The organism is Mycolicibacterium sediminis, assembly GCF_010731735.1.
Taxonomy (GTDB): domain Bacteria; phylum Actinomycetota; class Actinomycetes; order Mycobacteriales; family Mycobacteriaceae; genus Mycobacterium; species Mycobacterium sediminis.
Genome location: NZ_AP022588.1, coordinates 740,513 through 795,299, shown reverse-complemented (window position 1 = coordinate 795,299; position 54,787 = coordinate 740,513). Strand labels below are relative to the sequence as shown.

Annotated in this window: 59 protein-coding genes and 1 pseudogene (2 of these 60 cut by a window edge); 36 read left to right on the top strand and 24 right to left on the bottom strand. The window is 70.1% G+C overall.

The window, feature by feature from the left end; translation table 11 throughout:
* Positions 1-655 carry the 5' portion of a ribosome hibernation factor-recruiting GTPase MRF gene (gene mrf, locus G6N64_RS03925; protein ID WP_163795693.1) on the bottom strand. 542 nt of this gene lie to the left of the window's left edge, so only the first 655 of its 1,197 coding nucleotides appear in the window; it begins with the start codon at positions 653-655; the stop codon falls past the left edge of the window.
* A gap of 100 nt (positions 656-755) precedes the next feature.
* Here mrf and rpmB point away from each other — a divergent pair, with 100 nt between their 5' ends.
* Genes rpmB through G6N64_RS03910 form a run of 3 tightly spaced genes read left to right on the top strand, consistent with a single transcriptional unit; the run spans position 756 to position 1,528 of the window.
* Entirely contained in the window at positions 756-992 is a 237-nt protein-coding gene (rpmB, locus tag G6N64_RS03920) for a 50S ribosomal protein L28 (protein WP_163795692.1), read from the top strand.
* A complete protein-coding gene (rpmG, locus tag G6N64_RS03915; RefSeq protein WP_163795691.1) occupies positions 992-1,156 on the top strand; it encodes a 50S ribosomal protein L33 in 165 nt (54 codons plus the stop codon). Before rpmB ends, rpmG begins: the two co-directional genes overlap by 1 nt.
* 36 nt (positions 1,157-1,192) lie before the next feature.
* On the top strand, positions 1,193-1,528 hold the full coding sequence (locus G6N64_RS03910; RefSeq protein ID WP_163795690.1) for a hypothetical protein: 336 nt from the start codon (positions 1,193-1,195) through the stop codon (positions 1,526-1,528).
* Here the strand turns inward: G6N64_RS03910 and G6N64_RS03905 are convergent.
* Entirely contained in the window at positions 1,518-1,886 is a 369-nt protein-coding gene (locus G6N64_RS03905; protein ID WP_163795689.1) for a hypothetical protein, read from the bottom strand. The two genes, G6N64_RS03910 and G6N64_RS03905, sit on opposite strands and share 11 nt — an antisense overlap.
* 98 nt (positions 1,887-1,984) lie before the next feature.
* Here G6N64_RS03905 and G6N64_RS03900 point away from each other — a divergent pair, with 98 nt between their 5' ends.
* From G6N64_RS03900 to G6N64_RS03865, 8 genes are all read left to right on the top strand, one after another.
* Positions 1,985-2,455, top strand: coding sequence for an SRPBCC family protein (locus tag G6N64_RS03900; RefSeq protein WP_163795688.1), 471 nt, complete (start codon positions 1,985-1,987; stop codon positions 2,453-2,455).
* Between the two features lie 172 nt (positions 2,456-2,627).
* Complete coding sequence (locus G6N64_RS03895) at positions 2,628-3,590, top strand: DUF4129 domain-containing protein (RefSeq protein ID WP_163795687.1); 963 nt, start codon at positions 2,628-2,630, stop codon at positions 3,588-3,590.
* Entirely contained in the window at positions 3,587-4,072 is a 486-nt protein-coding gene (locus G6N64_RS03890; protein ID WP_163795686.1) for a hypothetical protein, read from the top strand. The genes G6N64_RS03895 and G6N64_RS03890 overlap by 4 nt, the downstream gene beginning before the upstream one ends.
* Entirely contained in the window at positions 4,069-5,037 is a 969-nt protein-coding gene (locus G6N64_RS03885) for an AAA family ATPase (protein WP_163795685.1), read from the top strand. The genes G6N64_RS03890 and G6N64_RS03885 overlap by 4 nt, the downstream gene beginning before the upstream one ends.
* Positions 5,034-6,272 (top strand): DUF58 domain-containing protein, encoded by a 1,239-nt coding sequence (locus G6N64_RS03880; RefSeq protein ID WP_163795684.1) that lies wholly within the window; start codon positions 5,034-5,036, stop codon positions 6,270-6,272. The genes G6N64_RS03885 and G6N64_RS03880 overlap by 4 nt, the downstream gene beginning before the upstream one ends.
* 1 nt (position 6,273) lies before the next feature.
* The gene (locus G6N64_RS03875; RefSeq protein ID WP_163795683.1) at positions 6,274-6,690 is read left to right on the top strand and encodes a hypothetical protein; all 417 of its coding nucleotides are present in this window, start codon (positions 6,274-6,276) and stop codon (positions 6,688-6,690) included.
* Positions 6,691-6,730: 40 nt separating this feature from the next.
* Positions 6,731-7,540 carry an acyl-CoA thioesterase gene (locus tag G6N64_RS03870; protein WP_163795682.1) on the top strand — a complete coding sequence of 270 codons (810 nt, stop codon included), beginning with the start codon at positions 6,731-6,733 and terminating at the stop codon, positions 7,538-7,540.
* A 49-nt stretch (positions 7,541-7,589) separates the two neighbouring features.
* Positions 7,590-8,438, top strand: a complete 849-nt coding sequence (locus G6N64_RS03865) for a rhomboid family intramembrane serine protease (protein ID WP_163795681.1) — start codon at positions 7,590-7,592, stop codon at positions 8,436-8,438.
* Between the two features lie 3 nt (positions 8,439-8,441).
* Here the strand turns inward: G6N64_RS03865 and G6N64_RS03860 are convergent, their stop codons facing one another.
* Positions 8,442-8,816 (bottom strand): heme-binding protein, encoded by a 375-nt coding sequence (locus G6N64_RS03860; RefSeq protein ID WP_163795680.1) that lies wholly within the window; start codon positions 8,814-8,816, stop codon positions 8,442-8,444.
* 263 nt (positions 8,817-9,079) lie between these two features.
* Here G6N64_RS03860 and G6N64_RS03855 point away from each other — a divergent pair, with 263 nt between their 5' ends.
* On the top strand, positions 9,080-10,114 hold the full coding sequence (locus G6N64_RS03855) for an esterase family protein (RefSeq protein WP_281361482.1): 1,035 nt from the start codon (positions 9,080-9,082) through the stop codon (positions 10,112-10,114).
* A gap of 46 nt (positions 10,115-10,160) precedes the next feature.
* Positions 10,161-10,589: a type II toxin-antitoxin system Rv0910 family toxin gene (locus G6N64_RS03850; protein WP_163795679.1), complete on the top strand. Its 429-nt coding sequence runs from the start codon at positions 10,161-10,163 to the stop codon at positions 10,587-10,589.
* Positions 10,590-10,679: 90 nt separating this feature from the next.
* Here the strand turns inward: G6N64_RS03850 and G6N64_RS03845 are convergent, their stop codons facing one another.
* Positions 10,680-12,608 carry a DNA gyrase subunit B gene (locus G6N64_RS03845; protein WP_163795678.1) on the bottom strand — a complete coding sequence of 643 codons (1,929 nt, stop codon included), beginning with the start codon at positions 12,606-12,608 and terminating at the stop codon, positions 10,680-10,682.
* Between the two features lie 436 nt (positions 12,609-13,044).
* Here G6N64_RS03845 and G6N64_RS03840 point away from each other — a divergent pair, with 436 nt between their 5' ends.
* From G6N64_RS03840 to G6N64_RS03815, 6 genes are all read left to right on the top strand, one after another.
* Positions 13,045-14,337 carry an MFS transporter gene (locus tag G6N64_RS03840; protein WP_163795677.1) on the top strand — a complete coding sequence of 431 codons (1,293 nt, stop codon included), beginning with the start codon at positions 13,045-13,047 and terminating at the stop codon, positions 14,335-14,337.
* A gap of 18 nt (positions 14,338-14,355) precedes the next feature.
* Complete coding sequence (locus G6N64_RS03835) at positions 14,356-15,366, top strand: LacI family DNA-binding transcriptional regulator (protein WP_246230926.1); 1,011 nt, start codon at positions 14,356-14,358, stop codon at positions 15,364-15,366.
* Between the two features lie 101 nt (positions 15,367-15,467).
* The gene (locus G6N64_RS03830) at positions 15,468-16,685 is read left to right on the top strand and encodes a cytochrome P450 (protein WP_163795675.1); all 1,218 of its coding nucleotides are present in this window, start codon (positions 15,468-15,470) and stop codon (positions 16,683-16,685) included.
* Complete coding sequence (locus G6N64_RS03825) at positions 16,655-17,746, top strand: phosphotransferase (protein WP_163795674.1); 1,092 nt, start codon at positions 16,655-16,657, stop codon at positions 17,744-17,746. The genes G6N64_RS03830 and G6N64_RS03825 overlap by 31 nt, the downstream gene beginning before the upstream one ends.
* A gap of 110 nt (positions 17,747-17,856) precedes the next feature.
* Positions 17,857-18,132, top strand: coding sequence for a hypothetical protein (locus G6N64_RS03820; protein ID WP_163795673.1), 276 nt, complete (start codon positions 17,857-17,859; stop codon positions 18,130-18,132).
* A gap of 64 nt (positions 18,133-18,196) precedes the next feature.
* Positions 18,197-19,090 carry a DMT family transporter gene (locus tag G6N64_RS03815; RefSeq protein ID WP_163795672.1) on the top strand — a complete coding sequence of 298 codons (894 nt, stop codon included), beginning with the start codon at positions 18,197-18,199 and terminating at the stop codon, positions 19,088-19,090.
* A 3-nt stretch (positions 19,091-19,093) separates the two neighbouring features.
* Here G6N64_RS03815 and G6N64_RS03810 read toward each other — a convergent pair whose 3' ends face one another.
* Complete coding sequence (locus G6N64_RS03810; protein ID WP_163795671.1) at positions 19,094-20,026, bottom strand: SAM-dependent methyltransferase; 933 nt, start codon at positions 20,024-20,026, stop codon at positions 19,094-19,096.
* A gap of 187 nt (positions 20,027-20,213) precedes the next feature.
* Here G6N64_RS03810 and car point away from each other — a divergent pair, with 187 nt between their 5' ends.
* Entirely contained in the window at positions 20,214-23,750 is a 3,537-nt protein-coding gene (gene car / locus G6N64_RS03805; RefSeq protein WP_163795670.1) for a carboxylic acid reductase, read from the top strand.
* 99 nt (positions 23,751-23,849) lie between these two features.
* Here the strand turns inward: car and G6N64_RS03800 are convergent, their stop codons facing one another.
* Positions 23,850-24,917: an NAD(P)H-dependent amine dehydrogenase family protein gene (locus tag G6N64_RS03800; RefSeq protein ID WP_163795669.1), complete on the bottom strand. Its 1,068-nt coding sequence runs from the start codon at positions 24,915-24,917 to the stop codon at positions 23,850-23,852.
* A gap of 177 nt (positions 24,918-25,094) precedes the next feature.
* On the opposite strand from G6N64_RS03800, the gene G6N64_RS03795 reads away from it, so the two are divergent.
* On the top strand, positions 25,095-25,340 hold the full coding sequence (locus G6N64_RS03795) for a hypothetical protein (RefSeq protein WP_163795668.1): 246 nt from the start codon (positions 25,095-25,097) through the stop codon (positions 25,338-25,340).
* A 275-nt stretch (positions 25,341-25,615) separates the two neighbouring features.
* Here the strand turns inward: G6N64_RS03795 and G6N64_RS03790 are convergent, their stop codons facing one another.
* Both G6N64_RS03790 and G6N64_RS03785 read right to left on the bottom strand, forming a co-directional pair.
* Positions 25,616-26,029, bottom strand: a complete 414-nt coding sequence (locus G6N64_RS03790; protein ID WP_163795667.1) for a TIGR03668 family PPOX class F420-dependent oxidoreductase — start codon at positions 26,027-26,029, stop codon at positions 25,616-25,618.
* A 5-nt stretch (positions 26,030-26,034) separates the two neighbouring features.
* Positions 26,035-26,646, bottom strand: coding sequence for a hypothetical protein (locus G6N64_RS03785; RefSeq protein ID WP_163795666.1), 612 nt, complete (start codon positions 26,644-26,646; stop codon positions 26,035-26,037).
* Between the two features lie 236 nt (positions 26,647-26,882).
* Between G6N64_RS03785 and G6N64_RS03780 the strand changes: the two genes are divergently transcribed.
* The 4 genes from G6N64_RS03780 to G6N64_RS03765 all read left to right on the top strand — a co-directional run bounded on the left by G6N64_RS03780 (position 26,883) and on the right by G6N64_RS03765 (position 30,665).
* Complete coding sequence (locus G6N64_RS03780; protein WP_163795665.1) at positions 26,883-28,016, top strand: ABC transporter substrate-binding protein; 1,134 nt, start codon at positions 26,883-26,885, stop codon at positions 28,014-28,016.
* Complete coding sequence (locus G6N64_RS03775; protein ID WP_163801419.1) at positions 28,016-28,861, top strand: ABC transporter permease; 846 nt, start codon at positions 28,016-28,018, stop codon at positions 28,859-28,861. Before G6N64_RS03780 ends, G6N64_RS03775 begins: the two co-directional genes overlap by 1 nt.
* A gap of 65 nt (positions 28,862-28,926) precedes the next feature.
* Complete coding sequence (locus G6N64_RS03770; protein WP_163801420.1) at positions 28,927-29,616, top strand: ABC transporter permease; 690 nt, start codon at positions 28,927-28,929, stop codon at positions 29,614-29,616.
* Positions 29,613-30,665, top strand: a complete 1,053-nt coding sequence (locus G6N64_RS03765) for an ABC transporter ATP-binding protein (RefSeq protein WP_163795664.1) — start codon at positions 29,613-29,615, stop codon at positions 30,663-30,665. Before G6N64_RS03770 ends, G6N64_RS03765 begins: the two co-directional genes overlap by 4 nt.
* A 114-nt stretch (positions 30,666-30,779) precedes the next feature.
* Here the strand turns inward: G6N64_RS03765 and G6N64_RS03760 are convergent, their stop codons facing one another.
* Both G6N64_RS03760 and G6N64_RS03755 read right to left on the bottom strand, forming a co-directional pair.
* Positions 30,780-31,358, bottom strand: coding sequence for an orotate phosphoribosyltransferase (locus G6N64_RS03760; RefSeq protein WP_163795663.1), 579 nt, complete (start codon positions 31,356-31,358; stop codon positions 30,780-30,782).
* Between the two features lie 33 nt (positions 31,359-31,391).
* Complete coding sequence (locus G6N64_RS03755; protein ID WP_163795662.1) at positions 31,392-32,204, bottom strand: HugZ family pyridoxamine 5'-phosphate oxidase; 813 nt, start codon at positions 32,202-32,204, stop codon at positions 31,392-31,394.
* Between the two features lie 130 nt (positions 32,205-32,334).
* Between G6N64_RS03755 and G6N64_RS03750 the strand changes: the two genes are divergently transcribed.
* The 3 genes from G6N64_RS03750 (at position 32,335) to G6N64_RS03740 (ending at position 36,102) form a co-directional block, all read left to right on the top strand.
* Positions 32,335-32,826: a hypothetical protein gene (locus G6N64_RS03750; protein ID WP_163795661.1), complete on the top strand. Its 492-nt coding sequence runs from the start codon at positions 32,335-32,337 to the stop codon at positions 32,824-32,826.
* Between the two features lie 36 nt (positions 32,827-32,862).
* On the top strand, positions 32,863-34,173 hold the full coding sequence (locus G6N64_RS03745) for a maltokinase N-terminal cap-like domain-containing protein (RefSeq protein WP_163795660.1): 1,311 nt from the start codon (positions 32,863-32,865) through the stop codon (positions 34,171-34,173).
* 69 nt (positions 34,174-34,242) lie between these two features.
* On the top strand, positions 34,243-36,102 hold the full coding sequence (locus G6N64_RS03740) for a glycosyltransferase family 39 protein (protein WP_246230923.1): 1,860 nt from the start codon (positions 34,243-34,245) through the stop codon (positions 36,100-36,102).
* On the opposite strand, the gene G6N64_RS03735 is transcribed toward G6N64_RS03740, so the two are convergent.
* The 4 genes and pseudogenes from G6N64_RS03735 to G6N64_RS03720 form a co-directional block, all read right to left on the bottom strand.
* Positions 36,099-36,917 carry an ABC transporter permease gene (locus tag G6N64_RS03735; RefSeq protein WP_163795659.1) on the bottom strand — a complete coding sequence of 273 codons (819 nt, stop codon included), beginning with the start codon at positions 36,915-36,917 and terminating at the stop codon, positions 36,099-36,101. The two genes, G6N64_RS03740 and G6N64_RS03735, sit on opposite strands and share 4 nt — an antisense overlap.
* Positions 36,907-37,734, bottom strand: coding sequence for an ATP-binding cassette domain-containing protein (locus tag G6N64_RS03730; protein WP_163795658.1), 828 nt, complete (start codon positions 37,732-37,734; stop codon positions 36,907-36,909). The genes G6N64_RS03735 and G6N64_RS03730 overlap by 11 nt, the downstream gene beginning before the upstream one ends.
* A complete protein-coding gene (locus G6N64_RS03725; RefSeq protein WP_246230921.1) occupies positions 37,731-38,180 on the bottom strand; it encodes a MarR family winged helix-turn-helix transcriptional regulator in 450 nt (149 codons plus the stop codon). Before G6N64_RS03725 ends, G6N64_RS03730 begins: the two co-directional genes overlap by 4 nt.
* 123 nt (positions 38,181-38,303) lie before the next feature.
* A pseudogene (locus G6N64_RS03720) lies at positions 38,304-39,498 on the bottom strand (IS481 family transposase).
* A 140-nt stretch (positions 39,499-39,638) separates the two neighbouring features.
* Here G6N64_RS03720 and G6N64_RS03715 point away from each other — a divergent pair.
* Complete coding sequence (locus tag G6N64_RS03715) at positions 39,639-40,001, top strand: hypothetical protein (RefSeq protein WP_163795656.1); 363 nt, start codon at positions 39,639-39,641, stop codon at positions 39,999-40,001.
* Here the strand turns inward: G6N64_RS03715 and G6N64_RS03710 are convergent, their stop codons facing one another.
* Positions 40,002-40,586 carry a hypothetical protein gene (locus G6N64_RS03710; protein WP_163795655.1) on the bottom strand — a complete coding sequence of 195 codons (585 nt, stop codon included), beginning with the start codon at positions 40,584-40,586 and terminating at the stop codon, positions 40,002-40,004.
* Positions 40,583-42,721 carry a glycogen debranching protein GlgX gene (glgX, locus tag G6N64_RS03705; protein ID WP_163795654.1) on the bottom strand — a complete coding sequence of 713 codons (2,139 nt, stop codon included), beginning with the start codon at positions 42,719-42,721 and terminating at the stop codon, positions 40,583-40,585. Before glgX ends, G6N64_RS03710 begins: the two co-directional genes overlap by 4 nt.
* 234 nt (positions 42,722-42,955) lie before the next feature.
* Between glgX and G6N64_RS03700 the strand changes: the two genes are divergently transcribed.
* Positions 42,956-43,489 carry a hypothetical protein gene (locus G6N64_RS03700; protein ID WP_163795653.1) on the top strand — a complete coding sequence of 178 codons (534 nt, stop codon included), beginning with the start codon at positions 42,956-42,958 and terminating at the stop codon, positions 43,487-43,489.
* 147 nt (positions 43,490-43,636) lie between these two features.
* Positions 43,637-45,058 (top strand): PepSY-associated TM helix domain-containing protein, encoded by a 1,422-nt coding sequence (locus G6N64_RS03695; RefSeq protein WP_163795652.1) that lies wholly within the window; start codon positions 43,637-43,639, stop codon positions 45,056-45,058.
* Here G6N64_RS03695 and G6N64_RS03690 read toward each other — a convergent pair.
* The 7 genes from G6N64_RS03690 to G6N64_RS03660 all read right to left on the bottom strand — a co-directional run bounded on the left by G6N64_RS03690 (position 45,055) and on the right by G6N64_RS03660 (position 51,758).
* Positions 45,055-45,612, bottom strand: a complete 558-nt coding sequence (locus G6N64_RS03690) for an isochorismatase family protein (protein ID WP_163795651.1) — start codon at positions 45,610-45,612, stop codon at positions 45,055-45,057. The genes G6N64_RS03695 and G6N64_RS03690 overlap by 4 nt on opposite strands.
* 10 nt (positions 45,613-45,622) lie before the next feature.
* The gene (locus G6N64_RS03685; protein WP_163795650.1) at positions 45,623-46,948 is read right to left on the bottom strand and encodes a hypothetical protein; all 1,326 of its coding nucleotides are present in this window, start codon (positions 46,946-46,948) and stop codon (positions 45,623-45,625) included.
* Entirely contained in the window at positions 46,945-47,385 is a 441-nt protein-coding gene (locus G6N64_RS03680; protein WP_163795649.1) for a hypothetical protein, read from the bottom strand. The genes G6N64_RS03685 and G6N64_RS03680 overlap by 4 nt, the downstream gene beginning before the upstream one ends.
* The gene (locus G6N64_RS03675; RefSeq protein ID WP_163795648.1) at positions 47,382-47,576 is read right to left on the bottom strand and encodes a hypothetical protein; all 195 of its coding nucleotides are present in this window, start codon (positions 47,574-47,576) and stop codon (positions 47,382-47,384) included. Before G6N64_RS03675 ends, G6N64_RS03680 begins: the two co-directional genes overlap by 4 nt.
* Positions 47,573-49,426: a hypothetical protein gene (locus G6N64_RS03670; RefSeq protein ID WP_163801417.1), complete on the bottom strand. Its 1,854-nt coding sequence runs from the start codon at positions 49,424-49,426 to the stop codon at positions 47,573-47,575. Before G6N64_RS03670 ends, G6N64_RS03675 begins: the two co-directional genes overlap by 4 nt.
* Before the next feature lie 97 nt (positions 49,427-49,523).
* Positions 49,524-50,909 carry an acyl-CoA dehydrogenase family protein gene (locus tag G6N64_RS03665; RefSeq protein ID WP_163795647.1) on the bottom strand — a complete coding sequence of 462 codons (1,386 nt, stop codon included), beginning with the start codon at positions 50,907-50,909 and terminating at the stop codon, positions 49,524-49,526.
* A gap of 60 nt (positions 50,910-50,969) precedes the next feature.
* Positions 50,970-51,758, bottom strand: coding sequence for a CDP-diacylglycerol diphosphatase (locus tag G6N64_RS03660; protein WP_163795646.1), 789 nt, complete (start codon positions 51,756-51,758; stop codon positions 50,970-50,972).
* Positions 51,759-51,816: 58 nt separating this feature from the next.
* On the opposite strand from G6N64_RS03660, the gene G6N64_RS03655 reads away from it, so the two are divergent.
* Positions 51,817-52,329, top strand: coding sequence for a hypothetical protein (locus G6N64_RS03655; protein WP_163795645.1), 513 nt, complete (start codon positions 51,817-51,819; stop codon positions 52,327-52,329).
* On the opposite strand, the gene G6N64_RS03650 is transcribed toward G6N64_RS03655, so the two are convergent.
* On the bottom strand, positions 52,293-52,928 hold the full coding sequence (locus G6N64_RS03650) for an FMN-binding negative transcriptional regulator (RefSeq protein WP_163795644.1): 636 nt from the start codon (positions 52,926-52,928) through the stop codon (positions 52,293-52,295). The two genes, G6N64_RS03655 and G6N64_RS03650, sit on opposite strands and share 37 nt — an antisense overlap.
* Positions 52,929-52,971: 43 nt before the next feature.
* Here G6N64_RS03650 and G6N64_RS03645 point away from each other — a divergent pair, with 43 nt between their 5' ends.
* The 4 genes from G6N64_RS03645 to manT all read left to right on the top strand — a co-directional run.
* The gene (locus tag G6N64_RS03645; protein ID WP_163795643.1) at positions 52,972-53,154 is read left to right on the top strand and encodes a hypothetical protein; all 183 of its coding nucleotides are present in this window, start codon (positions 52,972-52,974) and stop codon (positions 53,152-53,154) included.
* Positions 53,155-53,187: 33 nt separating this feature from the next.
* Positions 53,188-53,490, top strand: coding sequence for a hypothetical protein (locus G6N64_RS03640; protein ID WP_163795642.1), 303 nt, complete (start codon positions 53,188-53,190; stop codon positions 53,488-53,490).
* Between the two features lie 25 nt (positions 53,491-53,515).
* Complete coding sequence (locus G6N64_RS03635; RefSeq protein ID WP_163795641.1) at positions 53,516-53,971, top strand: PPOX class F420-dependent oxidoreductase; 456 nt, start codon at positions 53,516-53,518, stop codon at positions 53,969-53,971.
* An 87-nt stretch (positions 53,972-54,058) separates the two neighbouring features.
* Positions 54,059-54,787, top strand: the 5' portion of a protein-coding gene (manT, locus tag G6N64_RS03630; RefSeq protein ID WP_163795640.1) for an MMP alpha-(1->4)-mannosyltransferase. 519 nt of this gene lie beyond the right edge of the window; the window shows 729 of its 1,248 coding nt (coding positions 1-729); the start codon lies at positions 54,059-54,061; the stop codon falls past the right edge of the window.

The following is a 54,787-nucleotide window of genomic DNA, read 5'->3' as shown; positions in this document are numbered from 1 at the left end:
GCGGATCGTCGCCGACACCGCGGCGCGCATCGGGCTCCAGGTGGCGCAGCGACTGCTCGAGCCGGGCGACGCCGGTGGTGAGCCGGGCACGCGGGCTCAGCCGGCGCAGCACGCCGAGCGTCGCCCGGTCGGGCGCCGTCAGCACCAGGACGTCGGCGAACTCCGCCTGGCCCACCGCGACCTGCGCGACGGTCCTCCCGTCCGCCAGCTCGTCGTCGCCCAGGGCGGCCGGCAGCCAGGTGATGGCGTCGATGCACGTGACGACGGCGGCGATCTCGACGTCGCGGGCGGCCACGCCGTCGACGAAACCGGGGCCCACTCGAACGCGAACGTGGTTGATGGCGAAGCAGATCGGTTCGGGCTCGAGCCACGGCGCGAGGTGGACGACGATGCGATCGACGTCGGACCGTCGGTGCAGGACGCGCAGCAGCACCAGCAGGTCGTTGCGGATCGTGCAGGCGACGCACCCGTGCGCGAGTTCGAGGATGGTCTCGGCGGTGACGAGTTCACCGTGCCGGAGTGACGCCAGGGTGCGCCGGACGACGTGGCCGTCGAAGCGGTGCTCGACGACGAGCGTCCCGGGTGTTCGCAGCAGCACACCCGTCGCGGCGTCGGTGTCACCCTGCCCGGCGACCAGTATCAGCGGAGTCCGCACGACCCTCCTATCGGTAATGGTTTTCAACAAGGCGGTGCCTACGCTACGCTGCGATCGAGCGCTTGTCGAAAACCATTGTCAATAACGAGGAGGTGTGCGGATGTCCGCGACGTGTCAGGTCACCGGGCGCACAGTCGGTTTCGGAAACACTGTGTCCCACTCGCACCGGCGGACCAAGCGGACGTGGCGACCCAACATCCAGGCCAAGACCTACTACCTGCCGTCCGAGGGTCGGCGGGTACGGCTGCGGGTGAGTGCCAAGGGCATCAAGGTCATCGACCGTGACGGCATCGAGGCCGTGGTCGGTCGGATGCGGCGTGATGGGCAGAAGATCTGATGGCCAGCACCGACATCCGTCCCGTCGTCAAGCTCAAGTCGACCGCGCGAACCGGCTACACCTACGTCACCAGGAAGAGCCGGCGCAACGACCCCGACCGGATCGTGCTGCGCAAGTACGACCCGGTGATCCGGCGGCACGTCGACTTCCGCGAGGAGCGCTGACATGGCGCTGCTGCCCTACCCGGCGGGCCGACCGCGGTGAGCGCGCCGACGACCGCCACCCGCAGGCCGTTCACCCTCGTCGTCCGACCGGGATGTCATGTGCCCGAGGCCTCCTCGGTGATGGAGCGGCTGCGCGGTACCGTGCGTCGCTGCCCGCACGGCGTGCTGGTCGCGGCGGACGGCGGGGACGTCCCGCAGACGTGGGTGCTGATGCAGCCGTGCTGGCCGGACCGGACACCCGTAGGGACCGCGCAGTGGATCGGACCGGTCGTCGACCGGCGTGACGCGCGCGAACTGTGCAGCTGGGTCGAGAGCGGCGAGTGGGAGGTCGCGGCGTTGCCGGCGCGGCTGCGGTCCCGTCCTACGGGATGAAGCGGTCGCTGTTGAGCTCTATCCAGACGCGGCGGGCGAGGGTGCTCAGCGTGCGCCACGCCCGCGGCCTGCCCGCGTCGGCCAGCACGTCGGCGACGTAGTCGACGTCGGTGATCACGTAGCCGTCGTCGGCCCGGCGCCACAGTCCGTCCAGGCACAGCTCGAGGGCCGCCATGGTGGAGACCCGCGGGTCGGCGATGGCGTCCAGGTCCGTGTCGGAGACGAACGACGGCCGGACCGACTCGCTCGCGCGTGCCACGGCGCGGGCGTGGACCTCGAGTGCGGGGCGACTCACCGATGAGGTCGCATCGCGGTGTCGCAGCGTCTCCACCTGCCGGAATACGTCCCTGTCGCGCATGCCGCCAGCATAGCCGTAACACGCGCGTAACACGGATTTAGCATTGAATCGCCTCCGGTAGGGTTCGCAGCCACAACGCTTCGAGACCGGGAGACGACATGGCGGGCAAGACGTTCACGTTCGAGGTCACGCGGACCAGCACCGCGCCACCGGCGACGCTGTTCCGCCTCGAGACCGACGGCGCGCGCTGGAGTGAATGGGCCAAACCCGTGGTCTTCCAGTCGAGTTGGGACGTCCTGGGCGATCCCGAGCCCGCGGGTGTCGGCGCCGTGCGCAAGGTCGGGCTGTGGCCCGTCGTCATGCTCGAGAAGACCGTCGAGTACGAGCAGGACCGGCGGCACGTCTACGAACTGATCGCCCCGAAGACACCCGCCGTCGGCTATCGCGGCGAGGCGATCTTCACGCCGAACGCCTCCGGCGGCACCGACCTCGTGTGGCGGGGCCGGTTCACCGAGGGCGTGCCCGGGACCGGTCCGGCGATGCGGGCGCTGCTCGGCGGCGCGATCAAGGTGATCTCGCTGCGCCTGATCCAGGCTGCCGAACGCGAGGCCGCGTCCTCGAACTCCTGACCGAAGCAGCGAGTGTGGGGTCTACGTACGCCAAGTGAGCCGAAATCGTGCACTACGCCCACAGTCGCGGTGACGGTTCCGTAATCCCGGCCAGGACCCCGCGACGGGCGGCCTAGAGTCGAGGTCACCAGGGCAAGGGTGACCCGACGCGCGGTCGCCCGGGAGGTCCGCGATGGCCGAGACGTCGACGGGGCGCGCGACTGCGTCCGTGGCGATGGCGGCTGGCTGCCTCGCCTTGGTCACGCTGGCCCTCCGCGGCCACATGCCCGGCGGCGAACCGGCCCTCGTGGAGCGAACCCCCGACGATCCGGTAGCGGCGGTCGTGGTCATCACGCTGCTCGCCGCCGCGGTCGCGGTGGTAACGGTGGCGGTCGTCGTCCGGGTCCGCCGACCCGCGGCAGGCGCGGCGCGGGTCGCGGGCAGGCTCGACTGGATGCGCGTCGATCGCGGTGGGCCCGCCCGTCGCACCTGGCTGATCGCGTTCGGAGCCGTCCTCCTGTGGGTACTGGTCGTCGCGATGCTGAGCAGACTGACGCTCGACGCCACCCCGCAGGGGTCCGAGCCGGACCCACCGGCCACCTCCGCCCCCGCCGCGGAGTCGCCGCCCCCGCCGAGCGACGCTGACGCCGCAGACGATCCCGTCGTCTCGGAGGACTGGAACCTGCTGGGCTACTTCTACGCCGTCACCGCGGCCTTCCTCGTCGTCATCGTGGCCGGAAGCGTGGTCGGCGCCCGCCGTCGCCCGCGTGCCGCGGCACCGGTCGAGTCCGTCGGCCCGCCCGCGACGCCGCTCTCCGATGCCGAGTCCGAGAACCTCGCGCGCGCGGCGGAGGTCGGGCTCGCCGCCGTCGGCGACCTGACGCTCGACCCCCGCAGTTCGATCATCGCGTGCTGGGCGGCGATGGAGCACGAACTCGCCCGCGTGCCCGGCGCGAGCCCGAGGGACTTCGACACCGCGTCGGAGGTCCTCGCTCGCGCCGTCGACCTGAATGCGTTGCGACCCGACAGCGCAACGGAACTGGTGGACCTCTTCGAGGAGGCGCGGTTCAGCCCACACGTGATGACCGAGCGGCACCGGGAGGCGGCCGTCGGCGTCCTTCAGCGGGTGCTCGACGAACTAGGGAGCAGGGTGTGACGCGGCTGCTCGCGGCCGGGCTGCTGCTGGTCGCCATCGTCGAGGTGGCCGTGCTCGGGGTCCCCGACCGGTCGGTGATCGCCTGGGCGGGCGGGGCCGCTGCCGCGGTGGTGCTCCTCGGGTTGCGCTGGTACGTGGTGCGGGAGGTTCCCGATCCGGTCGACGAATCCACGTCGCGGGATCCGGCGGCGACGCTGCGCCGGTGGCTGGCCCGCACCGACACCCTGGTCAGTCGCGCCGACTCGACCCGCGCCGACTGGGACAAGCACCTCCGCCCGGTCCTGGCCCGCCAGTTCGAACTGGCCACCGGACAGCGCAGGAGCAAGGACGCGACGAGCTTCCACGCCACCGCACGCATGGTGTTCGGCGACGAACTGTGGATCTGGGTGGACCCCGACGCGGTCGCCACCGAGGGCAGGGACGCACCCGGTCCGGGCCGAGAAGTACTGGACGAACTACTTCGACGGCTGGAGCGCATATGACCGACTCGATCACCGCCGCCGACACCGCCGCCCGGTGCGAGGCGGTGCTCGACGAGGTGCAGCGCGTCGTCGTGGGCCGCCGACCCGCACTCGAACTGATCCTCGTCGCGGTGCTCGCCCGCGGCCATGCGCTGATCGAGGACCTGCCCGGGCTCGGCAAGACCCTGATCGCCCGCTGCTTCGCCGCTGCGCTCGGCCTCGAGTTCACCCGCGTGCAGTTCACCCCCGACCTGCTGCCTGCCGACCTGCTCGGCTCGACGATCTACGACATGCGGTCGGGGCGCTTCGAATTCCGGCCCGGACCCATCTTCACCAACCTGCTGCTCGCCGACGAGATCAACAGGACGCCACCCAAGACGCAGGCGGCGCTGCTCGAGGCGATGGCCGAGGGACAGATCAGCATCGACGGCGTCACCCACCGGCTCGACGAACCGTTCGTGGTGCTGGCCACCGACAACCCGATCGAGTACGAGGGCACCTACCCGCTGCCCGAGGCCCAGCTCGACCGCTTCACCGTGCGGCTCGAACTGCGGTACCTGTCCGGGCCGGAGGAGGTGTCGATGCTGCGCCGTCGCCTCGATCGCGGCACGCCGGAGGCCACCGTCGATCGGGTGGTCGACGCCGCCGAGCTGCTGGCCATGCGAGACGCGGTGGAACGCGTCACCGTGCACGAGGACGTCCTGCGCTACGTCGTGTCGCTCGCCACCGCCAGCCGTCAGCATCCCCAGGTGGCGGTCGGCGCCAGCCCCCGTGCCGAACTGGACCTGGTGCAGTTGGCCAGGGCCCGTGCGCTGCTCGCCGGGCGCGACTACGTCATACCCGAGGACGTGAAGGCGCTCGCCGTGCCCGCCATGGCGCACCGCATCAGCCTGCGTCCGGAGATGTGGGTGCGCCAGGTGCGCAGCGTCGACGTGGTCGAGGAACTGCTGAAGCGCGTGCCGGTGCCGCGCACGGGCGGCGCGTGAGCACTCCGGTCGAACTACGTTGGCGCGCATCGTCGTTGACGCGTGCGATCGCGACGTGCCTGGCCGTGGGGCTCGCGGCCGCGGTGCTCACCTCGGCGTGGCAGATGGCCGTGTTCGTCGCGCCGCTGGCGGGGGTGCTGGCGTCGATCGGCTGGCAGCGCAGGCCACCATCGGTGGAGGTGCACGCCGACCCCGGCGTGCTGCGCTGCTTCGAGACCGAGGACGTACGGCTGACGGTGTGGGCGTCGGCGGACGACGGGACGCCGGTCGACGTCGCGGTCACCGGCAGCAGCGGTCTGCGATGCGCGGTGACGCCGCGACCGGACGGCCGCACCGACGTGACCGCGAGCACCGACCGCTGGGGGCGCTACCCGCTGCGCGTGCACGTCTCGGTCCCTGGGCGCGGCGGACTGTTCGAGGGCACCGCGACGGCCGAGATCGCCGACGTCTTCGTCTTCCCGCTCGTGCCGGCCGAGGCGACGGCGCTGCCGCGGACCGAACTCCTCGACCGGCTCGGCACGCACATCACCTCCCGCATCGGCCGGGGCGTCGAGTTCGGCGGCATCCGCACCTACGTGCCCGGCGACCACCTGCGAACGGTGAACTGGCCGGTCAGCGCACGCCGCGGCAGCCTGCACGTGACGGAGCGGCTCAGCGAGCGCGCCGCCGACGTGGTCGTCCTCGTCGACACCTACGACCAGCCGCCGGGACCGGCCACCGACGCCACCGAGCGCACTGCGCGCGGCGCCGTCCAGGTGGTGCAGAGCGCGCTGCGCGGCGGCGATCGGGCAGGCGTCGTCGCACTCGGGGGCAGCCCGCGGTGGCTGCCCCCCGACATCGGTCGACGGCAGTTCTATCGCGTGCTCGACGCGGTGCTCGGGGCCGGCGCCGCCTACGAGCGCTCGACGGGCACGCTCGCACCGCGGGCGTCGGTGCCGTCCGGCGCGATCGTCGTCGCGTTCTCGACCCTGCTCGACACGGACTTCGCGCTCGCCCTGATCGACCTGTGCCGGCTCGGTCACGTGGTGGTGGCCGTCGACGTGCTGGCCGGGGCGCCCTTCGGCGACGACCAGGATCCGCTGGTCCACCGGATGTGGTCGCAGCAGCGGTCCTTCATGTACCGGGACATGGCCACCGTCGGCGTCGACGTGATCGCGTGGCCCGAGTCCTCCGCGCTCGACCACGTGATGCACCTCGTGCCCGACCACCGGCGCCGCACCTCCAGGCGGCGGTGACGTGCGCGCGCTGTCCCCGGCCTTCGGACTGCTGATGATCGCCGCGATCGCCGGCGGAGTCGACGGTCCCGCGTTCGGACTTGTCGCCGCGGCGGTGGTGGCGGTCGCGGTCGGGGTCCGCTGGGCGGTCGGCGCGACGGTGGCAGTGGTGTGCGTCGTCGCACTGGTGGTCCTCACCGACCCGCCCGCCCTGGTCGCCGCCCTGGCGGGCCTGGCCGCCACCGCCTACCTCGTCACCCGCCACGTCGCGGAGGCGAGCGTGTCCGCGCCGACGATGCTGGGGGCCCTCGCCCTCTCCTCGGTCGCGACGTTCGCCGCGGTGGTCCCCGCCGACGTCGCCTGGCTGCCCGCGGCGGCACCCTTCGCCGCCGTGGTGGTGTTCGCCGTCGTCGCGCGTCCCTTCCTCCCGCCCGACTGATCGCCGGGGACCCGTCACGGGTCGGCTAGGGTGCCGATTGATGACACCCGTCAACTCCGGCTGTGACCGGCCCAGCTGGATCGCCCGACTCCTCGACTTCGAGCGGCGCGGTGACGTGTTCGTCGCGCCCAATCCGCCGCGCGGGCCGGGGAACCGCCTGTTCGGCGGGCTGATCGCCGCGCAGGCCCTCGCCGCCGCGGGCGCGACCGTCGAACCCGACAAGCTGCCGCAGTCCCTGCACCTCTACTTCGTGCGCGGCGGGGAGTACGGCGTCGACGTCGAACTGCGGGTCGAGCGCACCCGCGACGGCCGGTCGTTCGACACCCGCCGCGTCACCGCGGTGCAGCACGGCAAGGTGATCCTGGAGATGATCGCGTCGTTCCACCGTGCCGAGGTCGCCGCAGACTGGCAGCCCCCCGTCGTCCCGGCCCTCGAGTTCGACGACGCGGTACCGAAGAAACCCACCATGGGGTTCGCGGACCGCTTCGACATGCGGGTGACGCCCGGCGACGACTCCGACTTCGCCGTGCCCCCCTTCTGGATCCGCACGCGCGACCCCATCGAGGACGACGCACTGGTCCGGGCCTGCGCGCTGACGTTCCTGTCCGACTTCGGTCCCGTGCCCGTCGCCCGCCCGCCGGGCGTCCCGCTGGACCCGCACGTCGGGTACGCCGCGAGCCTCGACCACGCGGTGTGGTTCCACCGCGCCTTCGACCCGCACCAGTGGCACCGCTACGAGGTGCGGTCGCTCACCAACAGCGACGCGCGTGGGTTGGTGGCCGGCTCGCTGTACTCCGCCTCGGGTGCGTTGATCGCGAGCACCACGCAGGAAGCGCTCTGGCGGTTCTGAGGCATCCCGTGCGCGAACCGAGTTCCGTCGGACTGGAAGAGTGGTGTTCGTGAGCAACCCGTACCCGCAGCAGCCGCTGGGCGCGCCGCCGACCTGCTACCGGCACCCCGATCGGCAGACCTGGGTGCACTGCACCCGGTGCCAGCGGCCCATCTGCCCGGAGTGCATGCGGCAGGCGCCCGTCGGGCATCAGTGCGTCGGGTGCGTCGACGCGGCGGCGCGGTCGGTGCGGCAGCCTGTGACGGCGTTCGGCGGCCGACCGGTGGAGCGGCCCCTGGTGACCTACGTGCTGATCGCCATCAACGTCATCGCCTTCGTCCTCCAGAAGGTGAGCGACGACGTGTACCGCCAGTTCGTCCTGTGGCCGATCGGCATCGCCTACGACGATCAGTTCTACCGGCTGATCACGTCGGCGTTCCTCCACGTCGGCGTGACGCACATCCTGTTCAACATGGTGGCGCTGTACTTCACCGGCCCCGCGCTGGAGGCCGCGCTGGGGCACGTCCGGTTCATCGGCGTCTACGCGCTGAGCGCGATAGGCGGGTCGGTGCTGGTCTACCTGCTGTCACCGATCGAGGCGGCGACCCTCGGTGCGTCCGGCGCCATCTTCGGGCTGTTCGGCGCGTCGCTCGTCCTCGCGCGCAAGCTGGACTTCGACATGCGCCCGATCATCGTGCTCATCGTGATCAACCTGGTGATCACGTTCGTGGTCCCCGGGATCAGCTGGCAGGGACACATCGGTGGCCTCGTCACCGGAGCGGTGGTCGCGTGGGCGTACGGCTACGCGCCCCGCGCCAACCGCAATGTGGTGCAGGCCGGCGTCACGATCGCGCTGCTGGCGGTGTTCGTCGGCCTGATCTGGTGGCGCACCGCCGCACTACTCGCCATCTACGCCTGAGGGTCAGGGCGCGGGTGGCGGCGCGCCGCACCGCTCCTTGATGTCCATCAGCGGCTGCCGGATGCCGGCCATCTCGGCCTGCTCCTGGGGGTGCTGGGCCAGGTAGCCCTGCGTCTGCTTGGCCACCTCCTCGCGGGGCAGCCCCGACAGGGTGGACACGTATCCGTTGAGGTCCGGATGGGTGAACAGGTACGCCGACGTCGACGCGGAGACCCCGGCGCGGACGCCCTCGAGGTCGGCGGCGCTGCAGTTCGGCGGGTTGGCCGCCGGATCCTCGTTGGCGAAGGCGGGCGCGATGCCGCCGAACAGTGCGGCGCCGAGGACACCACCGGTGAGGACTGCACCGCCCACGAGTCGGCGAGTGATGGAACGTGGCATGACATACCCCTTCGTCGGTTGATCGCCGTTGTTTCGGTTGATCAAAGTGTGCCGACCCGACCGCGCGGTGGCGTCCCGATCAAGGTGATTCACAGGGACTCCCCGGAGGGCTCACAGCGCGGACTCATCGAACTCGAAGCCGCGCCGGTTGCCAACGATCGCGAAACGCCTTGATAACGAGCCGGATACGGGCCGCGTGGGGAACGGGGGCCGGTCGGGGCCGTTGTTACGTTTCCCGGGAATCGACGAATGGAGTGTCCCCGGTGTTGTTGAAGGTGAAGCGGCTGTCCGCCGTTCTGATCGCGACGCTCGCGTTGCCCGCGCTGATCGGCATCACCGTGCCGGCGCCCACCGCGGGTGCCTACTCCAGTGCCGGGCTGCCGATCGAGCAGCTGAGCGTGCCGTCGCCGTCGATGGGCCGCGACATCCGGGTGACCTTCCAGGGCGGCGGCCCGCACGCCGTCTTCCTGCTCGACGGTCTTCGGGCACAGGAGGACGCGAGCGGCTGGGACATCAACACCGCAGCCTTCGACTGGTACCACGATTCCGGGCTCTCGCTGGTGATGCCCGTCGGCGGCCAGTCCAGCTTCTACACCGACTGGTACCGGCCGGCCGTCGGGAGCGCGGGGCCCGTCACCTACAAGTGGGAGACGTTCCTGACCCAGGAACTCCCGGGCTGGCTCGCCGCGAACCGCGGCATCGCACCCACCGGCAACGCCGTCGTCGGCCTCTCCATGGCGGGTGGCGCGGCGCTCACCCTGGCGATCTGGCATCCCGCGCAATTCATCTTCGCGGCCTCGCTGTCCGGCTTCCTGAATCCGTCGGCCGGGTTGTGGCCCACCATGATCGGCTTCGCGATGAAGGACGCGGGCGGGTTCAACGCCACCGACATGTGGGGTACGACCAGTGACCCGGCGTGGCGCCGCAACGACCCGACGGTGAACATCAACATGCTCGTCGCCAACAACACCGCGGTGTGGGTCTACTGCGGCAACGGCAGGTCGTCCGACCTCGACGCACCCGGCGGCGACTTCGGCACCGCGTACAGCGCGCAGTTCCTCGAGAACATCACCATCAACACCAACAAGGACTTCCAGAACAAGTACGTCGCGGCGGGCGGTCGCAACGCGATCTTCAACTTCCCGACCAACGGCACGCACAGCTGGGGCTACTGGGGTGCGCAGCTGCAGGCCATGAAGCCCGACCTGCAGCGTGTGCTGGGCGTGGGGATGCCTGCCCCGCCGCCGCCCCCCGCGCCCGTTCCGGCCCCTGCGCCGGCGCCGGTTCCGGTCCCGTAGCCGCGCCCGGCGGGTCGATCCGGCGCGAGTCGGGTACAAGTGGTGGATGGCGACCGTTGACGTGTCCGTAACCTCTGCCCTCACGCCCGAGCGTGCGTGGGTGCTCGCATCCGATCTGAAGCGCTTCGACGAGTGGTTGACGATCTTCGGTGGATGGAAGAGCCCGGTGCCCGACGTCATCGAGAAGGGCACCACGGTGTCGTCGTTGATCAAGGTCAAGGCCTTCCGCAACACCATCCACTGGGAGGTGACGGAGTACGACGAGCCGAACCGCATCGAGATGCGCGGCACCGGTCGCGGCGGGGTACACATCGACCTGCACATGACGATCGACGACAACCAGCCCGGCACCACGTTCCACCTCAACGCGGGTCTGCACGGCGCGCTGCTCGACGGGCCGATCGGCACCCTGTGCGCACGAGTGCTCCGAGGCGACGTCGAGAAGTCGGTCAACAACCTCGCCGCGTTGAGCTGAGGGGCGTCGCGCGGTTCCCCCTTCTCGCCGAGACTGCGGTGAGATCGGGATCCCGCGCCAGAAGTCGATCTCACCGCAGTGTCGGTGAGGTCAGACGTCCAGGAAGCGGACGTCCCGCGCGTTCCGGGTGATGAATTGCCGCCGCGCCTCGACGTCCTCACCCATGACGATGGAGAACAACTGGTCGGCCGCCGCGGCGTCGTCGACGGTGACCTGACGCAGGACCCGTACCGCCGGGTCCATCGTCGTCTCCCACAGCTCCCGCGCATCCATCTCACCGAGACCCTTGTAGCGCTGGATGCCGTCGTCGGCGTTGATCCGCCGACCCGCCGCCAGGCCTGCCCGTAGTAGCCCGTCGCGCTCGAGATCGGAGTACGCGAACTCCGCTGCGGCGCGCTGCCACTTGAGCTTGTACAGCGGTGGTTGCGCGAGGTAGACGTGACCGCCCTCGAGGAGCGGCCGCGTGAAGCGGAACAGCAGCGTGAGGAGCAGCGTGGAGATGTGCTGACCGTCGACGTCGGCGTCCGCCATCAGAACCACCTTGTGGTAGCGCAGTTTCGAGATGTCGAAGTCCCGATGGATGCCCGTTCCCAGCGCGGCGACGATCGCCTGCACCTCGGTGTTCTTCAGGACGCGGTCGAGCCTGGCCTTCTCGACGTTGATGATCTTCCCGCGCAGCGGCAAGATCGCCTGGAACTCCGAATCCCTGCCGCTCTTGGCCGACCCGCCGGCCGAATCACCCTCGACGACATACAATTCCGACCGCCGTGGATCGTTGGATCGGCAGTCGGCGAGCTTGCCGGGCAGACCGCTCACCGTCAACCGCTTGGCACGCGACGCGTCGACACCCGACCGTTCCCGGGCCGCGCGAACGGCTTTCGCGACGATGACCTTCGCCTCGGCGGGATGGCCGTTCAGCCAGCTCGACAACCGCTCGTAGCAGACCTTGTGCACGAACGACCGGACCTCCCTGTTGGTCAGCGCGTTCTTGGTCTGACCCTCGAACTGGGGACGCGACAGCCGCACCGATACCACCGCCGTCAGCCCCTGGCGGATGTCGTCACCCCTGGGCACCGCCGAGCGTGGCGTGAGCAGCCCGTGCTCGCGCGCATAGTTGTTGACGGCAGACGTCAGTGCGCTCCGGAAGCCCTCGTCGTGCGTCCCGCCCTGGTGCGTGTGGACCGTGTTGGCGAAGCTGCGGACGGCGTCGTCGTACCCACCGTTCCACTGCAGGGCGACGTCGAGCCAGTGGCCCCCGTCGGTGCCGCCGAACCGGATCACGCTCGGGTGAATGCCGTTCGACCCGTTCACCTCGCGCAGGTAGTCCGTCAATCCGTCTGCATAGCAATGTGTTCGGCGCGTCACGACAGACCCGGGATCGTGACGCTCGTCGGTCAGCGTGGTGGTCAAGCCGTCGTTGAGGAAGGCGACGTCGCGCAGGCGGCGCGCGACGGTGTCGGCGTCGAAACGGGTGACGTCGAAGACGTCGGGGTCCGGCCAGAATCGGACGGTGGTACCCGTCTCGCTGGTCCTGGGGCCGCGACGCAACGTGCCGGGGACCGCGCGGTCGTAGGTCTGGAACCACTGGTAGCCGTCCCGTCGGATGTCCACCTCCAGGCGGGTCGACAGGGCGTTCACCACCGAGACGCCGACACCGTGCAACCCGCCGGAGGTCCCGTACGTCTTGTCGCCGAACTTCCCGCCGGCGTGCAGCACGGTCATCACGACGTCCACCGTGGGCACGCCGGTCGAGTGCAGGTCGACGGGGATGCCGCGCCCGTCGTCGGCGACCTCCACCCCGCCGCCGTCGAGCAGTCGGACCTCGATTCTGGTGGCGTGGCCGGCCATCGACTCGTCGACCGCGTTGTCGACGATCTCCGACGCCAGGTGGTGCAGTCCCCGCTCGTCGGTGGAGCCGACGTACATCCCGGGAAGTTTGCGGACGACGTCCAAACCGTCCAATATCCGGATAGAATCTCCGGTGTAGTCGTCCTGATCTCGGGCAGCATCCATCGCCATGTCTCCTCGGGGATCGTTGCAGGTGGGAGGCGGCGTGGCCGCGCCGCGGTACCCGCCCAGTCTACCCGAGAACAGCCGCTCCAGACACGATTCTAGGGCCGCTTTGCAGGCCCCTGAACGCTTCGCTGCAGGACGTTTGAAGTTGACCTGGTGTGATTCGATGGGGAAATCGGCAGGGTCGCGATCAGGCGGCCGTCAGGTGCGAGGCGCCCTCAGGTTTGCGAGCGCGACGTTCCCGAGTCGGGTCAGGCGGACGCATAGCCCCTGCCCGACCGTCGAGCGTTGCGTCGTGTCACGCCGCGGCGCCGTGAGTGTGGCGTAAACCCACGTTCGGCGGGGAACGGTCGGGTAAGCACTTCGCCTACTTCCGTTCGCGGCCGAGACCCGATCCGCTCTGCGTATTCTGTTGCGCCACAGCCACCGACGGAAGGACGCCATGCCGACGACGACGCCAACGACCTCGCGACCGGCCGCCGTCCGCAGGGCCGTCGTCGGCGCCTCCATCGGGAATGCCGTGGAGTGGTTCGACTTCGCCATCTACGGATTCCTGGCGACGTTCATCGCCGCGAACTTCTTCCCCGCCGGCGACGACACCGCCGCTCTGCTCAACACGTTCGCGATCTTCGCGGCCGCATTCTTCGCGAGGCCGCTCGGCGGCTTCGTCTTCGGCCCGCTCGGCGACCGGCTCGGCCGGCAGCGCGTGCTCGCGATCGTCATCCTGCTGATGTCGGCGGCGACGCTGGCGATCGGCCTACTGCCGACCTACGCGACGATCGGGGTGGCCGCTCCGCTGCTTCTGCTCTTCTTCCGCTGCCTGCAGGGCTTCTCGGCCGGCGGTGAGTACGGCGGCGGCGCGGTCTATCTCGCGGAGTACGCCTCCGACGAGCGTCGCGGGCTCACCGTGACGTTCATGGCCTGGTCGGGCGTGGTCGGCTTCCTACTCGGCTCGATCACCGTGACGGTGCTGCAGGCCGCGCTGCCGGCGGCGGCGATGGAGTCCTACGGCTGGCGCATCCCGTTCCTGCTGGCCGCCCCGCTCGGACTCGTCGGCCTCTACATCCGGCTGCGGCTCGACGACACGCCCGAGTTCACCCGGCTGAGCACCACCGACGACGTCGCGAAGCGTCCGCTGCGGGAGGCCGTGCGCACCTCGTGGACGTCCATCCTCCAGGTCATCGGGCTCTTCCTCGTCTTCAACGTCGGCTACTACGTCGTATTCACGTTCCTGCCGACCTACCTGATCAGAACGCTGAACTACTCGAAGACCGCGTCGTTCACGTCGATCACCCTGGCCAGCCTGACCGCGCTGGTGCTGATCCTGCCGCTCGCCGCGCTGTCCGACCGGGTGGGCCGCAGGCCGATGCTGATCGGCGGATCGGCGCTGTTCGTGGTCGCCGCGTACCCGCTGTTCCTGCTTCTGAACTCCGGCTCGTTGACGGCGGCGATCACCGCGCACTGCCTGCTCGCCGCGATCGAGTCGGTGTACATCTCGGCGGCGGTGACCGCGGGCGTCGAACTGTTCGCCACTCGGGTGCGCTACAGCGGGTTCTCGGTCGGCTACAACATCGCCGTCGCCGGGTTCGGTGGGACCACGCCCTACGTGGTCACGTGGCTGACCAGCGAGACGGGGGTGCTCGCCCCGGCGTTCTACTTGATGGGCGCCGCCCTGCTGTCGCTGCTGACGGTGCTGGGTCTCCGCGAGACGGCGGGCACCCGGTTGCGCACCTGACGTGCCACGATGTGCGGTGTGGGTGTGAAGGCGCGGCCGACTGCGGCCAGCAAGTCGGCGCGGCCGACGAAAACAGACGTCGCGCGCCTGGCCAAGGTCTCGCCCGCCACCGTCACCTACGTCCTCAACGACGTCGCCGGCCAGACGATCTCGGCGCAGACCCGGGCAGCCGTGCACGCGGCCGCCGAGCAACTCGGCTACCGACCCAACCTCGCCGCGCGTAACCTCGCCCGCGGCGGTAGCGGCGTGGTGCTCTACGTCGTCCCGCGAATATCGCTGGGGGACCTGCTGATCGAGGTCGGCAGCCGCCTGACCGCGGCGCTGGCCCGGCGCGGCGTCGTGCTCTCGCTGCAGTTCGAGACCGAGGACGGCCGCAACGTCGTCGACGCCATCGCCGACCTGAACCCGATCGCCGTGACCGGCGTGTTCCCGCTCAGCGGCGCAGCGCTCGACGCGGTGACGGCCGCGGGCATCCCGCAGATCCACCTCGGCAGCGCCCAGTTGCACGCCATGGGCGCGCTGCACCTGACGATCGGCGAGATGCGGGTGGAGCACCTCGCCTCCCGCGGACACCGCCGGTTGGCCTTCGCCTTCTCCGACGTCGAGCAGGTGCGGCCGCTGGGGGAGTACTGGCTGGCCGGTCTGCACGCCGCCGCGGACGCCCGTGGCCTCGACCGGATCGCGACCGGTGTCCTGCGCGCCGACGGCTCGAATGCCGGCGACGTGGTCACCGGCTGGGTGGCCGAGGGGATCACGGCCGTCTGTGCGGAGAGCGACGAGACGGCGATGGTCGTGCTGCACGGCATCCGACGGGCGGGCCTGCGCTGTCCCGAGGACCTGGCGGTGATGGGCGTGGACGCCCGGCCGCTGGGCGCGGTGAGCGCTCCACCGTTGACGTCGGTGGGCTTCGACGCGGAAACCATCGTCGACGTGTCGGTCGTGGCCATGATGGCCGAACTCGGTTATCCGTCGGTACGCGAACCGAGCAGCGCGAACGTCGCGCACCTGATCGTGCGCGAGTCCACCTAGGGATCAGCCGACCCTTGTCGGGCAGTCGCTCAGCCGTGTAACTTACGCGTGTAAGCGACCCGTGCAGCCCTCGGGTGGCCACACTCTCGAGAGGCGACCACGTGACCGACTCGACAACCGTCGACGCAGCGACCAGGGACCTGTACTTCGACCCCTACGACGTCGAGATCAACGCCGACCCGTACCCGGTGTTCGCCCGTCTCCGCGAGGAGGCGCCGCTGTACTACAACGACGTCCACGGCTTCTACGCCATCAGCCGCTTCGCCGACGTCAACAAGGCGCTCGTCGACCACGAGACCTTCAGCTCGGCCCGCGGCGCCATCATCGAGCTGATCAAGGCGAACATCGACATCCCCTCGGGCGCACTGATCTTCGAAGACCCGCCCATCCACACCACGCACCGCAAGCTGCTGGCGCGGATGTTCACGCCGCGCAAGATCAGCGCGCTGGAGCCGAAGATCCGGGAGTACTGCGCGCAGGCGCTGGACCCGCTCGTCGGCGGCGACCGCTTCGACTTCGTCACCGACCTCGGCGCCATCATGCCCATGCGGGTGATCAGCGCCCTGCTCGGCATCCCCGAAGGTGACCAGGAGATGATCCGCGACCACGCGAACGCCCAGATGCGCACGGAGGCAGGCAAACCGATGTCAGCCGCGCAGGACGGGCTGGTCGACGGGTCGATCTTCGAGGCCTACATCGACTGGCGCCGGGACAACCCGTCCAACGACATCATGACCGAACTGCTCAACGTCGAATTCACCGACTGGGAGGGCGTCACCCGCACCCTCACCCGCGAGGAACTGCTGATCTACATCAACGTCGTCGCCGGTGCGGGCAACGAGACCACGACGCGCCTCATCGGGTGGGCGGGCAAGGTGCTGGCCGAGAACCCGGACCAGCGCCGGGAATTGGCGCAGAACCCGGCGCTGATCCCGCAGGCCGTCGAGGAACTGCTGCGCTTCGAGCCGCCCGCGCCGCACGTCGCCCGGTACGTCACCCGCGACGTCGAGATCCACGGGCAGACCGTGCCCGAGGGCAGCATCATGATGATGCTGATCGGCGCCGCGGTCCGCGACAGCCGCCAGTTCCCGCCCGACGGCGACGTCTTCGACATCCACCGCGAACAGCGCCAGCACCTCGCGTTCAGCGTCGGCACCCACTACTGCCTGGGATCGGCGCTGGCGCGGCTCGAAGGCCGCATCGCGCTCGAGGAGATCCTCAAGCGCTTCCCCGAGTGGGAGATCGACCTGCCGAACGCCGCGCTGTCCCCGACGTCGACGGTGCGCGGATGGGACGCGATGCCGGCGTTCGTCCGGTGACCGCCGCCGTCGTCGTCCCCTCCGACTGGAGCGAGATCACGCCGGAGTGGCTCACCGCCGCGCTGGCCACTCACCATCCCGGAGCCGTCGTCGACGCCGTCGAGGTGGCCATGCGCGACGACGGCACCAACCGGCGGGCGCGCCTCGCCGTGACGTACTCGTCCGGCTCCGGCCCGGCGACGGTGTTCGTCAAGGCCGTGGACCCCGACCACAGGGCGATGATCGAGATGACCAGCGGACTGCTGCACGAACCGCGGCTGTTCGCGTCGAACGTCGAACTGCCGCTGGAACATCCGCTGGTGTACGCGGCTCCCATCGACGAGGCGGCGAAGGACTTCATGCTGGTCATGGAGGACCTCACCGCCCGCGGCGCCGACCCCCGCGACGCCACCCGGCCACTCACTCCCGACCAGGCCGCAGACGGCGTGTTCGGGCTTGCTCGCATGCACGGCCGGTACTGGGGCACCCGGCTGGAGCGACCCGAGCTGGAGTGGCTGGAGCCGTTCGTGCCGTGGGACGGCATGCAGTACGCGCCCCTGCCCGCCGCGCTGGACCGCCTCGGCGACGACGCGCCCGCCTCGGTGCACGCGCTCACCATCGACGAACTCGTCGAGGACGTCTGGAAGCCCTACGTCCGCACGCTGACCACCGGACCGTCGACGCTGCTCCACGGCGACGCGCACGTCGGCAACACCTACCTGATGCCGGACGGCACGGTCGGCTTCCTCGACTGGCAGGTGGCCCGGCGCGGCAACTTCGGCCTCGACCTCGGCTACTTCCTGCAGGGCGCGGTCACCACCGCGGACCGCCGGGCCCACGAGCGCGAACTGCTCGAGGTCTACCGCGACGCGCTCGACCTGCCCACCGACGAGATGCCGTCCGCTGACGAGGTGTGGCTGCGCTACCGGGCGTCGGCCGCGCACGGGTTGACGCTCTGGCTGTGCACCGCCAGCGCGGGCGAGCTGTGGCAGCGGCCCGACATCGCGCTCGCCCTGGCACAGCGGTACTCCGCGGCGTACGACGACCTGCACACCCGCGAGGCGATCGCCGACCTGATGTGACCTCGCAGAACTTGACGGATGTCACGCGAGGGACGTCACGTTGTGAACCACGCCACCTTCGCTAACCTGGAGGCGACCTCGACCTCACGCCCCACTCTCTGGAGCAGACCATGGCACTTCGAGTACTGCCCTACGTCACGCTCGACGTCGACGACCACCTGCGGCGCCGGGTGCGCCTGATCGGCGACCGGCTGCGGGTCAACCTCCGCTCCTATCTCCTGAGTGCGGCCGACGACGTCGACACCGCGGGTGAGCGGGTCCGCGGTCTGTGTGACGCCGCCGTGCACCGCGTCGACTCCGTGGTGACGCGCGTGAACGACAAGATCGATCCGTCCGGGACGCCGGACCCCGACCCCGAGCGGCCCGTTCGACTCGAAGCAGTCTGACGACAACCTCTACGGTGGAAGCGACGGGGGTTGTCGCCGAACCGATGAGAGGAAGCCCAGGACGTTGCTGACCCATGGGCTCGTCGTCGTCCTGTCCCTCTGCGCCGCCATCGCCATGGCGATCGGCATCGTCGTGCGGCAGCGCGCCACCATCGACGTGCCGTCCGAGCAGGGCGTCAGCGTCGTCATGTTCCGCACGCTGCTGCGCCGCCCGCTCTGGTGGGCCGGCACCGCCGTCGCGATCCTCGGCTACGTCTTTCAGGCGCTGGCGCTGATCAAGGGATCGCTGATCCTGGTGCAACCCCTGCTGGTCTCGGCGCTGCTGTTCGCGCTGCCGCTCAGCGCACGGCTGGCACATCGGCGCGTCCGCCGCTCGGAGTGGTTGTGGGCGGGCGTCCTGACGGCCTCGCTCGCGGTGTTCGTCCTGCTGGCACGGCCCGGGCCCCAGGCGGCGATCGCGACGCTGCCGGTGGTCGCCGTCGTGGCGGGCGTCTGCACCGCGATCGTCGTCGTCTGCGTGGTGATCGCCGTGCGCGTCGAGGGCTGGCAGCGCGCGGTCGCGGTCGCGGTCGCCGTCGGCGTGCTCTTCGGCGTGGTCGCCGTCCTGACCAAGGTCGTCATGCACACCCTCGACGAACGAGGGTTGCTCAGCACCCTCGTCACGCCGGCGCCGTACGCGTTGGTGATCCTCGGCGTATTCGCGGTGCTGCTGCAGCAGTCGGCGTTCCACGCCGGAGCGCTACAGATGTCGGTGCCGACGATGCTGGTCCTCGAACCGGTCGTCGCGGTGTTCCTCGGCGCCATCCTGCTCGGCGAGGAACTCAATGCTGGACGATACGAGGCCATCGCGCTGACGTTCGTGATCGGCGCGATGACCGCGGCATCGGTGGCGCTGGGCCGCGACCAGGGGGCCTACGAGGCCGAACTCGAACTCGAGGCCACCCGGCGCGCGTCCTAGCGTCTAGCCGAGCGTCGAGGTGTAGTAGACGACGGCGTTCATGGTCGCCTGGTCGTCCTCGGTCTCCGGGATCGCGGGGAAGCCGTTGGCGGCCAACAGTTCACCCATCGGCGTGCCGACGGACGTCCAGCCACGTGCGCCCAGGTAGGTGTCGACGTCGTTGCGCTCGCCGTGGAACGTCAGCTCGGTGAAGTCGAGGTCGAAACCGTGCTCGCGCCACTTGGCGGTGGCCGCACTCATCTTCTCCCGCATGCCGTCTACCTCGCCCTCGGGCTGGCTGGGGACGGCCTCGCTGCCGATCCGACTGCCGGGCGCGCTCAGCTCGGTGACCGCGTCGAGCAGGCTGTCCTGCGCCTCGGGCGGCAGGTATCCGAAGAGGCCCTCGGCGATCCATGCCGACGGCTTGGTGGGGTCGAAGCCCGCGTCCTTCAGTGCGGTGGGCCAGTCCTCGCGCAGGTCGATCGCAACGGTGCGGAGGTCGGCCTTCGGTGCGGCGCCCATCCCGGCGATCGTGACCGACTTGAACTCGATGACGGTGGGCTGGTCGATCTCGAACACCGTCATGTCTGCGGGCCAGTCCAGGCGGTAGGCACGGGCGTCGAGTCCGGACGCGAGGATGACGGCCTGGCGGATGCCGGCAGCGGCGGCGTCAGCGAAGAACCGGTCGAAGTAGCGGGTCCGGGCGGCCATCGCGGCAGGCATCTGGCTCAGGCCCCAGCCCATGCCCTCGACGTCGATGTCCTCGCTGCGGATCTCGCCCGACGCCCAGCGTGTGAGAAAGTCCACACCGACCGCGCGGACGAGCGGTTCGGCGAACGGGTCGTCGATCAGTGGCTCGTCGGCGTTGGTCGCGATCGCCCGGGCAGCCGCAACCATGGTGGCGGTCGCTCCGACGCTGGTCGCGAGGTCCCAGGTGTCGTCCTCAGTGCGTGCCATGAACAGTCCTCTCGTAGTCCCCGAATATTTAGCCAGCATAACGACCAAGCGCCTTCGAGCTATTCCTCACAGGAAACTGCCAGGTCAGGCACAGGGGCATATCTTTAGTTTTGCTAACGTTGTACCGGTCCGGGTGAGCAATGAAGCTTCCCGCCCAGACCACATGCCACACATCGAAGGACACGACATGCCTACCGAGACTCGCGAGGCCCGGCTCGAACGCCGCCTCGCCGACCTCTACGCCAACGACCCGGAATTCGCCGCGGCCAAGCCCGATGAGACCGTGAGCGCGGCCATGGCAGGACAACGCCTTCCCGACGTCGTCCGGACCGTACTGACCTCCTACGCCGACCGGCCCGCGCTCCGTCAGCGCGCCGTCGAATTCACCACCGACGACGCCGGCCGCACCGTCGCCACGCTGCAGCCCCGCTTCGACACCGTCACCTATGGCGAACTCGGCACCCGCGCCCAGGCAGTGGCCGCCGCATTCGCCGCGGGCCCCGTCGCCGTCGGTGACCGCGTGGCCATCCTCGGGTTCACCAGCGTCGACTACACCGTCGTCGACACCGCGTTGACCCAGATCGGCGCCGTCTCCGTACCGCTGCAGACCAGCGCGCCCCAGGCCCAGCTGCAGCCGATCGTCACCGAGACCGAGCCCGCCGTGATCGCGTCGAGCATCGACTACGTCGACGACGCCGTCGCACTCATCCTCGAGGGACCCGCGCCGAAGAGCCTCGTGGTCTTCGACTACCGGCCCGAGGTGGACGACCAGCGCGAGGCGCTCGACGCCGCACGTGACCGCCTCGCCACCACCGGCGTCGTCGTCGAGACCCTCGCCGACGTCATCGCCCGCGGCGCCGACCTGCCCCCCGTCGGGGACGTCGAGACCGGCGAGGACGATCCGCTGGCGCTGCTGATCTACACGTCCGGCAGCACCGGCGCGCCCAAGGGTGCCATGTACCCCGCGCGCAAGGTCGCCGACATGTGGGGTGCCGGCGACGCGATGGCGCACTGGGACGAGCACCAGGGCGCGGTCCCCTCCATCACGCTGAGCTTCATGCCGATGAGCCACGTCATGGGCCGCGGCGGCCTCTACGCGACACTCGCCGCCGGCGGCACCGTCTACTTCGCGGCGCGCAGCGACCTGTCGACGTTCCTCGAGGACCTCGCGATGACGCGGCCCACGCAGATGAACTTCGTCCCACGGATCTGGGACATGCTGCACCAGGAGTACGAGAGCGAAGTGGCCCGCCGTCGGTCGACGACGAAGGAGGAGGCCGCGCATGTGGACGGCGGCGTCGACGCCGACGAGGCGCAGGTGCTCGCCGATCTCCGGCGTGACCTGCTCGGCAACCGGTTCGTCACCGCGCTGACCGGTTCCGCGCCGATCGCCCCCGAACTCAAGTCGTGGGTCGAGGAACTGCTCGACATGCACCTCATCGAGGGCTACGGCTCCACCGAGGCCGGCGCCGTGTTCGTGGACGGCCAGATCCGCCGCCCACCGGTGATCGACTACAAGCTCGTCGACGTGCCCGAGCTCGGCTATTTCGGCACCGACGTCCCGCACCCCCGCGGTGAGCTGCTGGTCAAGTCCGACCAGCTGTTCCCGGGCTACTACAAGCGGCCCGAGGTCACCGCCGAGGTGTTCGACGCCGACGGCTACTACCGCACCGGCGACGTCGTCGCACAGACCGGACCCGACCAGGTCCGCTACGTCGACCGCCGCAACAACGTGCTGAAGCTGTCGCAGGGCGAGTTCGTCACGGTGTCCAAGCTGGAGGCCGCGTTCGGCGGCAGCCCGCTGGTGCACCAGATCTTCTTGTACGGCAACAGCGCTCGCCCGTACCTGCTGGCGGTCGTCGTCCCCACCGACGACGCCCAGGCCCGCTACGACGACACCGACGCACTGAAGTCGGCCATCAGCGCCTCGCTCAAGGAGGCCGCGCGCAACGCCGATCTGCAGTCCTACGAGATCCCGCGTGACTTCATCGTCGAGACCACCCCCTTCACCGTGGAGAACGGTCTGCTGACCGGCATCCGCAAGCTGGCGTGGCCACGGCTCAAGGAGCACTACGGCCCCGACCTCGAGCAGCTCTACCTCGACCTGTCCGACGGGCAGGCCGGTGAACTGCGCGAGCTGCGGCAGAACGGCGCCGACGGTCCGGTGCTCGAGACGGTCGGTCGCGCCGCCCGCGCCCTGCTGGGTGCGGCCGCCGCGGACGTGACCGGGGACGCGCACTTCTCCGACCTCGGCGGAGACTCGTTGTCGGCGTTGACGTTCGCCAACCTGCTGCATGAGATCTTCGGCGTCGACGTCCCCGTCGGCGTGATCGTCAGCCCGGCCAGTGACCTGGCCTCGATCGCGCAGTACGTCGAGGTCGAGCGCTCCGGCGGCAGCAAGCGGCCCACCTACGACGCCGTGCACGGTCGCGACGCCACCGAGGTGCGCGCCGCCGATCTGACGCTGGACAAGTTCATCGACGCCGAAACCCTCACCGCCGCAACGGCACTGCCGGGTCCGGCCACCGAGGTCCGGACGGTGCTGCTCACCGGCGCGACCGGCTTCCTCGGGCGCTACCTGGCACTCGAGTGGCTGGAGCGGATGGCGCTGGTCGACGGCACGGTGATCTGCCTGATCCGCGGTCGCTCGAACGAAGACGCCCTCGCGCGCCTGGACAAGACGTTCGACAGTGGTGACCCCACGCTGCTGGCGCACTACCAGGAGTTGGCCGCGAAGCACCTCGAGGTGATCGCCGGTGACAAGGGCGAGCCCAACCTCGGGCTGGACGACGCCACGTGGCAGCGGCTCGCCGACACCGTCGACCTGATCGTCGACCCGGCCGCCCTGGTCAACCACGTCCTGCCGTACAGCCAGCTGTTCGGGCCGAACGCGCTCGGCACCGCCGAACTGATCCGCATCGCGATCACGACGAAGATCAAGCCGTTCGCCTACGTCTCGACCATCGGCGTCGGCGCGGGCATCACGCCCGGCACCTTCGACGAGGACAGCGACGTCCGCACGATGAGTGCGGTCCGCGTCGTCGACGACAGCTACGCCAACGGCTACGGCAACAGCAAGTGGGCCGGTGAGGTGCTCCTGCGCGAGGCCCACGACCTGTGCGGCCTTCCGGTCTCGGTGTTCCGCTGCGACATGATCCTGGCCGACACCACCTACGCCGGCCAGCTCAACCTGCCCGACATGTTCACCCGAATGATGTTGAGCCTGGTGGCAACCGGCGTCGCACCCGAGTCGTTCTACGCCTTGGACGCCGACGGCAACACGCAGCGCGCGCACTACGACGGCCTGCCCGTCGAGTTCATCGCCGACGCGATCTCGACCCTGGGGTCACACGTCGACGAGGGCTTCGAGACCTACCACGTCATGAACCCCTACGACGACGGCATCGGCATGGACCAGTTCGTCGACTGGCTCATCGAGGCCGGCTACCCGGTGCGCCGCGTGGGCGACTACGCGACGTGGCTCGAGCGGTTCTCGACCACGCTGCGGAGCCTGCCCGGACGGCAGCGCAACGCGTCACTGCTGCCGCTGCTGCACAACTACCAGTCGCCGGACCACCCGATGAATGGTGCGATGGCCCCGACCGACCGGTTCCGTGCGGCGGTGCAGGAAGCCAAGATCGGGCCGGACAAGGACATCCCGCACGTCACCCGTGAGGTGATCGTCAAGTACGTCACCGATCTGGAGCTGCTCGGCCTGCTGTAGCCCCCGCTTGATCGTGCGCCGAACGTGCGCCGAAACCGCATTCCCTGTCGTCACAGCACCCGCTTGGCGACAGGGAATGCCGTTTCGGCGTGTAAGGGGTCAGGCGTTGCCGAAGCCGATCAGGCTGCGCACCGGCGGCAGGTCGGCGATGGTCGCGAACCCCGGCGCCGCCGCGCACACCGCGGGCACCGCGTTGAGCACCTGCATCGCCGTCGCCACGTTGGCTGAGTTCACGTGCTCGAGCATGCTGGCGTCGCGCCGGAAACTGGCCAGCGACAGGAAGTGTGACTGCATCGACGGGTCGCCCTCGACGGTGAGCGTCCAGCCGTGGCGCGGCTTCGGCCAGTGCTTCGGGTACTCGTTGCCGACGGTCCACAGCGTCTCGATCTCGACGAGCGGCTCGCCGTCGCGGCGCCCGACCCAGTTCCACCGCTGACCCGCCGTCGTTCCCGCGCGCAACACGTGGTCGAAGATCTCGTGGTCGTGCTCGGCGGCGACGGCCTCCACGTCGGCGGTCACCTCGTCGATGCCGGCGTGCAACGCGTCGGCGAGCAGCCACACCTGCTCGACGAAGATCGAGCTGTTGAACGCCAGGAAGTCGTTCGCCGTCACGCTGATCTCGTCGACCGGCGCCCCGAATCGCATGTTGTCGAACGTGATCGCGGTGCTGTCGTACACCGACCAGTCGGCCCGCTCCTGCAGTGTCAGCTTCTCGATCGTGCGGCTCATGCCCGTCAGCGCGAGGGGCAGCGCGCCGGACAGGTTGCCGGGGTTCAGGCCGCAACCGTGCACCGTCGTCCCGCCTTCCTCGCAGGCCGCGAGGAGACGATCCCGGTCGGCCGCCGCGATGCGCGCGGGATGGAACAGGAACGCCGTCGTCACGACGTTCGTGCCACTGCGGAGGATGGCGCAGACCTCGTCGACGTCGGTGAGGCGCGGCGTGTAGACCACGCAGTCCGCGTCGAGGTCGAGGACTGCCGCCACGTCGGTCGTGGCCACCACGCCGACGGGGTCGCGGCCGATGAGCGTGCCCGCATCGACGCCGTCCTTGGCGTCGGAGTACACCCGCACACCCATGAGTTCGAGCCCGCTGCGGGGATCCAGGACAGTGGCCAGGACCTCCCGGCCGACGGCGCCGGTACCCCACTGAACGATGCGCAGTGCCATGCCGCCACCGTCGCACGGCGGCTCGCCCGCTGTCCCCCGATCGGTGGACCTCGTGTTCATCCCGCCCGTCCACCGGTCACCGGACAGACTCCCGGCCCCCGCCGCGACATAGTTGAGTCATCGCCGGAGCACACCGGCCACCGACACCAAAGCTCCACCCAGACAGAAGGACTCGACATGACGAACCTCATCCGCCTCGCCGCACTGCCCATCCTCACCGCCGGAATCCTCGGCAGCGCAGCCCTCGGCCTCGCCGGCGCCGCCAACGCCACCGCAGGCCCCGGTGGCCAGCAGCCCTCGGGCCCCGGCTACTCCTACGCGCCCCAGACCCACGCCCACCCCGCGCCGACCGCCAAGCCCGGCTGGCACGGCAACCACGGCCCCGCCTACATCGCCCACCTCACCGGCACCGACGTCCGCTGACGCCGGCCGCCCCCAGACCGGAGCCCCCTCCCCGAAACCATCCCCGGGGGGAGGGGGCTTCGTTGGCGTTCACCGGTCGCGTCGCATCGAGACTGCGCCGAGGGTCGTGATCGCGCGACGAGCACGACCCTGGACGCAGTTTCATCGCGTGAACATCACGCGGCCCTACGCGAAGACGGAAGTCATGGTCGTGGAATCACCTACTGGCCGGCCAAACCACGACCCTGAAGCGCAAACCCCCATAGGGCCGCAGCGGCCCCACCGCCCGCAATACGTCAGGCGTGCCAGCCCGCCCACTTGCCGACCTCGACCGTGACGACGGGTCCGTCGAGCGCGATCCGGTCGTACTGCGGGTACTTGGCGCGCAGCAGCGTGTAGCCCCCGGCCATCATGTCGCCCGAAACGTGCACGGCGGCAACGCCGTCGGCGCGTACCCACCAGAGCTTGCTCCAGTCCTCGTCGTAGTGGTCGACGAGGAGGCTGACGCGGGGCTCGGAGGCGATGTTGACCAGGCGCTGCAGGTGCTGGGTCGACTTCCGCTTGGCGTCGACGGCGGTGAACACGACGCCCTCGTGCACCGCGAAGACGACGGGGACGACGTGCGGCGCTCCGTCGGGACGCACCGTGGTCAGCGCCGCGACCGGTGCGCCGGCGAACGCGGCGGCGGCGGCGGCGTCGAAGTCCGGCACGGCGCTCAGTTCCGGTTCCCGCTCGGGCGCTGCGGAGCGACGCTGATCGGCGACCGCGTCACCGGCGTGCGGGTGACGCCGATCTCGGGCTTCTTGCTCTGGCTCGGCTGGCGCGGCCGCTGGTAGACGGGTTCCTGCGGCGCCGGCTCCGTCGACTCCGGCGGGGGAGGGGGCGGTGGTGGTGGCGGCGGCAGGACCTCGCTGGACGGGGCCGTCGTCGCGGTGGTCGCGGGTGCCTCGGACGTCGTCGGGCCCGGCGCGTCGTCGCCGTCGCCGCGACCGCCGTCGATGGCCAGCAGCACGACCGACACGACCAGCGCCACCGCGGCCAGCGCGACGGCGATCAGGGCGAGCCTGGCCAGCGGCGACTCGTGCCACGGCGCGGCTGCCGGCTTGAAGTTCCAGGTGTCCGCGTCGAAGGCGTCGAAGTGACCGGCCGGCGGCACGTCCTGCGGGCGGAGTCCGAAGTCCCGGTCCGTCTCGCTCCACGCCATCCTGCCCCGGTACTGGTCGGCGGGGGCGTCGGCGTCGTCGAGCAGGTAGCCGTACTGCGGATCGTCCGACGCGGCAGCGCGTTCGCCTGCGGCGTCGGAGTCCCCCGCTCGCGTGTCGGCCACGCACTGATGTTAGGCGGCTACCAGCACAAACGTGTACCGGATGACCAGCAGACTCCCATCGCGCGTCTCCGGCGCAGGTCGCGACGGGGTGGACACCGCCGGAACGACCGCCGCACACCGGCAGTCGTGGGTAAGGTCATCGCGGGCTGACCCGTTCATCCCGGCGACCCGGCCTCGTCACCCTCCCGTGGTGTCGTGGCCACCGTCGCGCCGCCCGCTCATAAGAAGGTTCGGCAATGAAGACTTTCCGGCTCACCGCCGCCGCCGGCGCGGCACTGCTCGTGTTCACCGGCGCCCTCACCGCCTGTGCGCCTCCGGAGAAGGAATCCGGCGGCGAGCAGACCCAATCCGGGGTCAAGGCAGGCGAAGCGACGTCGGCCGCCGACTTCGGCGGGATGCCCGGACTCGAAGAGGCGGCCAAGAAGGAAGGCGAGCTGAACGTCATCGCGCTCCCGCCGGACTGGGCCAACTACGGCGCGATCATCAAGGCGTTCGGCGACAAGTACGGCATCAAGGTGAACTCGGCCCAGCCCGATGCCGCGAGCCAGGACGAGATCAACGCCGCCAACCAGCAGAAGGGCAAGTCCACCGCGCCCGACGTCTTCGACCTCGGTCAGTCGGTGGCGCTGGCCAACACGAGCCTGTTCGCGCCGTACAAGGTGGAGAAGTTCGGCGACATCTCCGACGACTTCAAGGACCCGGACGGCAAGTGGGTCAACGACTACGGCGGCTACATGTCGATCGGCTACGACGAGTCCAAGGTGCCGGCGATCGCCGGCGTCGACGACCTGCTCAAGCCCGAGTTCAAGGGCAAGGTCGCGCTCAACGGTGACCCGACGCAGGCGGGCGCCGCGTTCTCGGGCGTCATGATGGTCGCCATCAGCCAGGGCGGCACGCCCGACGACATCGCACCGGGTGTCGAGTTCTTCCGAAAGTTGAAGGAGGCAGGCAACTTCCTGCCCGTCGACCCCACTCCCGCGACCATCGAGTCCGGGCAGACTCCGGTCGTCGTCGACTGGGACTACCTCAACGTCGCCGAGACCAAGAAGCTCCCGTCGTGGAAGGTCGTCATCCCCCCGAACGCGGCGGTGGCCGGCTACTACTACCAGGCGATCAACAAGGATGCCCCGCATCCGGCCGCGGCCCGGCTGTGGCAGGAGTTCCTGTTCAGTGACGAGGGCCAGAACCTCTACCTGCAGGGCGGCGCCCGTCCCGTGCGTGCCGACACCATGGCGACGCAGGGCACGATCGACCGTGCCGCGTATGCGGTGCTGCCGCCGGTCGACGGTGCCGCCACGTTCGTGACCGTCGACCAGAACCAGGCCGCCACCAAGTATCTCGAGGGCAACTGGGCGAAGGCGGTCGGCTGATCCTGCGCCGACTGCGGGACTCCGTCCCGCTCCTCCCGTTCTTCGCCCTCGTCGCGATCTTCCTGATCGTCCCGACGGTCACCGTCGTGGTCGGCTCGGTCGTCGACGAGACCGGATTCTCGCTCGCCCGCGTCCAGGCCCTGTTCTCCGAGACGGCCGGTGCGGCGCTGGCCAAGAGCGTGCTGCTGTCGGGCAGTACCGCACTGCTCGGGGCCGTCTTCGGCGCGCTGCTGTCGTGGCTCATCGTCACCCGCCCCGCGGACTCGGTGATCCGGCGGACCGTGCTGTCACTGTGCAGCGTGCTGGCCCAGTTCGGCGGCGTGGCACTGGCATTCGCGTTCCTGGCCACGATCGGCCTCAACGGCGTGCTGACGCTGTGGGCGGCCGAGCACCTGGGCTGGAACATCGCCGGATCGGGCTGGCTGTACGGCCTGCCCGGCCTCATCCTGGTGTACACGTACTTCCAGATCCCGCTCATGGTCATCGTGTTCCTGCCCGCGCTCGAAGGTCTGCGCGAGCAGTGGCGCGAGGCGGCCGTCAGCCTGGGCGCCTCGACGTGGCAGTACTGGCGCGAGGTCGCGGTCCCGCTGCTCACCCCCGCCTTCCTGGGATCGGCGCTGCTGCTGTTCGCCAACGCGTTTGCGGCGTATGCGACCGCAGCCGCACTGGTCAGTCAGGGCAGTCCGATCCTCCCGCTGCTGATCAGGTCGGCGCTGACGTCGGAGGTGGTGCTCGGGCAGGCCGGCTTCGCCTACGCGCTGGCGCTCGAGATGATCGTCGTGGTGGCGCTTGTCATGATCGCCTACAACCTGCTGGTGCGTCGCACGGCGCGGTGGCTGCGGTGAGAACCGTTGGGCGGGGCGCCCTGTGGGTGGCGTTCGGGCTGTTCTTCCTGTTCCCGCTGTACGCCATGGCCGACTTCTCGACCCGGAACCTGATCCAGGGTGGCCGGACCGGTGCGGCATGGGCGAACCTGTTCGCCGACGACGCGCTGTACGAGGCGATCATCACGTCGCTGCTGCTCGCCCTCCTGACGGTGGTGGCGATGCTGCTCATCCTGGTGCCCACCATGATCTGGGTCCGGCTTCGGACACCGTGGGCGAAGGGCATCGTCGAATTCCTGTGTCTGCTACCGCTGACCATCCCGGCGCTGGTGATCGTCGTGGGCTTGAAGAACGTCTACCTCTGGGTGACGTACCTGCTCGGCGAGTCGGCGCTGACGCTGACGTTCGTCTACGTGGTGCTCGTCCTGCCCTTCGCCTATCGGTCGCTGGACGCCGCACTCTCGGCGATCGACCTGCGCACGCTGGCCGAGGCCGCGCGGTCGCTGGGCGCCGGATGGACCACCACCATCCTGCGCGTCGTGGTGCCGAACATCTGGTCGGGCGTCCTGTCGGCCGCGTTCATCTCGGTGGCCGTGGTGCTCGGCGAGTACACGATCGCCTCACTGTCCGGGTTCGAGACGCTGCAGGTGCAGATCGTCGCCATCGGCAAGAGCGACGGCCCCACCTCGGTGGCCGCGTCGCTGGCCGTGCTGCTGTTCGGTCTCGTTCTGCTGCTTGCCCTTTCCATGCTGACCAGACGGAGACGTAGATCATGACCACCGGTGCCGGATCGACCACGGGGGTCGGCGTCGAGCTGACCGACCTGACCCGCGTCTACGGCTCCGTGAAGGCGCTCGACGGTCTGACCCTGCACATCGAGCCGGGCGAGTTCGTCGCACTGCTGGGCCCGTCGGGGTGCGGCAAGACCACCGCGCTCCGTATCCTCGCGGGCCTCGACGAGGCCACGTCGGGCACGGTCTCGGTTGGCGGCCGGGACCTGACCAAGGTGCCCGCGAACAAGCGCGACATGGGCATGGTGTTCCAGGCGTACAGCCTCTTCCCGCACCTGACGGCGCTGCAGAACGTCGAGTTCGGCCTCAAGGTGCGGGGTAGGGGCAAGTCCGACCGTTCCACGCGCGGGGCCGAGATGCTGGAACTAGTCGGCCTTTCCGCGCACATGGACAAGTACGCCGCAGAGATGTCCGGCGGTCAACAGCAGCGCGTCGCACTGGCGCGGGCGCTCGCGATCCAACCCAGCGTGCTCCTGCTGGACGAGCCGCTGTCCGCGCTCGACGCCAAGGTGCGGGTGCAGCTTCGCGACGAGATCCGGCGCGTCCAGCTGGAGGTCGGGACGACGACGCTGTTCGTCACGCACGACCAGGAGGAGGCGCTGGCCGTCGCCGACCGCGTCGGCGTCATGAGTCAGGGCCGGCTCGAGCAGCTGGCGCCGCCCGCGCAGGTATACGCCGACCCGGCCACGCCGTTCGTCGCCGAGTTCGTCGGCCTGAACAACAAGGTGCCCGCACGCGTGGAGGGTGGCCGCGCGCTGCTGCTCGGCGCGTCGGTACCCACGCTCACGGGCTCGATCGCCTCGGGCATGGGGACGGCGCTGCTGCGGCCGGAGTCGGTGACGGTGACCGCGGACCCCGCGGGCACGTCGACGGTGAAGTCGGTGGCGTTCCTCGGCCCGATCTCCCGGGTCTACGTCGCGCTCGCCGACGGCACGGTGGTCGACGCGCAGCTCTCCAGCGCTGCGGCGCGGACGTTCGAGCCGGGTGCCACGGTCACGGTCGGAGTAGAGCCGACGCGGCTGCTGGTGGTCTAGCCGCTGCCTCCCTCGCCGAACGTGGGTTACCGCCACGGTTTTCGCGAAAACCCGTGACAGAAGCCAACACTCGGCGGCGAGGCGGTGGGGCGGTGGGGTGGCGAGGCGGTGGGGCTAGACGTCCTTGACCGGCTCGATGCCCAGGTCGCGATAGGTGACCAGCGCGGCGAACGGGACGCCGCGCGCGGCGAAGCGCCCGGTCGCGACGTCGCCGCGGTCGACCATCGGGATGACGCCGGTGACGACGGCACCCAGAGCGACCACCCGGTCGAACGCGATCTCGGTGGAGCCGCCGGTGCTGATGACGTCGTCGACGAGCAGCACCCGGGTGCCCGCCCGAAGGCGGTGGCCCTCGACCCACTGTTCGCGGCCGCGCTGCTTCTGTTCCTTGCGCACCGAGAACCACGCCTTGTCGGCCACCATCGCGATGCCGTGCGCCAGCGGGTCGGCGCCCATCGTGAGCCCACCGACGGCGTCGAACTCGATGCCCGTTCGGTCGGCGAGGTCGACCACCGCACGGCAGACGACGGTCAGCCGTGCGCCGGTGTCGATGGCGTTCTTGCCATCGACGTAGTCGTGGCTGAGCTGGCCGCTCGCCAGCTTGAACGGCTCGTCCCGACGCTCGTACCCGCGGGTGCGGATCAGGTCGAACGCGGCGTGCCACGTGTCCGGACGGTCGCTCGCATCAGGCATGCGGTGATCGTATCGGCCCGTACGACCCGAGGCTCAGCCCTCGCGAGCCCGACGGGTGAGGTCGACCGCCGCCTGGCGGAGCTGGTCGGTGGAGTCGATCGGCGTCCCGTAGCCGATCCGGGTGTACGCGATGCCGCGGTCGCACGTGACCCGCAGGTCGAGACCGTAGCGGTCGACGTCCGTGCACAGCGCCGCGCTGGCGTCGGGGTAGCCGCCCAGGGTGCGCGCCATCAGCGTCAGGGAGTCGGCGTGGTCGGCGTTGAGGTGCTCGATGGCCCCGGCGGCCGCGGACCTGACGGGGTCCGGCGACGCCGCGAGGTAGTCAGCCGCGGTGGCCGAGTCCATCCGGCCGTAGCCGCCGACCCACCGCACCCGGGCGACGTCGAGCACCCAGAGGGTGAAGTCGGAGTAGTCGACGTAGTACTTCGCGGCGGGGACGGCGTCGAGGTGCGCCTGGCGCACGGCGTCGTGCTCGGCGTCGGTGGGCCTACGCACGACGCCGGCGAGCGTGATCCGGGCGTTGGCGAGCGGGTCGGACTCCGTGGCGGGTGCGACGACGGCGATGCTCGCGCGCTGATCGCCGTGCAGGTTCCGGCCGTGCTCGGCGAGGTTGGACACGCACAGCACGGGCGAGCCACCGTCGAGGCCGTAGGTGACCAGCGACGCCCACGGGTCGCCGGTCGCGGTCAGCGTGGCCAGCGTTCCGGTGTTGGTGGACGCGGCGATGGTGCGCGCCTCCTCGGCCGCGGACGGCCTGGTGGCGTTGACGACGGGCGTCAGCGGAGGCGGTGCGGAGGGGGCGTCGCCCGGGTCGCCGTGGTCGCGGGGGCGTGATGGGGTGGCCACGTCGGCACTTTATACCCGCCGGTCAGCGCGCCGATTCGCCAGCGCCGACGCCGACCTGCGTGCGACACTCGGCAACGCACGTGATCTTGATCCGGCCGATGCCCGGAGAGTGCCGAGGGGAGGTGGCGCCATGCCCGCACGCGTCGTCGACCCGGCAGGGGCGTCCTGGAGTGTGCGGCGCCGCTGGTACCCGTGGCGCCGCGCGCTGTCGTTCCGGGAGGCGCTCGCACACGAACCGAGCGCGCCCGAGGAGGAGCAGACCGAGGACGCCGAGGACACCGCCGAGCACGGCATCGTCGTCCAGGTCGTGCTCGCCGTCCTCGGCGTCCTGCTCTGGATCGTCTGGACCGCCGGCCGAATCATCTTCTACACCGGGGTGATCGCGGTGTTCGTGGTGATCTCGATGATCGAGCTGGTCCTTCAGCTCGCGGTGATGCCGGTGGTCCTGCTGCTGCGAGTCACTGGGATCGCACGCTGGCCCGTGCAGATCGATCGCGCGGGCAAGCACGTCCAGACCCGGCACGCCGACGGATACGGCGCGGCCGCGGCGCTGTGCGACGAGGCGCGCGCGGAGATCGAGCGCGGCGCGCTGCCCGTACCCGAGGCCGCCACTGCGGAGTGATTCGATCCGCTCCGCGGTGGGTAGCTCTGAAGGCTGATGACGCTCGCATATGAGGAATGGCTGACCAGGCAACGGTGGTACGCGGGTCGCGGTCGCGAATTGACCGCCGTGCGCGAGACGCTGGCGGTGCCGCTCGGTGACGATCTCGATCTGGTGCTGCTGGACACCGACTACTCGGACGGCTCCACCGCGCGATATCAAGTGGTCGTCCGGTGGGAGGAGAACTCCGAGCAGGGCGACGCGGAGAGATTCCAGGCCATCGGCACCGACGGGTCCCGCACCGCGTTCGACGGGTTGTACGACCCGGAGGCCGGACGTCACCTGCTCGCGCTGATCGACTCGTCGTCGACCGTGGGCCCGATCCGCTTCCTCCGCGAGCCCGACGCCGAACTGCCCGTCGGCGCCGCGCCCCGGGTGATGGGCGCCGAGCAGAGCAACACCAGCGTCGTTTTCGGGACGTCGGCGATCTTCAAGGCGTTCCGACGCGTGACGCCGGGGATCAATCCCGACATCGAACTGAGCCGGGTGCTGGCGCGGGCCGGCAACGACCACGTCGCCACGCTGCTCGGGTCGATCGACACCGACCTCGACGGCGAGCACTACGCGCTCGGCATGGTGACGCGCTTCGCGGCGGGATCCGCGGAGGGCTGGGACACCGCGACCGCCAGCACGCGGGAGCTGTTCGCCGCCGACGCCGCCGGTGACGGCGCGGCGAGCTTCGCCGAGGAGTCCCGCGCACTGGGCGAGGCCGTCGCGTCGGTGCACAGGACCCTCGCCGACGAGCTGGGTGTCTCGGAGGTGGCGTTCCCGGTCGACACCCTGGTGCAGCGGCTGCGCGTGGTCGCGGCGTCGGTGTCGGAACTCGCGCCGTACGTCGATCGCATCGAGGCCCGCTACCGCCGGCTGGCCGACCGCGCCATCTCGGTGCAGCGGGTGCACGGTGACCTGCACCTCGGTCAGGTGCTGCGGACCCCGCAGACCTGGCTGGTCATCGACTTCGAGGGCGAGCCGGGGCAGCCGCTCCCCGAACGGCGTCGGCCCGACTCCGCGCTGCGCGACGTCGCCGGGATGCTGCGGTCCTACGAGTACGCCGCGCACCAGCGGCTGGTCGAGGGCGGCGACCCGGCCGACGACCTGGTGCACCGCGCGCGCGACTGGGCGGACCGCAACCGCGCCGCGTTCTGCGAGGGCTACGCGGCGGCCGCCGGTGCCGACCCGCGCGACGACGCCGACGTGCTCGCCGCCTACGAGCTCGACAAGGCGGTCTACGAGGCGGGCTACGAGGCGCGCTACCGCCCGGCCTGGCTGCCGATCCCGATGGAGTCGATCGCCCGACTGGTCGGCTGACCGGATTCGCAGCAGCCTGACGGCCGACGCACAGGTCGGCGCCGGGGTAGCGATGAGTCACTGGACGGTGTGACGACTGCGCCCACCACGACCACGCCTGCCCGCTCGGCGGTTCCGTGGCGCCGGATCGCGCTCGGCGCGCTGCTCGTCGGCACGGCGGTCCTCTACCTCTGGAGGATCACGGTCAACGGCATGGGCAACGGCTTCTACGCGGCCGCCACCCAGGCCGGGTCGTCGAACTGGGAGGCGTTGCTCTTCGGATCGCTGGATCCGCACAACTTCATCACCGTCGACAAGCCGCCGCTGTCGCAGTGGGTGATGGGTCTGTCGGGTCAGCTGTTCGGCTTCAGCAGCGCCAGCATGCTGATCCCGCAGGCGCTGATGGCCGTCGGCGCGGTGGCCCTGCTGTACGCGGCGGTCGCCCGCATCTGCGGGCCCACGGCCGGTCTGCTCGCCGGCCTGGCGCTCGCGCTGACGCCGGTCGCCGTGCTGATGTTCCGGTTCAACAATCCCGACGCCGTCATGGTGCTGCTGATGACGGCGGCCGCCTACTGCACGGTGCGGGCGCTCGAGCGCGACGGCTTGCGCTGGCTCGCATTGGCCGGTGTGGCACTGGGTTTCGCGTTCCTGGCCAAGATGCTCGAAGGCGTCATGCCCGCCCCGGCGCTGGCGGCGGCCTACCTGCTGGCCGCTCCGGTGGCGCTGCGCACCCGACTGCTCCACCTCCTCGGCGCCGCCGCCGCGATGACGGCGTCGGCGGGGTGGTTCGTGCTGCTGACGATGTGGTGGCCGGCGTCGTCGCGGCCCTACCTGGCCGGCTCCACCGACAACAGCTTCATGAACCTGGTCCTCGGATACAACGGGCTCAGCCGCATCGTCGGCCGCAACCACGGCGCCGCGGGCCAGATCGGTGCCGGCGCAGGCCCTCCCGCACGGCTGGCCGATCTCGGCCCCTACGGCAACCAGGTGCAGGGCATCGGCCGTCTGTTCGGCGGCGAGTTCGGCTACGAGATCGGGTGGCTGCTGCCCGGGGCGGTGGCCGCGCTGGTGGTGGTGCTCGCCATCCGCGGTCGCGCACCGCGCACCGACCGGGTGCGGGCCGCGGCCGTCCTCTTCGGCGGGTGGCTCCTGGTCGACGGCCTGGTGCTGAGCTACATGCACGGCATGATCCACCCGTACTACACGTTATCGATCGCGCCCGCCGTGGCCGCGATGTTCGCGATCGGCGTGCAGCAGACCTGGGCCCGCCGCGAGACGCTCTGGTGCCGGATCGCGCTCGTCGGCGTGCTTCTGGGCACCGGGCTGTGGAACTGGTTCGTGCTGGGCCGCAACGTCACCTGGCTGCCGGGGCTGCGCTGGGCGATCCTGGTGCTCGCCGTGGCCGCGGCCGTCGCGCTGCTCGGGGTGCTCGCGGCGCGGCGCACCGGCGTGGCGGCATCGCTGGTCGCCGTCGCGGTGGCGGGCGCCCTGGCCGGCAGCGGCGCCTATGCGGTCGCGACCGTCGACGTCGCGCACCAGGGCGGCGGCCCGTCGGTCGGCCCGGCGCGGACCGGCCACCTCGCGTCGTCGTGGGGGCGGACGAAGGACGACCCCCACCTGGACACGATGCTGAAGGCGACGCACACCGAGTGGTCGGCGGCGATCGACCGGTCCAGCAATGCGGCGGCACTCGAATTGTCCACGGGCACCGCGGTGATGGCCATCGGCGGCTTCTCCGGTACCGATCCCGCGCCCACCCTCGCGCAGTTCCAGGAGGCCGTCGCCGCGCACCGCGTCGCCTACTACGTCACGACCACCGGAGGTGGACACCGGGGGATGTCGTCGCACGCGCACGCCGACATCGCGCGCTGGGTGGCGTTCAACTACCGGGCGCAGCAGCTGGGCGACGACCTGGTCTACGACCTCGCGGCGCCGGTGCGGACGGGCTAGCGGACCAGGCGGCGCAGCAGTGCCGAGGCCGTGACCACGCCGAGGGCGGCCGCGACGAGCAGCACGCCCACGTCCAGCCAGGTGTTGCCCGGCGTCCCGATCAGCAACGCACGCAACGCGTTCACCTCGTAGCTGAGCGGATTGACGGCCGACAGCCAGCGCAGCCACCCCGGCATCACGTCGACCGGATAGAGTGCGTTCGACGCGAAGAACAGCGGCATGGTGATCGCCTGACCGATGCCCATCAGTCGGTCACGGTTGCGCACCAACCCCGCAAGCGTCATCGACAGGCACGCGAAGAACGCCGAGCCCAGCACCACGATGCCCATGGCTGCCAGGATCCGCAGAGGGTTGCCGGTCAGGTGAATCCCCATGAGGTAGGCGATGATCAGCACGCCGACCACCTGCGCCACCGACCGGACACCCGCCGCGAACGCCTTTCCGGTGATGAGCGCCGACGCCGGCGCGGGCGTCACCATCAGCTTCGCGAGGATCCCGGCGTCACGGTCCCAGACGATCTGGATGCCGTAGAAGATCGAGATGAACAGTGCGGACTGCGCGATGATGCCGGGCGCCAGGAACGCCAGGTACGGCACGTCGCCGGTGTCGATCACCCGCAGGTTCGAGAAGGTCTGGCCGAAGATCAGCAGCCACAGCGCGGGTTGCACCATGCGCGTGACCAATTCGCTGCGGTCGTGGCTGAGCTTCTGCAGCTCGACGAGCGCGAACGCGCCCATCCTGCGGAGCAGCCCGGGCACGCGGTGCAGGCCGCGTGGGGCACGGACGAGGGTGGTGGAGTGCGCGTCAACCGGCACGGCGGGGCGTCCTCCTGCTGGAGCGGATCTCGCGCAGCCCCTGCCGGGCGGCGTCGTCGGACAGGTCGGAGCCGGCGTAGTGCCGGAACACGTCCTCGAGCGTGACGTCCGGTGACTCGTCGGTGACCAGCGTGGCCTTGAGGTCGGCGGGCGTGCCGACGGTCTGGAGGACGCCGTGGTGCATGAGGGCGACGCGGTCGCACAGGGCGTCGGCCTCCTCCATGTAGTGGGTGGTCAGCAGCACCGTCATGCCGAACTCGTCCTGCATCCGTGCCACCTGCGACCAGACGCCGTCGCGCGCAATGGGATCGAGGCCGACGGTGGGCTCGTCGAGCAGCAGCAGGGAGGGCCGGTTGACCAGCGCCTGTGCCAGCTCGAGCCGCCGCACCATGCCACCGGAGTACGTGCCCGCCAGGTTGCCGGCGACGTCGAGCAGGCTCATCGCGTCGAGCGCCTCGTCGACGCGGGCACGACGCTGCCGGCGCGGCACGTCGTACAGCCGGGCGAACAGGTCGACGTTCTGCCTGCCGGTCAGCGCCGACTCGATCGAGAGCTGTTGGGGGACATAGCCGATGTTCTGCCGGATGTCGAGGGTGTCGCGGCGGGAGTCGAGCCCGAAGACGAGCACCTCGCCGTCCTGGACGGGCGTGAGCGTGGTCAGCACCCGCACCACCGTGGTCTTCCCCGCGCCGTTGGGGCCCAGCAGTCCCATCGTCTCGCCGGCGCGCACCTCGAAGCTGACGTCGTCGACGGCGACGTGGTCGCCGTAGCGGTGGGTCAGGTGGCGGCAGTCGATGGCGGGCGGCGGTGGCGTCATGAATCCTCCTCGCGCAGTAGTCGGGTGAGGGTGGCGAGGACGGCCAGCCCGTCGGTGAGTCGGTCCAGCTGTCCGGCGTCGAGGCGGTCGAGCGCGGCGGCGAGGGCGGCCCGCCGGGCGGCACGGGACTCGTCGGCGAGGCGCTGGGACGACTCCGTCAGCCGCAGTCTGCCGACGCGCCGGTCCGCGGGGTCCACGGTGCGCTGCAGCAGGCCGTCGGCGGACAGCCGCGACACCAGGGTCGACGCGGTGTTGGGGGCCAGTCCGAGTTCGGCGGCGGCGTGGCGCACGGAGATGTCCGGTTGCCGTCCGACGAGGCGCAGCAACTCGGCCTGCGACTCGGCGAGGCCCGTGCCGATCGCGGGACCCGCCGAGCGGCGGAGTGCTCGGCGGAACCGCCCGACCGTGCCGAACAGTTCGGCGGCGAGTTCGGTGCGGGTGTCCACGCCAACCACATTAGCTCTGTTACAGAGTGATCTCCAGGCGACTCGTGCACGCGCAACCGCGCCCACCGCGGTGTGGTGTCTCGGGACATCGCTGACACATATGTCGCGGGACATCGCTGACACTCATGGTGCCTGGTGGGGTTCGCGGGTGCGATAGGTACGGGTGGTTTTGTCGCCGCGTTGGTGTCTGCGGGTGGGGTCGGCGGTGAACGCGCGAACGAGGCGGTTGCCGCTGAAGATGGTGATGTGGTCACCGTCGCGGATGCTGATGCAGTCGTGGCCGGCCCATCGAAGTCCGACGTTGACGCGGTAGGGCGGCACGTACAGGTTGCCGCCGATCTGGTCGACGCGATGGCGGGATACGAACAGCGGCCCAGGGAGCGGACGGTCGGCGGGGCAGGCCTTGACAGTGGCGCGAAACGCCTCGGCGGGGGTCGCTCCCCGTAGGGCTCGGTGCGGCCGGTGGTGGTTGTAGAACGTGCGGTATTCGTCGAGCATGGCGTTGAGTTCGGTGAGCGAGGCTGCTGGATCGTGGGCGTCGAGCCACTTCTTGAGGGTCTGCCAGAAGCGCTCGATCTTGCCGCACGTCTGCGGATGGAAGGGGGTCGAGTTGACGGCGCGTACGCCGAGGGCTCGGAGGTTGATCTCGAACGCCGATTCATGGGCGTGGAATCTTCCGGTGTACACGATTCCGTTGTCCGACAACGACATCGACGGTATTCCGCACTCGGCGATACCGGCCAGAATGACCGACCAGACCAATGCGCCGTCAGCGTCGGCGTCGGCGGCGCGTAGACCTACCGCGTAGCGGGAGTGGTCATCGAGGCTGCCCGCGATGGCGACCGCAGTGCCGTCGGCCAGGGACCATCGGGTCCAGTCCGACTGCCAACATTCGTTGGGCCGGTCGAAGGTGAAGCGCTTGATCGACGACTTCGGACGTTTCTGCGGCTGCGGGGTGATCGCACCGCGGCGGGTCAGGATCTGCCACACCGTCGACGGCGACGGCACCGCGGGCACCCGTCGCGCTGCAACGACCACACGATCGACTGGGCGCCGTGATCGCGGCCCTGTTCGATCAACTGCTTGCGGCGGCGCACCACGATGTCCTCGATCTCGGGTGAGGTCTGCCCTGGCGAAGTCGACGGGCGCCGGGACCGGTCCCGCAACCCGTCGATCCTTCCTCGCGGAAGCGCCGGCGGTATTTGTAGAACGTCTGCCGACTGATGCGCTCGTCGCGACAGAACGCCGCCACATTGTCCAACTGCCCGGCCACCGCCGCAGCCATCCGAATGTCCATCGCCGTCACCTTCTGGGCCATGAACCATCCTGGTCGCGGCCCTACTCAGGTGTCAGCGATGTCCCCAGACACATCGGTGTCAGCGATGTCCCCGAACAGAACACCGCGCCCACCGCGGGTCCGGGTGCACGAATCCCAGGATGCAGCGCCACAATGAGCGCATGACCACTGATGGCTCCGACGCCGGGTTCGACGACAACCCCCTCGAACCCTCCGAATCCCTCGACTCCGACGAGGTGCGGAACGACGACGGCGACGAGGTGGTCGACCCGCCGGAGCGCTGGATCGAGGCGAAGGACGACGAGACGCTCGACGAGCGGCTCGCCGAGGAGGAGCCCGACGTGACGGCCGACGGCGAGGAGGACGCGCCCACGGAGTCACACGACTCCGACCAGGGCGGCGGACTCGAACTCGTCAGCGACGACGCACTCGACCGTCTCGACCCGGACGTGCACGGCACCGAGCGCGGCCAAATCGACGGCACGCCGGAGGACGGCGAGTCGTTCTTCCAGGTCGTCGACTAGCTACCCGCGGTAGAACGACGCCGGCGGCAGCGCCCGCAGCCCGCCGCCGGTGGTCGACGCCGCGAACGTGACGTCGGCGCCGGTGGCCTCGTCGTGGAGTTCGAGCGAGCCGATCGTCCGGAACCGCGAGAGCACCCCGCTGACGAGGAAGTCGATCCGGTCACCGGGGCCCGGCGCCGCAGTGTGTACGCGGGCCCCGAAGGCGACGGGTTCGATGCCGGCCAGGTACAGCCACAGCGACGAGTACAGGTGGTCGGGCGACGACGTGGGCACCACGGCGTGGTGCAGTGGCGCGCCGTCGGCGGAGGACGCGAGCAGGAAGTCCTGCCCGCGTCCGCCGCCGTAGGCGTCCGGCACCTTGACGCACACCGTGCGGGGCACGCCGAGGTCGGTGACCGGGGCGAGGCGCACGAGCGCATCCCGCTGTCCGGGCACCAGCAGCTCCGTACCTCCGGGCAACCGGGCATCGTCGTCGATGGTCAGCGTCGCGGTGAACACGACGCCCTGCTGACCGAACAGTCCGCCGACGTCCCCCAGCACCGCGGAGATCGTCGACCTGATCGCGTCGGTCAGCATGGTCGTCATTCCGCCGCGACGGCCTGCAGCACGATGGTGGTGCGCGCGTCCACCGTGATGGTGCCCGCCGCGTTCACGAACTCCTCGTCGCCGCCGTCGGTGCGCACCGCCGTCTTCCACCGATCGCCGAACTCGTTGGGGGGCAGCGTGTACTCGATGGGCTCGAAGTGGGCGTTGAACAGCAGCACGAACGAGTCGTCGACGATCGGCTGGTTGCGGGTGTCCCGGTCGGGGATGCCGTGACCGTTGAGGTAGACGCCGACCGACTTCGCGAAGCCCGAACCCCAGTCCTCGCCGGTCATCTCGGTGCCCTCGGGGGTGAACCACGCGATGTCGGGCAGACCCTCGGGGCCACGCCTGCCGAGCGGCTTGCCGCTGAAGAACCTGCGGCGCCGGAACACCGGGTGCTCGGCACGCAGCGCGGTCACCGTACGGGTGAACTCGAGGAGTCCTTCGTCGGCTGTCGACCAGTCGATCCAGGTGATCTCGTTGTCCTGGCAGTACCCGTTGTTGTTGCCGCCCTGGGTACGTCCGAGTTCATCGCCGTGGCAGATCATCGGAACACCCTGCGAGAGCAGCAGAGTGGTCAGCAGGTTGCGCTCCTGACGGGAGCGCAGCGCGTTGACCGCGGGGTCGTCGGTCGGACCCTCAACACCGCAGTTCCACGAGCTGTTGTTGCTCTCGCCGTCGTTGTTGTCCTCGCCGTTCGCCTCGTTGTGCTTCTCGTTGTAGGACACCAGGTCCCGCAGCGTGAAGCCGTCGTGGGCGATGACGAAGTTGATCGACGCGACCGGTCGGCGGGCGGTGTTCTCGTAGAGGTCCGACGAGCCGGTCAGGCGGTAGGCGAACTCGTCGAGCGTCGCGTCCTCGCCGCGCCAGAAGTCGCGGACCGTGTCACGGTACTTGCCGTTCCACTCCGTCCACTGCGGGGGGAACCCGCCGACCTGGTAGCCGCCGGGGCCGACGTCCCACGGCTCGGCGATGAGCTTCACCTGCGACACCGTCGGGTCCTGCTGCACGAGTTCGAAGAACGTCGACAGCTTGTCGACGTCGTAGAACTCGCGGGCGAGCGTGGAGGCGAGGTCGAAGCGGAACCCGTCGACGTGCATCTCGGTCACCCAGTACCGCAGCGAGTCCATGATCAGTTGCAGCGAGTGTGGGTGACCGACGTTCAGGCTGTTGCCCGTGCCGGTGTAGTCCATGTAGAACTTCTTGTCGTCGTCCACCAGCCGGTAGTAGGCCGCGTTGTCGATGCCGCGCATCGACAACGTCGGGCCCATGTGGTTGCCCTCGGCGGTGTGGTTGTAGACGACGTCGAGGATGACCTCGATGCCGGCCTCGTGCAGCGTTCGCACCATGGCCTTGAACTCCTGCACCTGCCCGCCGGGGGTGCCGCTGCTGCTGTACTTCGAGTCGGGTGCGAAGAACCCGATCGTGTTGTAGCCCCAGTAGTTGGACAGGCCCTTGTCGATCAGGGTGGAGTCGTTGGCGAAGTGGTGCACGGGCATCAGCTCGATGGCCGTGATGCCGAGTGACTTGAGATGCTCGATGATCGCCGGGTGTGCGACGGCGGCGTAGGTGCCGCGCATCGCATCGGGGATGTCCGGGTGCGTCTCGGTGAGGCCCTTGATGTGCGCCTCGTAGATGACCGAGTCGGCGTACTCGTGGTTCGGCGGGCGGTCGATGCCCCAGTCGAAGAACGGGTTGATCACGACGGACTTCGGCATGCTCGCGGCGGAGTCGTCGTCGTTGCGGCTGTCCTCGTCGCCGAAGTCGTAGCCGAACAGCGACTGGTTCCAGTCGAAGATCCCGTCGATCGCCTTGGCGTAGGGGTCGAGCAGCAACTTGTTCGGGTTGCAACGGTGGCCCTCGGCGGGGTCGTGCGGGCCGTGCACGCGGTAGCCGTAGCGCTGGCCGGGCTCGATGTTGGGGAGGAAGCCGTGCCACACGAAGCCGTCGACCTCGGGCAGCGTCAGCCGCGTCTCGACGCCGTCTGCGTCGAACAGGCACAGCTCGACCTTCTCGGCGACCTCGCTGAACAGTGCGAAGTTCGTGCCCGAGCCGTCGTAGGAGGCGCCGAGCGGGTAGGCCTTGCCGCGCCATACCTCTTGAGGAACGGCGTTGGGGATAGAGACCTGAGTCAAGGGGTCATCCTTCTTGCTGATGTGGTGTCGGTGGTCAGGGCACGATACGACGTACCCGGGTGACCGAGCATGGTGAGCAGGACGCTGCTACCGGGGTATGGGGCGTGGCTGCACGCTGTGATCTGCCCGTTTACCGCCCCGTGCAAACCAGCGGCGCCGGCGGTGTGGGAACTGTCACCGGCGAAGATTTCCGCCACCGGGAGCACTACTAGGGGCAGTAGTAGGGTGCTGACGGTGAGGACTCCGTCGACGCTGGCACGCGGCCTGCGCGGCGGCCTCGTCGGTGCGGCCTCCGTCCTCGTCGCCACGTCGGCCCACGCATTCGGCGGTGGCGGCGTACCGCACGGTGGCGCCCTCGTCACCGCCGTGCTGGCCTGCGCGATCACCGGCGCCGTCGCGGGCGAGGTGAGTCGGCAGAACCGCCGGCTGTGCCTCGTCGCCGTCGTCATCGCGCTCTGCGTCGGGCAGGCGCTGTCCCACGTCATCTTCGCCGCGACCGGCCATCACCACGCGGGCATGGGGATGACCCCGCCGATGCTGGCCGCGCACGCCACCGCAGCACTGGTCCTCGGCGCCGTCATCTGCGCGGCCGAGTACCTCTACGTGGTCGGCGCCTCGGTGCTGTCCTGGCTGCGGCTGTTCGCGACCGCGGCCACGCGACCGGTCTGCCGGCCGGTGCGCCGCACCCGCTCCCGCGTCGTCGTGACATCGGCGTTCATGCCATCGGCGCTGGGCATGCGCGCGCCGCCCGTGGCCGTCGCCCACTGACTTCTCTCGACGTGCCCTCCGCCGTGTGACCACGGCCGGCGTGACGGCCTCCGCCGTCGACGCCTCGCATCGACGACCCCTCTTCGCGGCGCGCCCGTGCGCTTCCCAGCGCTCCCGCGCGCCGCCCTGCCTCGAAGGCCACCTGTCATGACGACCCCTGCCCCGAACCCCGCTCCCGCGCGACGACGACTCCGCGGTCTGCGCCCGATCCTGCTCCGCCTGCACTTCTACGCCGGCGTCTTCGTCGGCCCCTTCATCCTGATCGCCGCGGTCACCGGACTGCTCTACGCGCTCGTCCCGCAGCTCGACGAGTTCGTCTACCGGGACCAGCTGACGGTCGACCAGGTGGGCGACCAGCGACTGCCGCTGGCCGACCAGCTCCAGGCGGCGCGCGCCGCGCATCCCGAGGGGACGGTCGAGAGCATCCGTCCTCCCGACGGCGCCGACGAGACCACGCAGGTGACGCTCGCGGTGGACGACGTCCCGCCCGACTACGCGCGGACGGTCTTCGTCGATCCCTACACCGGCGAGGTCCGCGGTGCGCTGACGACGTTCGGGCAGTGGATGCCGCTGCGGGCGTGGCTCGACGAACTGCACCGCAACCTGCACCTCGACGCGATCGGCCGCAACTACAGCGAGCTGGCCGCGAGCTGGCTCTGGGTGATCTCGCTCGCGGGCCTCGCGCTCTGGTACCTGCACCGGCGGGACACCAGGAAGCTCAACCGCATCGCGCTGCCCGACCGCGAGAAGAAGGACCGTCGGCGCACGCTGTCGTGGCACGGCGCCGTCGGCGTGTGGATCGTCGTCGCGCTGCTTGGCCTGTCGGTGACGGGGGTGACGTGGTCGCGTTACGGCGGCCAGTCGGTCAATGCGGTGCAGGCGCACCTCGACATGACCGCGCCGTCGGTCGACACCGCACTGGCCGCCGCCGGACCCGACACCGCTGTCGGCGGACATCAGCACGGCGCGATGCCGGCGCCCACGGGCGGCGACGGCCTGCTCTACGGCGCCGACACCGCGCTGCGCTCGGCGGCGGACGCCGGCCTCGAGGGGCCGATGTGGATGTACCCGCCCGCCGAGCACGGCGAGGGCTGGCAGGTGGCCGAGAACAAGCGCGACTGGCCCACCCGATACGACGCCATCTCGGTCGACCCCGACACGGGTGCCGTGACCGACCGGGTGAACTTCGCGGACTGGCCGTTCCTGGCGAAGCTGACCGACTGGGCGATCGGTGCGCACATGGGCATCCTGTTCGGCATCGCCAACCAGTTGGTGCTGGCGCTCGTCGCGATCGGGCTCATCACGATCGTGGTGCGCGGATACCGGATGTGGTGGCAGCGCCGACCCACGCGCGGTTCGGCATGGGCCGCGGGCCGACCGCCGCTGCGCGGCACGCTCCGCACCCTGCACCCGGCTGCGCTGACGGCCGTCGTCGTACTGGCCGTCGCCGTCGGCTGGTTCCTCCCCCTGTTCGGCATCAGCCTGGCCGCGTTCGTCGTCGTCGACCTCGTCGTCGGTGCGGTCAAGCGCCGACGGACCGTGGCCACCGAGGCGCTGCTCGAGGCCTAACCCGCGACCTCGACGCCCGCGGAACGCAAGGCGTCCACCGCGTCGGCGGTCGTCGTCGGCGACACCCCCGCGGTCAGGTCCAGCAGGACCCGGGTGGTGAAACCGGCGGCAGCCGCGTCGGCCGCGGTGGCCTTCACGCAGTAGTCGGTCGCGATGCCGACGACGTCCACGGCATCGACGTCGTGGGCGCGCAGCCAATCGGCCAGGGTCGTCGCGTCGTCACCGGCGTCGACGCCCTCGAATCCGCTGTAGGCGGCCGAGTAGTGGCCCTTGTGGAACACGGCCTCGACGGCGCTCGGATCGAAGGCCGGGTGGAACTCGACGCCGGACGTGCCCACCACGCAGTGCGGCGGCCAGGAGTCGCGGAAGTCGGGTTCGTCGGAGAAGTGACCGCCCGGGTCGACGTGGTAGTCCTTCGTTGCGACGACGTGGTCGTAGTCATGGTGGGCGAGCAGCGCGCTGATCGACTGCGCGACCTCGACGCCGCCCTCGACGGCCAGCGAGCCGCCCTCACAGAAGTCGTTCTGGACGTCGACGACGATCAGCGCGCGCATGCGTGTCAGGCTAGCCGCCGAACAACAGGTACAGCCCGGTGAACGTGTAGCCCACCATCACCAGCATCATCGCCAACTGCCCGGTCAGCTGGTGCCGCTTGGGCAGCACGCGCAGCGCCCGGTCGTGGGCGGCGATCACGCCGGCGACGTGGCCGAGCACGACGAACCCGACCTTTAGGGTCGCGAGTACCGCGGGATGCATCGACAGCAGATAGGACACCCCGGCGTCGCCCAGCCAGCCCGAGCCGAACGGATCGGCGAGGCGCAGCACGGTCTGCTGACCACGCTCGATGAGGTAGGTCAGGTAGTGGGCGAACACGTAGCCGATCACGATCGGGATCAGCGAGTGCGCCATCAGACCGGGCAGCTCGCGGCGGGTCGCGCGGTCGACGCCGCCGGTCGCACGCGCGGCGAGGCTGAACGTCACGCCGACGACGACGGCGAAGGTCAGCAGGCCCAGCGTCCGCACCAGGACGGCGAGCCACACCGATCCCGACGACACGTCGTCGACGAACCCGCGCCACCCCGGCATCGCCGAGAAGCTGTCGAACGCCGTCGACCCGAGCAGCACCGCCAGTACGGCGACGGTGCCCGGCCGGACCGGCAGCGACGGCAGGTGGTCGAACGGGTTGCCGACGGCGATCCGGCCGTCGTCGTTGCGGCGGAATGGGGCGGCACGGGAGGCCGCGATGCCGTACACCTCGAAGGGGTCGGCGTTCGATGGCCACCGCGTGCCGAAGACGAGCGTGCCCACCAGCGTCACCGCGAGGTACACGAGCAGCCACGTCTCGACGGCGGTCAGCGAGCCGGGGTCGGGGCTGGCCAGCTCGAGCCAGACGAACGCGAAGAGGCCGAACGCCGCGGGCCAGTAGCCGAGCCGGACGGGATACGCCGCCGGCGGTCGGCGCCGGGACATCGGTAGCAGCCGGTACACCGTGCGGACCGGTGAGAGCAGCCGCCACACCGGTCCGATCAGCACCGACAGCGCGACCAGACCGACCCACAGCAGCACGTAGAACACGCCGGGTAGCGCGTTCTCACCGGTCTGCGGGCCCGCGACCGTCGCCACGCCGACCCAGACGGCCAGCAGCAGCGCCAGCACCGCGATCGTCCAGCGCACGGCAGGCGAGTCGACGGCCGCGGTGACCCACTGCGGCAGCGGCCGGCCCTGCGTGGCGGGATCGAAGCGCGGCTTCTTCCACGCCAGCGCCACGACGGCGAATGTGAACGTCAATGCCCACGCGGCGCCGACGAGCGCATAGGTCACCGGGATCGGCAGGTCGGCCGATCCGCCGAGCCCGTGCGCGAGGAGTTCGGTGGTGGGACCCGTCGTCACTGTTGAACGGCGATGGTGGCGACGGTCTTGTTCAGCTCGTGCAGTTCGACGTCGACCTTGCCGGGCACGTCGACGGTGAACTGGAACTGCTGGCCGTTCTTCGCCTCGATCGGGAACGAGTGCTCGGGATTGGAGTGCACGTGCAGTTCGTCGGCGGCGTCACTGTTGACCCGGACGACGATCGGCTCGCCGACCTTTGCGTCGACCTGGTCGTTGGTCGGGGTGACCCGGCCGTTCGCGATCGTGACGTCGACCGTGACCCGCGCGGGCGGGTTCTGATCGTCGGTGAGCGCCGGGGCACCCGTCGACGCCGGCGCGCCCGAACTCGGTTGCGCGGGAGCGCTACTCATGGCGGTGTCGGTCGATCCGCTGCAGCCTGCGGTGACCAGAGCTGCGGCCGTGAGAGCGACCAGGGTCCGGGTCAGAGGGGTCTTCACGGTGTCCCATCCTCGCCGGACGAGGCCGGCGAATCGCTGTGCAGGTCGTCGTCCTCGTCGTCGCCTCGGAGCCGGTCGCGCATCGCGATCCAGACGACCACTCCCACCACGGCGATCGCCGGGGCGAACGCCGGGATGGCGAGCAGTGCCGAGTGGTCGGCGAGGAACTCGACCTCGGGGGTGGACGTCATGCCTGCCCGGAGGGCTCCGGTTGCCGGTCCGAGACGCTCTTGGTCGGCTCGTTCTTGTTGAGTCGACCCGCGCCCCAGGTGAGGCCGGCGATCATGATCAGCGTGCCGGCGAGCACGGTGAGGCAGCCGATCAGCCACAGCGACTGCGGGATGTCGGTACTGCGCTCGCGCTGCAGGATGGTGATCTCGGAGACGAACGGCCGCGTCATGGACGCTTCGGCGGGCACCTCGGGTGCGCCGATGCCGGGGTCACCGTGCAGGTAGATCGGGACCGCGGCCAGGGTCCGCCCGTCGTGCAGGCGTAGCAGCGTCTTCCACGATCCGGACACCGGCATCGGCTGGGTCGACACGTAGTGGCCGGGGCCGACCTTCTCGAGCTGGTCGACGAAGATGCCACGCTGGTTGTCCAGTCCGCCTTGCCAGCCCAGCACCGACACCCAGTTGGGGTCCTCGCTGACGAGGTCCGGCGGGTTGATCCGGATGTCGGCGGTCATCATGCGCTGATCGCCGATGGGTGGTGCCTCGGTCATCGTGAAGGACGCCGTGGCGTTCTGCGGCACGTCGTAGCGCAGACCGTTGGCGGTGGCGCCGCCGATGGCGATGACCGCGAGGGTGACGATGCCGATGCCGATCGCACGGCTCGGCAGCTTCTGATTGGTGAGCACCATTCCGACCATCGCGCCGCACACGCCGACGAGTGCGGCGACCGGCACGGCCATGGCGAGCGCCTCGGGCCAGATGCTCGTCGGCCACGAGTAGCGGTAGACGGCGTCGATCCAGAACGACTCCAGCCACAGGCCGATGGTCGCGACGCCGAGGCCGGCGACGAGACCGAACAGCAGGGGCTTCTTGAACAGCGGGGTCAGCGCGATCAGCTCGACGACGACGGCGGCGCCCAGGTAGAGGGCGAACCAGTTGATCGGTGCGCCGAGGACCGGGCCGACGATGACCGCGACGATGCCGCGCAGTGCGAGGGCCAGGATCGCCGCGATGATGGCAGCCCCGCGGCCCAACATGATCCGCGCGGCCACCAGTGCGAAGGCACCGGCGGCGGCGATCAGCATCGGCTCGAACACCTGGCGGAACTGCATGACGCCGAAGTCGAACTCCACCTGGAACACCGACAGGCCGATCACGATGCCGCCGAACGCCAGGTACTGGATGAACTTGATGCCGGGGCCGTCCTTCGGCTTGTCCTCACCCACGGCGCGGCGGCCCTCGTGCTCGAGGAACAGCGCTGTCAGCGTCGAGAAGCCGGCGCCGCCGATCAGCATGAGGTGGGTGGGACCCCACAGCGTGACGTCCTGGCCGAAGATGCGGTGCCAGACGTCGTCGAGCGGGAAGCCGATCAGTGCGTAGAGGCCGCAGCCGGCCATCAGGATGCCGCCGACGGGGGCGTACCAGTGCCGGGTGATGCGCACGGCCGACGGACCGGGCTTGTCGTAGGGCAGCACGCATGCGGTGCAGCCGGCGACGAACAGGATGAAGAGACCGAACAGGATGAAGTAGTGCGCGGGGTTCGCGAGCGGACCGGAGTCGCGGCCGTTGCCGATGTGCAGGCTGACGTCCCAGATGAATCCGAACAGTGCGCTGATGATCGTCGTGATGAACAACGCGATCGGCAGCGCCACCCAGGCCGGTCGGTTGAACTTCCGGCCGGTCCATTCACCCAGGTTGTGCAACCAGGTGATCTTGCGCATTCGGTGGAGGTAGCCGATCCAGAGCAGGGCGACGCCGATGACGAGCCCGCCCACGGACAGGCCGATGATCTCGTTGAGGGCGGCGCCGCCGCCCTCGGTACCTTGAGCGGCCACGAACGTGACGCTCGACTGCAACGACTCCACTGTCATTTCCACCTGTCGATTAGAACGGACGAGGGAACCCTACCGACCGGTAATGTTGCCAGAACAGCCGAGGCGATACCAGGGGTACCGCGAACATCGTCCGTCATTTCTTACGCGGGGGTCGCAACACCTTCATCGCCACGTCCATGACGGGCCCGGGGACGCGGTGCCGCGCCTCGAGCGCCCTGTTCGCGACCCTGGTCCGGGCCGGCGTGCCGCGTCCGAACCAGGCGTTCAGCGGACCGCCGGTGGGATCCAGGTCGACGTGCATCGGGGGCCTGCCGTCGGCCGCGCCCAGCGCGTTGGAGATGACCATCCGCTGGATCTCGCTGGTGCCCTCGAAGATCGTGTAGAGCTTGGCGTCGCGGTACCACTTCTCCACCGGATGGTCGGTGATGTAGCCGTAGCCGCCCATGGTCTGGATGGCCCGCTCGGTGGTCTTGACCGCCAACTCGGTGGCTGCGAGCTTGGCCATCGAGCCCTCGCCGCGTTCGAACGGCACGCCGGTCGCCGCCATCCACGACGCCCGCCACGTCAGCAGACGGGCGGCGTCGAGCTGGGTGGCCAGGTCGGCGAGCGGGAAGGCGATGCCCTGGTTGTCGATGATGGGAGCGCCGAACGCCTCGCGGTCGTTCGCGTAGCTCGTCGCGTACTCGAGTGCGGCCCGGCTGATCCCGAGCGCCTGCGCGGCGACCATCGGCCGGGTCTGCTCGAGCGCGCCGAGCGTCGCGGACCCGGAGTGCTTGCCGCCCTCGACGGCCTCGCGGGCCTTGGCCAGCTTGTGCTCGAGCTTCTCGTGACCGCCGAGCAGGTTCGCGCCGGGCACCCGGACGTTGTCGAACGTGAGTTCCGCGGTGTGCGACGCGCGGCACCCCAGCTTGTCGAGCTTGCGCACCATCTCCAGGCCGGGCGTGCCGCCGGGGACGATGAACAGCGCCTGGCCCTTGTGGCCGAGTTCGGGGTCGACGTTGGCGTTGACGACGTGCACGTTGGCGATGCCGCCGTTGCCGATCCACATCTTGTGGCCGTCGATGATCCAGTCGTCACCGTCGCGGCGGGCGGTGGTGCGCAGGTTGCGCACGTCGCTGCCGCCCTCGGGTTCGGAGATCGCCAGCGCCGCGAGCTTGAGGTCGCCGGGGCTGCCGAAGCACTCCGGCGCCCACTCCAGCATCTGTTCGGGGGAGGCGGCCTGCCCGATGGCCGACAGCGCCAGCGCGGGCATGACGACGGCGAGGCCGATGCCCGCACATCCCCAGAACAATTCCTCCATGAACATGGGCAGCGACAGGCCCGTCGGGTCGCCGATCAGGTCGCGGTAGAAGAGCGGACTGTAGAAGCCCCGTCGGGCGGCCTCCTCCAGCACCGGCCAGGGGAACTCCTGGCGCGCGTCGTACTCGGCGGCCACCGGCCGGACGACCTGCTCGGCGAACTCGTGGGCGCGCCGGGCGAGGTCGTGCTGCGCGATCGTGGGGGTGAGGTCGAAGCTCATGGTCGACCCTGGGTTTGAGTGGACATGTGTTCACTCGTACCCCGGTTGGCGTGTCGGGAATCATTTTCGCCACTGCCCGGCCGGGGGCGGGCAGGTCTCGTGGTCCTGCAGCTCCTCGCCCTCGGCGAGATCACCGGCCACGGGGTCGGCCCTGTCGGCCAGCACGACGAAGCCGGGTCGCCCGTCGGACAGCTGGGTCCCGACCACCACCAGCGTGCGGCTGCCCATGTCGTCACGCGCGCCCGGCAGCCCGTTGGCGAGCAGCACGAACGGATCGGCACCGTAGAGGTCGTCACCCGCCACGGTCGTCGCCTCGTAGCGGTGACCGACCAGCATGTCTGGGAACGGGGACCAGCCGGGGCCGAGTTCGTCGACGTGCCGTGCCACCGCATCCCGTACGTCGGCGCGGACGCAGTCGACGTGGATGTGGAGTTGGTTCTGCGATCTCGCGAACGTGGAGTTGATGGCCAGGCTCACCCAGTCGCGGGGCAGCGGAACACCGGCACGCTGCTCGACGAACGTGCGCGCCCGCCACGCGTCGGCGAAGTAGTTCGGTGCACCCGGTGCCAGCAGCTCGGGGCTCTCGATTCCGGCAATGCGGGCGGTGGGGATCAGCAGGTACTGCGTGCGTCCCACCAGATCCTTGAGGACGGCGTGGCCGCCCGGTCCGTCATCGGCGACCAGCGCGCAGGGGCTGGGGTCTGCGTGGTCGCGCTGATGCGGGACGCACTGGTCGTGCACGATCGTCCACAGTGCGTTCGGGTCGGCCGCGGCCGGTGGGCCGGCGGCTGCCGCCCCGATCGAGCCCCCTACGACGAGCGCCGCCAGCATTGCCATCACCCGTCGCATTCCGTGCAGCCTAGGCAGTTCGGGGTGTACGCGGTATGCATCGACCTAGCGTGGGGTGATGGACCTCGGCCCCCGACTGCGGCAGCGCGACGGGGTGTCCTGCGGGCCCGCCGCCGCCGTCGCCGCGGGGGTGTTGCTGGACCCGCCCTATCGGCGGCTGGTCGGTGGCGCGGACGACGACTGGATCGCCGCGGAGCAGCGCCGTGTGCACGCCCGGGTCAACCGGCTGTGGCCGCGGGCGCTCGGCACCACGCCTGCCGCTATGGTCGCGGCGATCGACGCGCACGGCGGAGGCGTTCGGTACCGCTGGCGGCTCTTCCGTGGGCTGTGGGGTGGGCGGGATTCGCTCGCCGACGTGCTGGCGGCGGTGGGCGCCGGGAGGCCGGTGGCGATGCTCGTCGGGACCGTGGTCCCGCGGCACTGGGTGTTGATCGTCGCCGCCGACGCACGCCTGCGCTGCTACGAGCCGTCGTCTGGCCGGTTGCGCGACCTCGGGCCGGCCGACGTGCGCGCCGGTCGGCTGACGGGCGTCGGCTACCCGCGGCCGTTCGCGTTCGTGCTGCCGCGCTGAATGTCCCGCACCCGTTCGGCAACGGCGACGTCGCCCGTTTCGGTCAGTCCCGCGACCACGCCGTCGCGGTTGCGGTCGGGCTGGTTCTGCGACATCTTGGCCTTCCCCTCGACCCGGTCGACGGGCAGCGAGACGCCCACGATGGCCTTGAGCTGGCCCGCGACGAACGGCTCGGGGGCATCGCTCACCTGCCAGGGCTGCTCGCGGCCGTCCTCGTGCAGGTCGGTCAGCCGGGTGACGAGGTCGAGCACCCAGTCGGGGTCGTCGTGGATCACCAGCCGGCCGTACACGGCGAGGACGTCGTAGTTCCACGTCGGCACCACCTTGCCGGTCTCGGCCTTGGTGGCATAGAAGCCGGGCGACACGTAGGCGTGGGGGCCGGCGAACGTCGCCACCGATTCGGCCCCCTCGGCGAGCGCATGCGGGTTCGCTCGGGCGACGTGCCCGATCAGCGCGTGCGTCGCGCGGTCGTACATCAGGGGGAGCGGCGTGACGTGCAGGCCGTCGGGCGCATGCGACACCAGGTGGGCGAAGCGGGCCGCGGCGAGCGCGGCGGCGGTCTCGTCGGGCGTCATGGCGAACTTCGGCGGTACGTACATTTTGGTGCGTTCAGCCTAGCCGCGCCGGACCTAGCCTCGAGAGATGACGCCGGCCACGAAACGCTATGCGGTCATCACGTTCCTGGTCGCGGCGATCGCGCTGCCCGTGGTCCCCGTGGCACTCGAGGCCATGCCCGATCCCTGGTTCCGAATCGCCTGCTGGGCCATCGTGGCGTTCATCCTGGTGTGGGTGTGGCTGATGGTGCGCAGTATCGGGAAGCGTTAGCGGTCGACGTCTGTTCGAACATATGATCGAACGGTGGGGCAGATGCAGTCCATCGGACACACCGGGCAGCCGGCACCCCCTGCCTTCCGCCGGATCGACCCTCCGGTGGACGTCCTGGTCGACCTTGCCGCCGTCTTCCCCCGCGAACCGCACCGCGCCGGCGGCTACCACCCGTCCGGACTGCAGATGCACGCCGTGGTCGAGGGCCGGCTGAGCTGCTGGGGGATGTGCGAGCAGGGGCACTGGTGGGGATGGGTCACCTACGACGTCGCGTACGGGCCGAACCGGAGGTCCGTGACGCACTGGGTGCCAGCCTGGACGCTCAAGCGCCCGTGAGCCGTCCGCCGGATAGGTTGGGGCCATGGCCCGCAAGTACGCGACGGCGGACACCGTCGCCCGCAGCGAGATGCTCGACTTCGTCCGACCGCGCCACCACATGGTGCTGACGACGTACCGCTCCGATGCGACGCTGCAGGCGTCGCCAGTGACCGGTGGCGTCGACGGCGAGGGCCGCATCGTCGTGGCCACCTACCCGCAGCGAGCCAAGGTGGCGAACCTGCGCCGCGACGCGCGGGCCAGCGTGATGGTGCTGTCCGACGACTTCAACGGCGCGTACGTCCAGGTCGACGGCACGGCGGAGGTCCTCGATCTGCCCGACGCCGTCGAACCCCTCGTCGAGTACTTCCGGGTCATCGCCGGTGAACACTCCGACTGGGACGAGTACCGTCGGGCGATGGTCGAGCAGGGCAAGTGCCTGATCCGGGTGACGCCGGAGCGCTGGGGCCCGGTGGCCACCGGCGGCTTCCCGCCGCAGTAGGCCGCGTTGCGGCGGCTAGCTCGTCAAACTATAGTCTGGACACATGTCCAGAGCCCTTCCGTCGACTCTGGTCGCGGTGAACTGACCATGCGGATCGCCCTGCTCTCCTACCGGAGCAAGACGCATTGTGGTGGGCAGGGCGTGTACGTCCGGCACCTGAGTCGCGGCCTCGTAGAACTCGGTCACGAAGTCGAGGTGTTCTCCGGCCCGCCCTATCCCGACGGCCTGGACCCCCGCGTCCGGCTGACCGAGGTGCCCAGCCTCGACCTGTATCGCGAGCCCGATCCGTTCCGTGTGCCGCGTCCCAGCGAGATCCGCGACCGCATCGACCTGCTCGAGCTGTTGAGCACGTGGACCGCCGCGTTCCCGGAGCCGCGGACGTTCTGCATGCGGATGTCGCGCATCCTCGCCGACCGCCGCGGCGACTTCGACGTCGTCCACGACAACCAGAGCCTCGGCACCGCGCTGCTCGACATCGCCGCTCTCGGGCTGCCGGTGGTGGCCACCGTGCACCACCCGATCACCCGGGACCGCGTGCTCGACGTCGCCGCCGCCGCGTGGTGGCGGAAGCCGTTGGTGCGCAGGTGGTATGGCTTCGCCGAGATGCAGAAGACTGTCGCACGCCAGATCCCCGAGCTGCTCACCGTGTCGTCCACGTCCGCCGCCGACATCGCCGAGGACTTCGGCGTCTCGCCGAGTCAGCTGCAGGTCGTGCCGCTGGGCGTCGACACCGAATTGTTCACGCCCGCACCGAATCGCGTGCGCAACCGCATCATCGCGATCGCCAGCGCCGACGTCCCGCTGAAGGGCGTCAGC

Excerpts from the sequence above, each read along its gene's own strand:
- rpmB (WP_163795692.1), top strand. The coding sequence starts at position 756 with ATGTCCGCGACGTGTCAGGTCACCGGGCGCACAGTCGGTTTCGGAAAC.
- rpmG (WP_163795691.1), top strand. The coding sequence starts at position 992 with ATGGCCAGCACCGACATCCGTCCCGTCGTCAAGCTCAAGTCGACCGCG.
- G6N64_RS03905 (WP_163795689.1), bottom strand. The coding sequence starts at position 1,886 with ATGCGCGACAGGGACGTATTCCGGCAGGTGGAGACGCTGCGACACCGC.
- G6N64_RS03900 (WP_163795688.1), top strand. The coding sequence starts at position 1,985 with ATGGCGGGCAAGACGTTCACGTTCGAGGTCACGCGGACCAGCACCGCG.
- G6N64_RS03895 (WP_163795687.1), top strand. The coding sequence starts at position 2,628 with ATGGCCGAGACGTCGACGGGGCGCGCGACTGCGTCCGTGGCGATGGCG.
- G6N64_RS03885 (WP_163795685.1), top strand. The coding sequence starts at position 4,069 with ATGACCGACTCGATCACCGCCGCCGACACCGCCGCCCGGTGCGAGGCG.
- G6N64_RS03870 (WP_163795682.1), top strand. The coding sequence starts at position 6,731 with ATGACACCCGTCAACTCCGGCTGTGACCGGCCCAGCTGGATCGCCCGA.
- G6N64_RS03860 (WP_163795680.1), bottom strand. The coding sequence starts at position 8,816 with ATGCCACGTTCCATCACTCGCCGACTCGTGGGCGGTGCAGTCCTCACC.
- G6N64_RS03850 (WP_163795679.1), top strand. The coding sequence starts at position 10,161 with ATGGCGACCGTTGACGTGTCCGTAACCTCTGCCCTCACGCCCGAGCGT.
- G6N64_RS03845 (WP_163795678.1), bottom strand. The coding sequence starts at position 12,608 with ATGGCGATGGATGCTGCCCGAGATCAGGACGACTACACCGGAGATTCT.
- G6N64_RS03840 (WP_163795677.1), top strand. The coding sequence starts at position 13,045 with ATGCCGACGACGACGCCAACGACCTCGCGACCGGCCGCCGTCCGCAGG.
- G6N64_RS03825 (WP_163795674.1), top strand. The coding sequence starts at position 16,655 with ATGGGACGCGATGCCGGCGTTCGTCCGGTGACCGCCGCCGTCGTCGTC.
- G6N64_RS03820 (WP_163795673.1), top strand. The coding sequence starts at position 17,857 with ATGGCACTTCGAGTACTGCCCTACGTCACGCTCGACGTCGACGACCAC.
- G6N64_RS03810 (WP_163795671.1), bottom strand. The coding sequence starts at position 20,026 with ATGGCACGCACTGAGGACGACACCTGGGACCTCGCGACCAGCGTCGGA.
- car (WP_163795670.1), top strand. The coding sequence starts at position 20,214 with ATGCCTACCGAGACTCGCGAGGCCCGGCTCGAACGCCGCCTCGCCGAC.
- G6N64_RS03800 (WP_163795669.1), bottom strand. The coding sequence starts at position 24,917 with ATGGCACTGCGCATCGTTCAGTGGGGTACCGGCGCCGTCGGCCGGGAG.
- G6N64_RS03795 (WP_163795668.1), top strand. The coding sequence starts at position 25,095 with ATGACGAACCTCATCCGCCTCGCCGCACTGCCCATCCTCACCGCCGGA.
- G6N64_RS03780 (WP_163795665.1), top strand. The coding sequence starts at position 26,883 with ATGAAGACTTTCCGGCTCACCGCCGCCGCCGGCGCGGCACTGCTCGTG.
- G6N64_RS03770 (WP_163801420.1), top strand. The coding sequence starts at position 28,927 with ATGGCCGACTTCTCGACCCGGAACCTGATCCAGGGTGGCCGGACCGGT.
- G6N64_RS03765 (WP_163795664.1), top strand. The coding sequence starts at position 29,613 with ATGACCACCGGTGCCGGATCGACCACGGGGGTCGGCGTCGAGCTGACC.
- G6N64_RS03760 (WP_163795663.1), bottom strand. The coding sequence starts at position 31,358 with ATGCCTGATGCGAGCGACCGTCCGGACACGTGGCACGCCGCGTTCGAC.
- G6N64_RS03750 (WP_163795661.1), top strand. The coding sequence starts at position 32,335 with ATGCCCGCACGCGTCGTCGACCCGGCAGGGGCGTCCTGGAGTGTGCGG.
- G6N64_RS03745 (WP_163795660.1), top strand. The coding sequence starts at position 32,863 with ATGACGCTCGCATATGAGGAATGGCTGACCAGGCAACGGTGGTACGCG.
- G6N64_RS03730 (WP_163795658.1), bottom strand. The coding sequence starts at position 37,734 with ATGACGCCACCGCCGCCCGCCATCGACTGCCGCCACCTGACCCACCGC.
- G6N64_RS03715 (WP_163795656.1), top strand. The coding sequence starts at position 39,639 with ATGACCACTGATGGCTCCGACGCCGGGTTCGACGACAACCCCCTCGAA.
- G6N64_RS03710 (WP_163795655.1), bottom strand. The coding sequence starts at position 40,586 with ATGACGACCATGCTGACCGACGCGATCAGGTCGACGATCTCCGCGGTG.
- G6N64_RS03695 (WP_163795652.1), top strand. The coding sequence starts at position 43,637 with ATGACGACCCCTGCCCCGAACCCCGCTCCCGCGCGACGACGACTCCGC.
- G6N64_RS03690 (WP_163795651.1), bottom strand. The coding sequence starts at position 45,612 with ATGCGCGCGCTGATCGTCGTCGACGTCCAGAACGACTTCTGTGAGGGC.
- G6N64_RS03675 (WP_163795648.1), bottom strand. The coding sequence starts at position 47,576 with ATGACGTCCACCCCCGAGGTCGAGTTCCTCGCCGACCACTCGGCACTG.
- G6N64_RS03670 (WP_163801417.1), bottom strand. The coding sequence starts at position 49,426 with ATGACAGTGGAGTCGTTGCAGTCGAGCGTCACGTTCGTGGCCGCTCAA.
- G6N64_RS03665 (WP_163795647.1), bottom strand. The coding sequence starts at position 50,909 with ATGAGCTTCGACCTCACCCCCACGATCGCGCAGCACGACCTCGCCCGG.
- G6N64_RS03660 (WP_163795646.1), bottom strand. The coding sequence starts at position 51,758 with ATGCGACGGGTGATGGCAATGCTGGCGGCGCTCGTCGTAGGGGGCTCG.
- G6N64_RS03655 (WP_163795645.1), top strand. The coding sequence starts at position 51,817 with ATGGACCTCGGCCCCCGACTGCGGCAGCGCGACGGGGTGTCCTGCGGG.
- G6N64_RS03650 (WP_163795644.1), bottom strand. The coding sequence starts at position 52,928 with ATGTACGTACCGCCGAAGTTCGCCATGACGCCCGACGAGACCGCCGCC.
- G6N64_RS03645 (WP_163795643.1), top strand. The coding sequence starts at position 52,972 with ATGACGCCGGCCACGAAACGCTATGCGGTCATCACGTTCCTGGTCGCG.
- G6N64_RS03635 (WP_163795641.1), top strand. The coding sequence starts at position 53,516 with ATGGCCCGCAAGTACGCGACGGCGGACACCGTCGCCCGCAGCGAGATG.